Source organism: Pseudomonas sp. PGPPP4, from assembly GCF_002256045.1.
In the GTDB taxonomy this organism is placed as follows: domain Bacteria; phylum Pseudomonadota; class Gammaproteobacteria; order Pseudomonadales; family Pseudomonadaceae; genus Chryseomonas; species Chryseomonas oryzihabitans.
Genome location: NZ_NKID01000017.1, coordinates 1 through 56,150, shown reverse-complemented (window position 1 = coordinate 56,150; position 56,150 = coordinate 1). Strand labels below are relative to the sequence as shown.

Annotated in this window: 53 protein-coding genes, 2 tRNA genes and 1 pseudogene (1 of these 56 running past the window's edge); 39 read left to right on the top strand and 17 right to left on the bottom strand. The window is 65.2% G+C overall.

What is annotated here, in order from left to right:
- From grpE to CFE50_RS21315, 9 genes are all read left to right on the top strand, one after another.
- Positions 1-168, top strand: partial view of a nucleotide exchange factor GrpE gene (gene grpE, locus CFE50_RS21355; RefSeq protein WP_007162665.1) — the 3' end only. The gene continues 396 nt to the left of window position 1, outside the view; the window shows 168 of its 564 coding nt (coding positions 397-564); its start codon lies off the left edge, out of view; its stop codon occupies positions 166-168.
- A 93-nt stretch (positions 169-261) separates the two neighbouring features.
- Entirely contained in the window at positions 262-2,190 is a 1,929-nt protein-coding gene (dnaK, locus tag CFE50_RS21350) for a molecular chaperone DnaK (RefSeq protein WP_286737159.1), read from the top strand.
- 112 nt (positions 2,191-2,302) lie between these two features.
- The gene (gene dnaJ / locus CFE50_RS21345; protein ID WP_007162663.1) at positions 2,303-3,436 is read left to right on the top strand and encodes a molecular chaperone DnaJ; all 1,134 of its coding nucleotides are present in this window, start codon (positions 2,303-2,305) and stop codon (positions 3,434-3,436) included.
- 54 nt (positions 3,437-3,490) lie between these two features.
- On the top strand, positions 3,491-4,297 hold the full coding sequence (gene dapB / locus CFE50_RS21340) for a 4-hydroxy-tetrahydrodipicolinate reductase (protein WP_007162662.1): 807 nt from the start codon (positions 3,491-3,493) through the stop codon (positions 4,295-4,297).
- A gap of 176 nt (positions 4,298-4,473) precedes the next feature.
- Complete coding sequence (gene carA, locus CFE50_RS21335) at positions 4,474-5,610, top strand: glutamine-hydrolyzing carbamoyl-phosphate synthase small subunit (protein WP_241808852.1); 1,137 nt, start codon at positions 4,474-4,476, stop codon at positions 5,608-5,610.
- Between the two features lie 21 nt (positions 5,611-5,631).
- Positions 5,632-6,288 (top strand): leucine efflux protein LeuE, encoded by a 657-nt coding sequence (leuE, locus tag CFE50_RS21330; RefSeq protein WP_007162660.1) that lies wholly within the window; start codon positions 5,632-5,634, stop codon positions 6,286-6,288.
- Positions 6,289-6,309: 21 nt separating this feature from the next.
- The gene (carB, locus tag CFE50_RS21325) at positions 6,310-9,531 is read left to right on the top strand and encodes a carbamoyl-phosphate synthase large subunit (protein ID WP_027599121.1); all 3,222 of its coding nucleotides are present in this window, start codon (positions 6,310-6,312) and stop codon (positions 9,529-9,531) included.
- Entirely contained in the window at positions 9,528-10,004 is a 477-nt protein-coding gene (greA, locus tag CFE50_RS21320; protein WP_286737158.1) for a transcription elongation factor GreA, read from the top strand. Before carB ends, greA begins: the two co-directional genes overlap by 4 nt.
- A gap of 58 nt (positions 10,005-10,062) precedes the next feature.
- Complete coding sequence (locus CFE50_RS21315; protein WP_502694721.1) at positions 10,063-10,434, top strand: hypothetical protein; 372 nt, start codon at positions 10,063-10,065, stop codon at positions 10,432-10,434.
- Here the strand turns inward: CFE50_RS21315 and yhbY are convergent.
- Positions 10,422-10,733 (bottom strand): ribosome assembly RNA-binding protein YhbY, encoded by a 312-nt coding sequence (gene yhbY, locus CFE50_RS21310; RefSeq protein ID WP_286737157.1) that lies wholly within the window; start codon positions 10,731-10,733, stop codon positions 10,422-10,424. The genes CFE50_RS21315 and yhbY overlap by 13 nt on opposite strands.
- Positions 10,734-11,280: 547 nt before the next feature.
- Between yhbY and ftsH the strand changes: the two genes are divergently transcribed.
- The 14 genes from ftsH to pnp all read left to right on the top strand — a co-directional run bounded on the left by ftsH (position 11,281) and on the right by pnp (position 25,640).
- Positions 11,281-13,197 (top strand): ATP-dependent zinc metalloprotease FtsH, encoded by a 1,917-nt coding sequence (ftsH, locus tag CFE50_RS21305; RefSeq protein WP_027599119.1) that lies wholly within the window; start codon positions 11,281-11,283, stop codon positions 13,195-13,197.
- Positions 13,198-13,204: 7 nt separating this feature from the next.
- A complete protein-coding gene (gene folP, locus CFE50_RS21300) occupies positions 13,205-14,068 on the top strand; it encodes a dihydropteroate synthase (RefSeq protein ID WP_241808857.1) in 864 nt (287 codons plus the stop codon).
- Complete coding sequence (glmM, locus tag CFE50_RS21295; RefSeq protein ID WP_007162653.1) at positions 14,068-15,405, top strand: phosphoglucosamine mutase; 1,338 nt, start codon at positions 14,068-14,070, stop codon at positions 15,403-15,405. Before folP ends, glmM begins: the two co-directional genes overlap by 1 nt.
- Before the next feature lie 66 nt (positions 15,406-15,471).
- Entirely contained in the window at positions 15,472-16,230 is a 759-nt protein-coding gene (tpiA, locus tag CFE50_RS21290; protein ID WP_241808848.1) for a triose-phosphate isomerase, read from the top strand.
- Positions 16,230-16,610, top strand: coding sequence for a preprotein translocase subunit SecG (gene secG, locus CFE50_RS21285; RefSeq protein ID WP_286737156.1), 381 nt, complete (start codon positions 16,230-16,232; stop codon positions 16,608-16,610). The genes tpiA and secG overlap by 1 nt, the downstream gene beginning before the upstream one ends.
- 16 nt (positions 16,611-16,626) lie before the next feature.
- Positions 16,627-16,712: transfer RNA gene (locus CFE50_RS21280), tRNA-Leu, on the top strand.
- Between the two features lie 85 nt (positions 16,713-16,797).
- Positions 16,798-16,874, top strand: a tRNA-Met gene (locus CFE50_RS21275).
- 127 nt (positions 16,875-17,001) lie between these two features.
- Positions 17,002-17,460 (top strand): ribosome maturation factor RimP, encoded by a 459-nt coding sequence (rimP, locus tag CFE50_RS21270; protein WP_007162650.1) that lies wholly within the window; start codon positions 17,002-17,004, stop codon positions 17,458-17,460.
- A gap of 49 nt (positions 17,461-17,509) precedes the next feature.
- A complete protein-coding gene (gene nusA, locus CFE50_RS21265; RefSeq protein WP_007162649.1) occupies positions 17,510-18,982 on the top strand; it encodes a transcription termination factor NusA in 1,473 nt (490 codons plus the stop codon).
- Positions 18,983-19,008: 26 nt separating this feature from the next.
- Complete coding sequence (infB, locus tag CFE50_RS21260) at positions 19,009-21,567, top strand: translation initiation factor IF-2 (RefSeq protein WP_286737155.1); 2,559 nt, start codon at positions 19,009-19,011, stop codon at positions 21,565-21,567.
- 132 nt (positions 21,568-21,699) lie between these two features.
- A complete protein-coding gene (rbfA, locus tag CFE50_RS21255) occupies positions 21,700-22,083 on the top strand; it encodes a 30S ribosome-binding factor RbfA (RefSeq protein ID WP_007162647.1) in 384 nt (127 codons plus the stop codon).
- Between the two features lie 2 nt (positions 22,084-22,085).
- A complete protein-coding gene (gene truB / locus CFE50_RS21250; RefSeq protein WP_286737154.1) occupies positions 22,086-23,000 on the top strand; it encodes a tRNA pseudouridine(55) synthase TruB in 915 nt (304 codons plus the stop codon).
- A 93-nt stretch (positions 23,001-23,093) separates the two neighbouring features.
- Positions 23,094-23,363, top strand: a complete 270-nt coding sequence (gene rpsO / locus CFE50_RS21245; RefSeq protein WP_007162645.1) for a 30S ribosomal protein S15 — start codon at positions 23,094-23,096, stop codon at positions 23,361-23,363.
- Positions 23,364-23,537: 174 nt separating this feature from the next.
- Positions 23,538-25,640: a polyribonucleotide nucleotidyltransferase gene (pnp, locus tag CFE50_RS21240; protein WP_007162644.1), complete on the top strand. Its 2,103-nt coding sequence runs from the start codon at positions 23,538-23,540 to the stop codon at positions 25,638-25,640.
- A 335-nt stretch (positions 25,641-25,975) separates the two neighbouring features.
- Here the strand turns inward: pnp and CFE50_RS21235 are convergent, their stop codons facing one another.
- Positions 25,976-26,860, bottom strand: a complete 885-nt coding sequence (locus CFE50_RS21235; protein WP_007162643.1) for a LysR substrate-binding domain-containing protein — start codon at positions 26,858-26,860, stop codon at positions 25,976-25,978.
- A gap of 113 nt (positions 26,861-26,973) precedes the next feature.
- Between CFE50_RS21235 and amaB the strand changes: the two genes are divergently transcribed.
- From amaB to CFE50_RS21190, 9 genes are all read left to right on the top strand, one after another.
- Positions 26,974-28,464, top strand: a complete 1,491-nt coding sequence (gene amaB, locus CFE50_RS21230; protein ID WP_286737153.1) for an L-piperidine-6-carboxylate dehydrogenase — start codon at positions 26,974-26,976, stop codon at positions 28,462-28,464.
- Between the two features lie 24 nt (positions 28,465-28,488).
- Positions 28,489-29,766 carry an L-pipecolate oxidase gene (gene amaA, locus CFE50_RS21225; RefSeq protein WP_286737152.1) on the top strand — a complete coding sequence of 426 codons (1,278 nt, stop codon included), beginning with the start codon at positions 28,489-28,491 and terminating at the stop codon, positions 29,764-29,766.
- 494 nt (positions 29,767-30,260) lie between these two features.
- Complete coding sequence (locus CFE50_RS21220; protein WP_058792644.1) at positions 30,261-31,382, top strand: branched-chain amino acid ABC transporter substrate-binding protein; 1,122 nt, start codon at positions 30,261-30,263, stop codon at positions 31,380-31,382.
- Positions 31,383-31,478: 96 nt separating this feature from the next.
- Complete coding sequence (locus tag CFE50_RS21215) at positions 31,479-32,393, top strand: ABC transporter permease subunit (protein ID WP_007162639.1); 915 nt, start codon at positions 31,479-31,481, stop codon at positions 32,391-32,393.
- A 3-nt stretch (positions 32,394-32,396) separates the two neighbouring features.
- Positions 32,397-33,677 (top strand): high-affinity branched-chain amino acid ABC transporter permease LivM, encoded by a 1,281-nt coding sequence (livM, locus tag CFE50_RS21210; RefSeq protein WP_007162638.1) that lies wholly within the window; start codon positions 32,397-32,399, stop codon positions 33,675-33,677.
- The gene (locus CFE50_RS21205) at positions 33,674-34,549 is read left to right on the top strand and encodes an ABC transporter ATP-binding protein (RefSeq protein WP_027599107.1); all 876 of its coding nucleotides are present in this window, start codon (positions 33,674-33,676) and stop codon (positions 34,547-34,549) included. Before livM ends, CFE50_RS21205 begins: the two co-directional genes overlap by 4 nt.
- Complete coding sequence (locus tag CFE50_RS21200; RefSeq protein ID WP_278438408.1) at positions 34,546-35,262, top strand: ABC transporter ATP-binding protein; 717 nt, start codon at positions 34,546-34,548, stop codon at positions 35,260-35,262. The genes CFE50_RS21205 and CFE50_RS21200 overlap by 4 nt, the downstream gene beginning before the upstream one ends.
- Positions 35,263-35,264: 2 nt before the next feature.
- Positions 35,265-36,986 carry a cis-3-hydroxy-L-proline dehydratase gene (lhpI, locus tag CFE50_RS21195; protein WP_286737151.1) on the top strand — a complete coding sequence of 574 codons (1,722 nt, stop codon included), beginning with the start codon at positions 35,265-35,267 and terminating at the stop codon, positions 36,984-36,986.
- A 250-nt stretch (positions 36,987-37,236) separates the two neighbouring features.
- Complete coding sequence (locus tag CFE50_RS21190; RefSeq protein ID WP_007162634.1) at positions 37,237-37,995, top strand: SDR family oxidoreductase; 759 nt, start codon at positions 37,237-37,239, stop codon at positions 37,993-37,995.
- A 9-nt stretch (positions 37,996-38,004) separates the two neighbouring features.
- On the opposite strand, the gene CFE50_RS21185 is transcribed toward CFE50_RS21190, so the two are convergent.
- The 3 genes from CFE50_RS21185 to CFE50_RS21175 all read right to left on the bottom strand — a co-directional run bounded on the left by CFE50_RS21185 (position 38,005) and on the right by CFE50_RS21175 (position 39,850).
- Positions 38,005-38,715, bottom strand: coding sequence for an anti-sigma factor (locus CFE50_RS21185; RefSeq protein ID WP_286737150.1), 711 nt, complete (start codon positions 38,713-38,715; stop codon positions 38,005-38,007).
- The gene (locus CFE50_RS21180; protein WP_286737149.1) at positions 38,712-39,239 is read right to left on the bottom strand and encodes a sigma-70 family RNA polymerase sigma factor; all 528 of its coding nucleotides are present in this window, start codon (positions 39,237-39,239) and stop codon (positions 38,712-38,714) included. Before CFE50_RS21180 ends, CFE50_RS21185 begins: the two co-directional genes overlap by 4 nt.
- A gap of 83 nt (positions 39,240-39,322) precedes the next feature.
- Positions 39,323-39,850, bottom strand: a complete 528-nt coding sequence (locus CFE50_RS21175; RefSeq protein WP_286737148.1) for a DUF3455 domain-containing protein — start codon at positions 39,848-39,850, stop codon at positions 39,323-39,325.
- Between the two features lie 257 nt (positions 39,851-40,107).
- Between CFE50_RS21175 and CFE50_RS21170 the strand changes: the two genes are divergently transcribed.
- A complete protein-coding gene (locus CFE50_RS21170; RefSeq protein WP_286737147.1) occupies positions 40,108-41,736 on the top strand; it encodes an ArnT family glycosyltransferase in 1,629 nt (542 codons plus the stop codon).
- Between the two features lie 10 nt (positions 41,737-41,746).
- Positions 41,747-43,003 (top strand): metallophosphoesterase family protein, encoded by a 1,257-nt coding sequence (locus CFE50_RS21165; RefSeq protein WP_286737146.1) that lies wholly within the window; start codon positions 41,747-41,749, stop codon positions 43,001-43,003.
- Positions 43,004-43,007: 4 nt separating this feature from the next.
- Here CFE50_RS21165 and CFE50_RS21160 read toward each other — a convergent pair whose 3' ends face one another.
- From CFE50_RS21160 to CFE50_RS21140, 5 genes are all read right to left on the bottom strand, one after another.
- On the bottom strand, positions 43,008-43,580 hold the full coding sequence (locus CFE50_RS21160; protein WP_286737145.1) for a HupE/UreJ family protein: 573 nt from the start codon (positions 43,578-43,580) through the stop codon (positions 43,008-43,010).
- Between the two features lie 187 nt (positions 43,581-43,767).
- On the bottom strand, positions 43,768-44,382 hold the full coding sequence (ureG, locus tag CFE50_RS21155) for an urease accessory protein UreG (RefSeq protein ID WP_007162627.1): 615 nt from the start codon (positions 44,380-44,382) through the stop codon (positions 43,768-43,770).
- 11 nt (positions 44,383-44,393) lie between these two features.
- The gene (locus tag CFE50_RS21150; RefSeq protein ID WP_286737144.1) at positions 44,394-45,065 is read right to left on the bottom strand and encodes an urease accessory protein UreF; all 672 of its coding nucleotides are present in this window, start codon (positions 45,063-45,065) and stop codon (positions 44,394-44,396) included.
- Positions 45,062-45,562 carry an urease accessory protein UreE gene (gene ureE / locus CFE50_RS21145; RefSeq protein WP_027599097.1) on the bottom strand — a complete coding sequence of 167 codons (501 nt, stop codon included), beginning with the start codon at positions 45,560-45,562 and terminating at the stop codon, positions 45,062-45,064. The genes CFE50_RS21150 and ureE overlap by 4 nt, the downstream gene beginning before the upstream one ends.
- A gap of 97 nt (positions 45,563-45,659) precedes the next feature.
- Entirely contained in the window at positions 45,660-46,352 is a 693-nt protein-coding gene (locus CFE50_RS21140) for a TetR family transcriptional regulator (protein ID WP_286737143.1), read from the bottom strand.
- Between the two features lie 116 nt (positions 46,353-46,468).
- On the opposite strand from CFE50_RS21140, the gene pcaQ reads away from it, so the two are divergent.
- From pcaQ to pcaG, 3 genes are all read left to right on the top strand, one after another.
- Positions 46,469-47,392: a pca operon transcription factor PcaQ gene (pcaQ, locus tag CFE50_RS21135; RefSeq protein WP_286737142.1), complete on the top strand. Its 924-nt coding sequence runs from the start codon at positions 46,469-46,471 to the stop codon at positions 47,390-47,392.
- 100 nt (positions 47,393-47,492) lie between these two features.
- Complete coding sequence (gene pcaH / locus CFE50_RS21130; RefSeq protein ID WP_007162622.1) at positions 47,493-48,218, top strand: protocatechuate 3,4-dioxygenase subunit beta; 726 nt, start codon at positions 47,493-47,495, stop codon at positions 48,216-48,218.
- 10 nt (positions 48,219-48,228) lie between these two features.
- Positions 48,229-48,840, top strand: coding sequence for a protocatechuate 3,4-dioxygenase subunit alpha (gene pcaG, locus CFE50_RS21125; RefSeq protein WP_241810251.1), 612 nt, complete (start codon positions 48,229-48,231; stop codon positions 48,838-48,840).
- A 60-nt stretch (positions 48,841-48,900) separates the two neighbouring features.
- Here pcaG and coq7 read toward each other — a convergent pair whose 3' ends face one another.
- The 4 genes from coq7 to hemJ form a co-directional block, all read right to left on the bottom strand.
- Positions 48,901-49,548 carry a 2-polyprenyl-3-methyl-6-methoxy-1,4-benzoquinone monooxygenase gene (coq7, locus tag CFE50_RS21120; RefSeq protein WP_007162620.1) on the bottom strand — a complete coding sequence of 216 codons (648 nt, stop codon included), beginning with the start codon at positions 49,546-49,548 and terminating at the stop codon, positions 48,901-48,903.
- Positions 49,549-49,588: 40 nt separating this feature from the next.
- Positions 49,589-49,930 carry a histidine triad nucleotide-binding protein gene (locus CFE50_RS21115; protein ID WP_017642985.1) on the bottom strand — a complete coding sequence of 114 codons (342 nt, stop codon included), beginning with the start codon at positions 49,928-49,930 and terminating at the stop codon, positions 49,589-49,591.
- Positions 49,931-50,011: 81 nt separating this feature from the next.
- Complete coding sequence (locus CFE50_RS21110) at positions 50,012-50,800, bottom strand: SDR family NAD(P)-dependent oxidoreductase (protein ID WP_286737141.1); 789 nt, start codon at positions 50,798-50,800, stop codon at positions 50,012-50,014.
- 48 nt (positions 50,801-50,848) lie between these two features.
- Positions 50,849-51,274, bottom strand: coding sequence for a protoporphyrinogen oxidase HemJ (gene hemJ, locus CFE50_RS21105; RefSeq protein WP_286737140.1), 426 nt, complete (start codon positions 51,272-51,274; stop codon positions 50,849-50,851).
- 187 nt (positions 51,275-51,461) lie between these two features.
- Between hemJ and erpA the strand changes: the two genes are divergently transcribed.
- Positions 51,462-51,812: an iron-sulfur cluster insertion protein ErpA gene (gene erpA, locus CFE50_RS21100; protein WP_007162616.1), complete on the top strand. Its 351-nt coding sequence runs from the start codon at positions 51,462-51,464 to the stop codon at positions 51,810-51,812.
- Positions 51,813-51,830: 18 nt separating this feature from the next.
- Here the strand turns inward: erpA and CFE50_RS21095 are convergent, their stop codons facing one another.
- Both CFE50_RS21095 and CFE50_RS21090 read right to left on the bottom strand, forming a co-directional pair.
- Positions 51,831-52,916, bottom strand: a complete 1,086-nt coding sequence (locus CFE50_RS21095; protein ID WP_286737139.1) for an anhydro-N-acetylmuramic acid kinase — start codon at positions 52,914-52,916, stop codon at positions 51,831-51,833.
- Position 52,917: 1 nt separating this feature from the next.
- A complete protein-coding gene (locus CFE50_RS21090) occupies positions 52,918-54,354 on the bottom strand; it encodes a peptidoglycan DD-metalloendopeptidase family protein (RefSeq protein WP_347340696.1) in 1,437 nt (478 codons plus the stop codon).
- A 167-nt stretch (positions 54,355-54,521) separates the two neighbouring features.
- Here CFE50_RS21090 and tyrS point away from each other — a divergent pair, with 167 nt between their 5' ends.
- Positions 54,522-55,721 carry a tyrosine--tRNA ligase gene (gene tyrS / locus CFE50_RS21080; RefSeq protein WP_286737138.1) on the top strand — a complete coding sequence of 400 codons (1,200 nt, stop codon included), beginning with the start codon at positions 54,522-54,524 and terminating at the stop codon, positions 55,719-55,721.
- A 235-nt stretch (positions 55,722-55,956) separates the two neighbouring features.
- On the opposite strand, the pseudogene CFE50_RS21075 reads toward tyrS, so the two are convergent.
- Positions 55,957-56,150, bottom strand: a pseudogene (locus CFE50_RS21075) (hypothetical protein); the annotation flags it as partial.

Below are 56,150 nucleotides of genomic sequence, written 5' to 3'. Positions count from 1 at the left end.
CACCACCAGGCCATGGCCATGGAGGAGAGCGCCACCGCCGAGCCGGGCAGCGTGCTCAAGGTGTTTCAAAAGGGCTATCTGCTCAATGGTCGCCTGCTGCGGCCGGCGATGGTGGTAGTCAGCAAGGCACCTGCAGCGCAGCAGCCGAGCATCGACGAAAAGGCTTGAAATTCTTTCGCTCGGCCCCATCTGGTAGGCAAGCGAACATCAAAGGCCCCCTGAGCGGGCCGCGCGGAATCTGAGATTTCTGGAGAAGACTACATGGGCAAGATCATCGGTATCGACCTGGGGACCACCAACTCCTGCGTCGCGATCCTCGAAAACGGCAACGTCAAGGTACTGGAAAACGCCGAAGGTACCCGTACCACGCCGTCCATCATCGCCTACACCAACGATGGCGAGACCCTGGTTGGCCAGCCGGCCAAGCGCCAGGCGGTGACCAATCCGCAGAACACCCTGTACGCGGTCAAGCGTCTGATCGGTCGGCGTTATGAAGAAAACGTCGTGCAGAAAGACATCCAGATGGTCCCCTACAAGATCGTCAAGGCGGACAACGGTGACGCCTGGGTCGAGGCCAAGGGCCAGAAGATGGCGCCGCCGCAGGTGTCTGCCGAAGTCCTGAAGAAGATGAAGAAGACCGCCGAGGACTACCTGGGCGAAGCCGTGACCGAAGCGGTCATCACCGTCCCGGCCTACTTCAACGACAGCCAGCGCCAGGCCACCAAGGATGCCGGTCGCATCGCCGGTCTGGACGTCAAGCGCATCATCAACGAGCCCACCGCGGCTGCCCTGGCCTATGGCCTGGACAAGGCCAAGGGCGACCACACCGTGATCGTCTATGACCTGGGCGGCGGCACCTTCGACGTCTCGGTCATCGAGATCGCCGAGGTCGACGGTGAGCATCAGTTCGAGGTGCTGGCCACCAATGGCGACACCTTCCTGGGCGGCGAAGACTTCGACATCCGCCTGATCGACTACCTCGTCGAGGAATTCAAGAAAGAAAGCGGCATGAACCTCAAGGGTGACCCGCTGGCCATGCAGCGCCTGAAGGAGGCTGCGGAAAAGGCCAAGATCGAGCTGTCCTCGGCTACCCAGACCGACGTCAACCTGCCCTACATCACCGCCGATGCCAGCGGTCCCAAGCACCTGAACGTCAAGGTCTCCCGTGCCAAGCTGGAGTCCTTGGTGGAAGAGCTGGTCGAGCGCACCATCGAGCCGTGCCGCACCGCGCTGAAGGACTCCGGCCTGGACGTCTCCGACATCCACGAGGTCATCCTGGTGGGCGGTCAGACCCGCATGCCGCTGGTGCAGAAGCGCGTCGCTGACTTCTTCGGCAAGGAAGCGCGCAAGGACGTCAACCCGGACGAAGCCGTCGCCATCGGTGCCGCCATCCAGGGCGCCGTGCTGGCCGGTGACGTCAAGGACGTGCTGCTGCTGGACGTCACCCCGCTGACCCTGGGCATCGAGACCATGGGTGGCGTGATGACCGCGCTGATCGAGAAGAACACCACCATCCCGACCAAGAAGTCGCAGGTGTTCTCCACCGCCGACGACAACCAGGGCGCCGTGACCATCCACGTGCTGCAGGGCGAGCGCAAGCAGGCCGCGCAGAACAAGTCGCTGGGCAAGTTCGACCTGGCCGAGATCCCGCCGGCGCCGCGTGGCGTACCGCAGATCGAGGTGACCTTCGACATCGACGCCAACGGTATCCTCAACGTGTCCGCCAAGGACAAGGCCACCGGCAAGCAGCAGTCCATCGTCATCAAGGCGTCCTCCGGTCTGTCCGAGGAAGAGATTCAGCAGATGGTGTGTGACGCCGAGGCCAATGCCGACGAGGATCGCAAGTTCGAAGAGCTGGCCGCGGCCCGCAACCAGGGTGATGCTCTGGTGCACGGTACCCGCAAGATGCTGACCGAGGCGGGCGACAAGGCCACCGCGGAAGAGAAGAGCACCATCGAGAAGGCCATTGGCGAACTGGAAACCGCCGTACGCGGTGACGACAAGGACGCCATCGAAGCCAAGATGAATGCCCTGTCCCAGGCCTCCGCGCCGCTGGCCCAGAAGCTCTATTCCGAGCAGGGCGCTGGCGCTGGTGCCGAAGGCGCCTCGGCCAAGGCGGACGGTGATGCCAAGAAGCCCGGCGACGACGTGGTCGATGCCGAGTTCGAGGAAGTGAAGGACAACAAGTAAGCCCCGTGCTTACCGCACCTGGCGGGCTTCGGCCCGTCGGATCCGCCACGCGGGAGCCTGCTCCCGCGTTGGCGTGTCTGGAGGGTGAGAAAATTTAAGGTGCAGAAAGTCTATGGCCAAACGTGATTACTATGAGGTGCTCGGGGTCGAGCGCGGCGCCAGCGAAGCCGAGCTCAAGAAGGCCTACCGACGCCTGGCGATGAAATACCACCCGGATCGCAATCCGGGGGACGCGGCTGCCGAAGAGCAGTTCAAGGAGGCCGCCGAGGCCTACGAAGTGCTGTCCGATGCGGGCAAGCGCTCGGCCTACGACCAGTACGGCCATGCTGGCGTCGATCCGAGCATGGGCGGCGGCGGTTTCGGTGGCGCGGCGGGTGGCGCGAGCTTCTCCGACATCTTCGGCGACGTCTTCAGCGACTTCTTTGGCGGACGCGGTGGTGCCGGTGGTCGTGGCGGCCCGCAGCGCGGTGCCGACCTGCGCTACACCCTGGACCTGGATCTGGAAGAGGCGGTGCGCGGGACCACGGTCACCATTCGCGTGCCCACCTTGGTCGAGTGCAAGGTCTGCGATGGCAATGGCGCCAAGCCGGGTACCTCGGCGTCCACCTGCCCCACCTGCGGTGGCATCGGCCAGGTGCGCATGCAGCAGGGCTTCTTCTCGGTCCAGCAGACCTGCCCGCGCTGCCACGGCAGCGGCAAGATCATTCCCGAGCCCTGCAACGCCTGTCATGGTCAGGGTCGCGTGGAAGAGCAGAAGACCCTGTCGGTCAAGGTGCCCGCGGGCGTCGACACCGGCGACCGCATCCGCCTGACCGGCGAAGGCGAGGCGGGGACCCTGGGTGGCCCCAGCGGCGACCTCTATGTCGTGGTCAATGTCCGCGAGCACTCGATCTTCCAGCGCGACGGCAAGCACCTCTATTGCGAGGTGCCGATCAACTTCACCGACGCCGCCCTGGGTGGCGAACTGGAAGTGCCGACCCTGGACGGCCGCGTCAAGCTGAAGATCCCCGAGGGCACCCAGACCGGCAAGATGTTCCGCCTGCGCGGCAAGGGCGTGACGCCCGTGCGTGGCGGTGGCGCCGGCGACCTGATGTGCAAGGTGGTGGTGGAGACCCCGGTCAACCTGAGCCGGCGCCAGCGCGAGCTGCTCGAGGAATTCCGCAACACCCTGCAGAGCGACAGCTCCCATTCGCCCCGGGCCAGTGGCTGGTTCGACGGCATGAAGCGCTTCTTCGACGACCTCTAAACCGGCAGGGGCGCCGTCGCGAGGCGGCGCCCGGCCAGCAGCCTGGAGCTGATGATGCGACGTATAGCTGTAATGGGCGCCGCGGGGCGCATGGGCAAGACCCTGATCGAAGCGGTCCAGCAGACCCAGGGCGCTGCCGGTCTCACCGCCGCGGTGGATCGCCCGGAAAGCAGTCTGGTAGGTGCCGACGCCGGCGAACTCGCCGGTATCGGCCGCAACGGGGTGATGCTGTCGGGCGATCTGGCGCGGGTGCTGGATGATTTTGATGTGCTCATCGACTTCACCCATCCCAATGTGACCCTGCAGAATCTGGCGCTCTGCCGCAAGGCCAGGAAGGCCATGGTGATCGGCACCACCGGCTTCACCGCAGAGCAGAAGCTGACCCTGCTGGAAGCGAGCAAGGAAATTCCCATCGTCTTCGCCGCCAACTTCAGCGTCGGCGTCAATCTCTGCCTCAAGCTGCTGGACACCGCTGCCCGCGTGCTGGGTGACGAGGTCGACATCGAGATCATCGAGGCGCACCACAGGCACAAGGTCGATGCGCCCTCGGGGACCGCGCTGCGCATGGGCGAGGTCGTTGCCCAGGCGCTGGGTCGCGATCTGGAGGAAGTGGCCGTCTATGGCCGGGAAGGCCAGACCGGTGCCCGCGACCGCCAGACCATCGGCTTCGCCACCGTGCGCGCGGGCGACGTGGTGGGCGATCACACGGTGCTGTTCGCCAGTGAGGGCGAGCGGGTCGAGATCACCCACAAGGCCTCCAGCCGCATGACCTTCGCCAAGGGCGCGGTGCGCGCAGCCCTCTGGCTCAAGGACAAACAGCCGGCGCTATATGACATGCAGGACGTGCTGGAGTTGCGCTGATCCCCTTGCGGGGGTGCCAGTCGTGATCAATTCGTGTACAATGCAGCTTTAGTGTATCCACTAAAAGCTAGCGCAGAATGAAATCACAACATTAAAACGGGATGACTCTTCGAGATGTCATCCCGTTTTTTTGCACCCTGCGTTTGCCCGCCAAGGCTTGATTTTCGGAGGTCTTCTTGACTAAGCCAGCCATACTCGCACTTGCCGATGGCAGCATCTTTCGCGGTGAATCCATCGGTGCCGACGGCCACACGGTCGGCGAAGTGGTGTTCAACACCGCCATGACCGGCTACCAGGAAATCCTGACCGATCCTTCCTATGCGAAGCAGATCGTCACCCTGACCTATCCGCACATCGGCAACACCGGCACCACGCCGCAGGATGGCGAGGCCGCCCAGGTCTGGGCCGCCGGGCTGATCATCCGCGATCTGCCGCTACTGGCCAGCAACTGGCGCAACAAGCAGTCGCTGCCGGACTATCTCAAGGAGAACGGCACCATCGCCATCGCCGGCATCGACACCCGTCGACTGACCCGCATCCTCCGCGAGAAGGGCGCTCAGGATGGCTGCATCCTCACCGGCGCAGACGCCACCGAGGAGCGCGCCCTGGAACTGGCTCGCGCCTTCCCCGGCCTCAAGGGCATGGACCTGGCCAAGGAAGTCAGCGTCAAGGAGCGCTACGAGTGGCGCTCGGGCGTCTGGTCGCTGGACACCGACAGCCACGCCGAGATCCCGGCCGAGCAGCTGCCCTATCACGTGGTGGCCTTCGACTATGGCGTCAAGCTGAACATCCTGCGCATGCTGGTGGCCCGTGGCTGCCGCATCACCGTGCTGCCGGCCCAGACCCCGGCCAGCGAAGCCCTGGCGCTGCAACCCGACGGCATCTTCCTGGCCAACGGCCCGGGCGATCCCGAGCCCTGCGACTACGCCATCAAGGCGATCCAGGACGTCCTGGAAACCGAGATTCCGGTGTTCGGCATCTGCCTGGGCCACCAGTTGCTGGCCCTGGCTTCCGGCGCCAAGACGGTGAAGATGCCCAACGGTCACCACGGCGCCAACCATCCGGTGCAGGATCTCGACAGTGGCGTGGTGATGATTACCAGCCAGAACCACGGTTTCGCCGTGGACGAGGCCAGCCTGCCGGCCAATGTGCGGGCCACCCACAAGTCGCTGTTCGACGGCACCCTGCAGGGCATCGAGCGCACCGACAAGGTCGCCTTCAGCTTCCAGGGTCACCCCGAGGCGAGCCCTGGCCCGCACGACGTGGCGCCGCTGTTCGACAAGTTCATCCAGGCCATGGCGGCACGCCGCTAAGACGGGAGGAGGGTAGCGCTCATGCTGGCGAATCTGGGTGTCATCGACTTCTGGACCTATGTGGTCGGGACCCTGTTCGTCATCCTGTTGCCCGGCCCCAATTCCTTCTTCGTGCTGGCCACCAGTGCCCAGCGCGGCATCCGCAGCGGTTACCAGGCGGCCTCGGCCGTGTTCCTCGGTGACGCCGTGCTGATGCTGCTCTCGGCGCTGGGCGTCGCCTCGCTGCTCAAGGCCGAGCCGCTGTTCTTCCAGATCCTCAAGTATCTGGGCGCGGCGTACCTGTTCTACCTCGGCTGGGGCATGTTGCGTGGCGGACTCAAGTCCTGGCGCAGCCCGGCCCAGGGCCAGGCCGAGGCGACCCTGCGCGAAGACGTCCACCAGCCGTTCCGCAAGGCGCTGCTGCTGAGCCTGTCGAACCCGAAGGCGATCCTGTTCTTCGTCTCCTTCTTCATCCAGTTCGTGGACCCCGGTTACGCCCATCCGGCGCTGTCCTTCCTGGTGCTGGGCGCGGTACTGGAAGCGATCAGCTTCTGCTACCTGTCGTTCCTGATTTTCTGCGGCGTTCGTCTGGCGGCCTGGTTCCGTCAGCGGCGTCGCCTCAGCGCGGGCGCCACCGGTGGCGTCGGCGCCCTGTTCGTGGGGTTCGGTGTGAAGCTGGCCACCGCGACCCTGACCTGATTACTTGCATTCGAGAAGCCCATGCCTAAGCGTACAGACATCAAGAGCATCCTGATCCTCGGGGCCGGCCCCATCGTCATCGGCCAGGCCTGCGAGTTTGACTATTCCGGCGCCCAGGCCTGCAAGGCCCTGCGCGAGGAAGGCTTCCGCGTCATCCTGGTGAACTCCAACCCGGCCACCATCATGACCGACCCGTCGATGGCCGACGCCACCTACATCGAGCCGATCAAGTGGGCCACCGTGGCCAAGATCATCGAGAAGGAGCGCCCCGACGCCTTGCTGCCGACCATGGGCGGCCAGACCGCGCTGAACTGCGCCCTGGACCTGGAGCGGCATGGCGTGCTGGCGAAATTCGGCGTCGAGATGATCGGCGCCAACGCCGACACCATCGACAAGGCCGAGGATCGTTCGCGCTTCGACAAGGCCATGAAGGACATCGGCCTGGCCTGCCCGGTCTCGGGCATCGCCCACAGCATGGAAGAAGCCTACGGCGTGCTGGAGAAGGTCGGCTTCCCCTGCATCATCCGGCCGAGCTTCACCATGGGTGGTACCGGTGGCGGCATCGCCTACAACCGTGAAGAATTCGAAGAGATCTGCACCCGCGGTCTGGACCTGTCGCCGACCAACGAACTGCTGATCGACGAATCCCTGATCGGCTGGAAGGAATACGAGATGGAGGTGGTCCGCGACAAGAAGGACAACTGCATCATCGTCTGCTCCATCGAAAACTTCGATCCCATGGGCGTGCACACCGGTGACTCCATCACCGTGGCCCCGGCCCAGACGCTGACCGACAAGGAATACCAGATCATGCGCAACGCCTCCCTGGCGGTGCTGCGCGAGATCGGGGTCGAAACGGGCGGCTCCAACGTCCAGTTCGGCATCTGCCCGAACACCGGGCGCATGGTGGTGATCGAGATGAACCCGCGGGTATCGCGGTCCTCGGCCCTGGCCTCCAAGGCCACCGGCTTCCCCATCGCCAAGATCGCCGCCAAGCTGGCCGTCGGCTACACCCTGGACGAGCTGCAGAACGACATTACCGGCGGTCGTACCCCGGCGTCCTTCGAGCCGGCCATCGACTACGTGGTCACCAAGATCCCGCGCTTCGCCTTCGAGAAATTCCCCAAGGCCGATGCCCGTCTGACCACCCAGATGAAGTCCGTGGGCGAGGTCATGTCCATTGGCCGGACCTTCCAGGAATCCCTGCAGAAAGCCCTGCGTGGCCTGGAAGTCGGCGTGGTCGGCTTCGATCCCAAGCTGGATCCGGCCGATCCCGAAGCCGACGGCACCCTCAAGCGCGAGCTGACCGTGCCGGGCGCCGATCGCATCTGGTACATCGGCGACGCCTTCCGCCAGGGCTACAGTCTGGACAAGGTCTTCGAGCTGACCCGCATCGATCCCTGGTTCCTGGTGCAGATCGAAGACCTGATCAAGGATGAGGAGCGCATCAAGACCCTGGGTCTGGCCGACCTCGACTACGACCTGATGCGCAAGCTCAAGCGCAAGGGCTTCTCCGATGCGCGCCTGGCCAAGCTGCTCGGCGTCACCGAGAAGAACCTGCGCGCCCATCGCCACAAGCTCAAGGTGCTGCCGGTATACAAGCGGGTGGACACCTGCGCCGCCGAATTCGCCACCGATACCGCCTACCTCTACTCCACCTACGAGGAAGAGTGCGAGGCCAAGCCCAGCGGTCGCGACAAGATCATGATCCTCGGCGGCGGCCCCAACCGCATCGGCCAGGGCATCGAGTTCGACTACTGCTGCGTGCACGCGGCCCTGGCCATGCGTGAAGACGGCTACGAGACCATCATGGTCAACTGCAACCCGGAGACCGTCTCCACCGACTACGACACCTCCGACCGTCTGTTCTTCGAGCCGGTGACCCTGGAGGACGTGCTGGAGATCGTCCGTGTCGAGCAGCCCAAGGGCGTCATCGTCCAGTACGGCGGCCAGACCCCGCTCAAGCTCTGCCGTGCCCTGGAAGAGGCCGGTGTGCCCATCATCGGCACCAGCCCCGATGCCATCGACCGTGCCGAAGACCGCGAGCGCTTCCAGCAGATGGTGCAGCGCCTAAACCTGCGCCAGCCGGCCAACGCGACCGCGCGCAGCGAAGACGAGGCCCTGGCCCTGTCCAAGAACATCGGCTATCCGATGGTGGTGCGTCCGTCCTACGTGCTGGGCGGCCGGGCGATGGAAATCGTCTACCAGGAAGAAGAACTCAAGCGCTACATGCGCGAAGCGGTGAAGGTGTCCAACGACAGCCCCGTGCTGCTCGACCACTTCCTCAACTGCGCCATCGAGGTGGACGTGGACGCGGTGTGCGACGGCCAGACCGTGGTGATCGGCGCCATCATGCAGCACATCGAACAGGCTGGCGTGCACTCCGGTGACTCCGCCTGCTCGCTGCCGCCCTATTCGCTGCCCAAGCACATCCAGGACGAGATCCGCGAGCAGGTCAAGAAGATGGCCCTGGAACTCGGCGTGATCGGTCTGATGAACGTGCAGATGGCCGTGCAGGGCGAAGACATCTACGTCATCGAGGTCAACCCGCGCGCCTCCCGTACCGTGCCCTTCGTCTCCAAGTGCATCGGCGAGTCCCTGGCCAAGGTGGCCGCCCGGGTCATGGCCGGCAAGACCCTGGCCGAAGTCGGCTTCACCCAGGAGATCATTCCGCCGTTCTTCAGCGTCAAGGAGGCGGTCTTCCCCTTCAACAAGTTCCCCGGCGTCGACCCCATCCTCGGCCCGGAGATGAAGTCCACCGGCGAGGTGATGGGGGTCGGCGACAGCTTCGGCGAAGCCTTCGCCAAGGCCCAGCTGGGTGCCAACGAGATCCTGCCGAATTCCGGTTGCGCCTTCATCAGCGTGCGTGACGACGACAAGCCCGAAGCCGTGCAGGTCGCCCGCGATCTGGTCGGCCTCGGCTTCGAGGTCGTGGCCACCGCCGGTACCGCGCGGGTGATCGAGGCGGCCGGTCTGCCGGTGCGTCGCGTGAACAAGGTGACCGAAGGCCGTCCCCATGTGGTCGACATGATCAAGAACGACGAAGTCACCCTGATCATCAACACCACCGAAGGCCGGCAGTCCATCGCCGATTCCTATTCCATTCGCCGCAATGCGCTGCAGCACAAGCTGTGCTGCACTACCACCATTGCCGGCGGCCAGGCCATTTGCGAAGCTTTGAAATTCGGCGCCGAGAAGACCGTGCGCCGTCTGCAAGATCTGCATGCAGGAGTTAAGGCATGACCAAGTACCCCATGACCGTCCAGGGCGCCCGCGCCCTGGAGGACGAGCTCAAGCACCTCAAGACCGAGCTGCGTCCGCAGATCACCCAAGCCATCGCCGAGGCGCGTGAGCTGGGTGACCTGAAGGAGAACGCCGAGTACCACGCCGCCCGCGAACAGCAGGGCATGGTCGAGGCGCGGATCCGCGATATCGAAGGGCGCCTGCAGAATGCCCAGGTGATCGACGTGACCGCCCTGCCGCACACCGGCAAGGTGATCTTCGGCACCACCGTGGAGATCGCCAACACCGAGACCGACGAGACCGTGACCTATCAGATCGTCGGTGACGACGAGGCGGACATCAAGCAGGGCAAGCTGTCGGTGGGTTCGCCCATCGCCCGCGCCCTGATCGGCAAGGAAGAAGGGGACGTGGTGCTGGTGAAGACCCCGGGTGGCGATGTCGAATACGAAATTGTCGCCGTCAGTCACGTCTGATCGTCGCGCCGGAGGCTGGCTTGCCAGGCTGCTCGCAGCAGCCTGGCAGCTGGCCCAGGTGTTCTGGGTCGGCCCGCTGGTCGCCCTGCACCTGTGCATCCCGGTGGCGCTCGCCCAGGCGGGCTGGGCGCCGCTACTGATCCAGTCCGGGCGTGAAGAATTGCTGCGCATGATGCTCAGCGCCGCAGGCGGTGGGGTCTTTACCCAGATCGTGGTGCTGGTGTGGTGGGCAGGCGTGGGCGCCCTGTGGCGTGATCTGCGCGGCCAGTTGCTGCTGGCCAGTGCCCTGGCTGTGCTGCTGCAGAACGAACTGGCGCGCTTCTGGACCGGGCCGACCGCCCTGGCCGGCTACCTGGTCCTGCTGCTCTGCGGTCTGATCCTGGTGCTGCAGCCCGTTCCCGGGCGTGCGCCGGGCAATCAGACGGTATAGCGCACCACGTTGGACAGATTGCGATTCTGCTCGCGCGCCTTGCGGTAGATCAGCGCCATCTTGCCGATGACCTGTACCAGCTCCGCCTTGCTCGACGCGCACAGCTTGTCGATCAGGGCCCGGCGGTCTTCCCGCTCCGTGACGGCCAGCTTGATCTTGATCAGTTCATGATCGTTCAGCGCGCGGTCGAGTTCGCCCAGCACGCCCTCGCTCAGGCCGTTCTCGCTGATGGTGACCACCGGCTTGAGTTGATGACCGATCGCCTTGAACCGCTTTTTAAGCTCGTTGTTGAGCGCCATAATTCACCCCGGATAAAAGCCGGACAGTTTATCCCAGCTGCCACGTGCCGCCCAGCGATACGCGAAAACTTACCAGCGCGCCAGGCATGCCCGCGCGCCCGGCAACGCCTGCCGTGTCGGCTCAAGGAACACCGCGACGACCCTCCGGTCAAGTCGGTGCGCCAGGAAGGTCTCGGCGCGAGCGTCGGAAGGCCTTGTTATTTTCCACTGGGCCCCCATATGAGCGAGCTGAGTGCGATGGAGCGATCCAGGGGCTCCAGGACGAGGGTGGCGAGACGCCTTCGAGCAGGGCTCTGCCGCCGCCGTCCGCGTCGCGGGACCAAATCGCGCCAGCAACCTCTATTAGGTCGCGGTTTTGGGGGCAATTGAGAGAATTGATGGCCGCAACGTCTGCCTTGCCCTAGAGTCAAAGGCAGAAGACTCATATAGCGTTACAGACGATGTCTGCCGTGGGCCAGGCTTTGTGTAGTAACTTACCGGTCACTGCCGGTTTCGCTTCGAACGGTTTACCCACGAAACCGGCGCAGAGGGTAGTCAATTGAACGACATGGCAAAGAATCTGATCCTGTGGCTGATCATCGCCGCGGTGCTCGTCACCGTGATGAACAACTTCTCCAGCCCCAACGAACCCCAGACGCTCAACTACTCCGACTTCATCCAGCAGGTGAAGGACGGGCAGATCGAGAGCGTGACCGTGGATGGCTATGTCATCACCGGCAAGCATCGTGATGGCGATCCCTTCAAGACCATTCGTCCGGCGATCCAGGACAATGGCCTGATCGGCGACCTGGTCAACAACAGCGTCACCATCACCGGCAAGCAGCCCGAGCAGCAGAGCATCTGGACTCAGTTGCTGGTGGCCAGCTTCCCGATCCTGGTGATCATCGCTGTCTTCATGTTCTTCATGCGCCAGATGCAGGGAGGCGCCGGCGGTCGCGGCGGTCCCATGAGCTTTGGCAAGAGCAAGGCGCGACTGCTGTCGGAAGATCAGGTCAAGACCACCTTCGCCGACGTCGCCGGTTGCGACGAAGCCAAGGAAGAGGTCACCGAACTGGTCGAATTCCTCCGCGATCCGGGCAAGTTCCAGCGACTGGGCGGCCGCATTCCCCGTGGCGTGCTGATGGTCGGCTCGCCGGGTACCGGTAAGACGCTGCTGGCCAAGGCCGTGGCGGGCGAAGCCAAGGTACCCTTCTTCACCATTTCCGGTTCGGACTTCGTCGAGATGTTCGTCGGTGTCGGCGCCAGCCGCGTCCGCGACATGTTCGATCAGGCCAAGAAGCACGCGCCCTGCATCATCTTCATCGACGAAATCGATGCGGTCGGTCGCCACCGTGGCAACGGCATGGGCGGTGGTCACGACGAGCGCGAGCAGACCCTGAACCAGTTGCTGGTGGAGATGGATGGCTTCGAGATGAACGATGGCATCATCGTCATCGCCGCTACCAACCGTCCGGATGTCCTCGACCCCGCCCTGCTGCGTCCCGGTCGCTTCGACCGCCAGGTGGTGGTCGGTCTGCCGGACATCCGCGGTCGCGAGCAGATCCTCAAGGTGCACATGCGCAAGGTGCCGGTCGGCGAGCGCGTCGACGCCGGCGTCATCGCCCGCGGTACCCCGGGTTTCTCCGGTGCCGATCTGGCCAACCTGGTCAACGAAGCTTCGCTGTTCGCCGCCCGTGCCAACAAGCGCATCGTCGACATGCGCGAGTTCGAGCTGGCCAAGGACAAGATCATGATGGGTGCCGAGCGCAAGACCATGGTCATGTCCGAGAAGGAGAAGCGCAACACCGCCTACCACGAAGCGGGTCACGCCATCGTCGGTCGCCTGGTGCCCGAACACGATCCGGTCTACAAGGTTTCCATCATTCCCCGCGGTCGCGCTCTGGGCGTGACCATGTTCCTCCCCGAGGAGGATCGCTACAGCCTGTCCAAGCGTGCCCTGGAAAGCCAGATCTGCTCGCTGTTCGGTGGCCGTATCGCCGAGGAGATGACCCTGGGCTTCGAGGGGGTGACCACCGGTGCCTCCAACGACATCATGCGTGCGACCTCCCTGGCGCGGAACATGGTCACCAAGTGGGGTCTGTCCGAGAAGCTCGGCCCGCTGCTGTATGGCGAGGAAGAGAACGAAGGTTATCTGGGGCGCTCGGGTGGTGGCGGTGCCGGCAACATGTCGGGCGAGACCGCCAAGCAGATCGACCTGGAAATCCGCCGAATCATCGACGACTGCTATGGCACGGCCAAGCGCCTGCTGGACGAGAACCGCGACAAGCTCGAACTCATGGCCGATGCCCTGATGAAGTACGAGACCATCGATTCCGATCAGATCGACGACATCATGGCCGGCAAGGTCCCGCGTGAGCCGCGTGACTGGCATGACCGTGGCGGTCCTACCGGTGACGCTCCGGCGCCGCAGAGTGGTAGCGATCGTCCGGAAACCCCCATCGGTGGTCCGGCCGGAGAACACTGAAACACCCATGTTCAATCCGCTTCCTTCGACCCGATTGCCTTGCGGCAATCGGGTTCTTGTTTTTGACGCGCCCAAAGTCATGGGCATCCTCAATGTCACCCCCGACTCCTTTTCCGATGGTGGTCGCTATACGGCGGTCGAGAGCGCCCTGCGCCATGCCGAGGGAATGGTGGCGGCGGGTGCGGCCATCATCGATGTCGGGGGCGAGTCCACGCGTCCGGGGGCGCCCGCGGTATCCGAAGCGGAAGAACTCGATCGGGTCGTGCCGGTGATCGAGGCGATCGCTCGCGAGCTCGATGTCGTGATTTCCATGGATACCTCCACGCCCGCGGTCATGCGCGAAGGCGCCAGGGCGGGTGCCGGTCTGATCAATGACGTGCGCTCGCTGCGCCGGCCCGGCGCCCTCGAGACGGCGGTCGCGACCGATCTGGCGATCTGCCTGATGCACATGCGCGGCGAGCCCGGCACCATGCAGCAGGCGCCCGTCTACGCCGATGTCGCAGGCGAGGTGGGTGCCTTTCTCGCCGAGCAGGTGGCTCGCTGCGAAGCGGTCGGTATCTCTCGCCAGCGGCTGGTGCTGGATCCGGGCTATGGCTTCGCCAAGACCCTCGAGCACAACCTCGAACTGTTCAGGCGACAGGCCGAGTTGCTCGCCTTTGGGCTACCCTTGCTGGTGGGTGTCTCGCGCAAGAGCATGATCGGCGCGGTCACCGGGCGGCCCGTGGAAGGTCGTCTGGCGGGCGGTCTGGCCCTGGCGGCGCTGGCGCTGGCCAAGGGCGCGCAGATCCTCAGGGTCCATGATGTGGCGGAAACGGTGGATGTGGTGAAGATGATCACCGCAGTCGAAGGCTTCAGGCAGGAACAGAACTGATGGCAAGAAAGTATTTTGGAACCGATGGCATTCGCGGCAAGGTCGGAACGTATCCCATCACCCCGGATTTCATGCTCAAGCTGGGCTGGGCGGCCGGTATTGCCTTTCGCAGCCGCGGTGGTTGCCGGGTGCTGGTCGGCAAGGACACCCGCAACTCGGGCTACATGTTCGAATCGGCACTGGAAGCCGGGCTGTCCGCCGCCGGCGCCGATGTCATGCTGCTCGGACCCATGCCCACGCCGGGGATCGCCTACCTGACGCGGACCTTCCAGGCCAGTGCCGGCATCGTCATCAGTGCATCGCACAATCCCTACTACGACAACGGCATCAAGTTCTTTTCCGGCGCCGGCACCAAGCTGCCCGATGAACTCGAGACCATGATCGAGGAATTGCTCGATACGCCCATGACCGTGGTCGACTCGGCGCGTATCGGCAAGGTCTCGCGCATCAATGATGCCGCCGGCCGCTACATCGAGTTCTGCAAGAGCAGCGTGCCCACCGGGACCAGCTTCGCCGGCATGAAGATCGTGCTGGATTGCGCCAATGGCGCCACCTACAAGATCGCGCCCAGCGTCTTCCGCGAACTGGGGGCGGACGTCAGCGTGCTGGGCGTGCAGCCGGACGGACTCAACATCAACAAGGATTGCGGCTCCACCCACCTGGAGGGGCTGCAGCAGGCAGTGCTCGACCAGCATGCCGACATTGGCATCGCCTTCGATGGCGACGGCGACCGGGTGCTGATGGTGGATCACACCGGGGCGGCGGTCGATGGCGACGAACTGCTCTATCTCATCGCCCGCGACCTCAAGCGCCGCGGCCGCCTCGAGGGTGGGGTGGTGGGTACCCTGATGAGCAATCTCGGACTCGAGCTGGGCCTGGCCGAGCTGGATATTCCCTTCGTACGCGCCAAGGTCGGGGATCGCTATGTGATGGCCGAGCTGCTGGAGCGCAACTGGGTACTGGGCGGCGAGAATTCCGGGCACGTGGTCTGCTGCCAGTACACCACCACCGGAGACGCCACCATCGCCGCGCTGCAGGTGCTGATCGCTCTGCGCAATGCCGGTCAGACCCTGGCCCAGGCGCGCATGGCGCTGCGCAAGTGCCCACAGGTGCTGATCAACGTGAGATTCGGTGGCGGCCAGGATCCCCTGGAGCATCCACGAGTCAAGCAGGCCAGTGCCGAGGTGACCGAGAAGATGGCCGGCAAGGGGCGGGTGCTGCTGCGCAAATCCGGGACCGAGCCGCTGTTGCGGGTCATGGTCGAGGGTGAGAACGAGCGAGAGGTGCGGGCCCATGCGGAAGCCCTCGCGCAGTTGATAACCGAGGTATGTGCTTGATTTGCTTGCATGCCTGTTTTCGATTGAGTAACATCTGCGCCCACTTCGCTCCCTGAGGTAAAACGCATGCGTCGTTCCCTGGTTGCCGGTAACTGGAAAATGCATGGCTCGCTACAAGGCGTGTCGGCGCTGGTCGCAGGCTTGAAAGGGTTGGATGGCGCAGCGGGTGTCGATGTCGTGGTGATTCCGACATTGGTGCATCTGCCAGGGGTGGCTGAAGCGTTGGCGGAAACGTCGCTGATGGTGGGAGCTCAGACCTGTGCTCCCGTCGCGGGCGAGAAGGCTCTGACTGGCGAGGTGTCCTCGACCCAGTTGGCAGAATTCGGTTGCCGCTACGTACTGGTGGGGCACTCCGAGCGACGTGCGCTGCTGGGTGAGGATGATGCGGTGGTGGCGAAGAAATTCGCGGCCATCCAGGAGGGCGGGATGATTCCCGTGCTCTGCGTCGGCGAAACCCGTGAAGAGCGGGAGGCCGAGCGCACTCTAGACGTTGTGGGTGGCCAGCTGAAGGCGGTCATCGATGCGGTTGGGGTGGCAGCGTTCGCCAATGCCGTCGTGGCCTACGAGCCGGTCTGGGCGATAGGTACGGGGCTCACGGCGACGCCGGAGCAGGCGCAAGAGGTTCATGCGGCGATTCGCGCCCTGGTGCGCGAGGCCGATGCTGGGGTCGCTGACGGCCTTCAGTTGTTGTATGGCGGCAGCGTCAAGGCCGCCAACGCTGCCGAGTTGTTCGGCATGCCGGATATCGATGGGGGGCTGGTGGGTGGAGCCTCCCTGAATGCTGAAGAGTTCAGTGCGATTTGCCGCGCTGCAGGACGTGGATAATGTTGGAAACTGCAGTTGTCGTGATCCACTTGCTGATGGCGCTTGGCCTGATCGTGCTGGTATTGATGCAGCAGGGCAAGGGTGCCGAAGCCGGTGCATCCTTTGGTGCGGGCGCCTCGGGTACCGTATTCGGTAGTCAAGGTTCTGCTACCTTTCTGAGTCGCTTTACTGCTATACTAGCCGCGGTTTTTTTCGCGACTAGCCTGGGTCTGGCGTACTTCGCCAAGAACCATGCGCTGAGTCTGCGCGAAGTGGGTCTGCCCACTCAGCCGGTCCAGCAGGCTCCTCAGCCGAAGCAGGATGGTAGCGATGTTCCCCTGAGTCAGCCTCGCGCTGCTCAGGGTGGTACTTCCGGGGACGTGCCCCAGGAGTCCAAGTAGGTTTCAAAGGTTTCATGCCGAAGTGGTGGAATTGGTAGACACGCTATCTTGAGGGGGTAGTGGCCACAGGCTGTATGGGTTCGAGTCCCATCTTCGGCACCAAATAGCAAAGACGTCCTGCAGGACGCGGCGAGAGAGTAGGTTGACTCCTAGAGTTCAGTTGAATATAATCTCGCTCCAGCTTTGACGCGGGGTGGAGCAGTCTGGTAGCTCGTCGGGCTCATAACCCGAAGGTCGTTGGTTCAAATCCAGCCCCCGCAACCAGTTTTTTAAAGCCCCTTTATAGGGGCTTTTTGTTGGCTGGACAGTTCGGGTCGCGCTTTCTTGCGCAGACCTCTTAGGGATGGGCGTAATGCCCATTTTTTATTCTCAAAAAACGCGAGGCAACCAGGTGTCGAGCAAGCTAGAACAGTTGCAGGCCTTGCTGGCCCCCGTCGTCGAGGCGCTTGGCTATGTCTGCTGGGGTGTCGAGTACATCTCCCAAGGGCGGCATTCGCTACTGCGTGTCTATATCGATCATCCCAACGGCATTCTCGTCGAAGATTGCGAGGCCGTCAGTCGCCAGGTAAGTGGCGTACTCGATGTGGAAGATCCCATCACCAATGAATACACCCTCGAGGTGTCTTCCCCCGGTATGGATAGACCGCTGTTCACGCTGGAGCAATTCGCTGCCCACGCCGGTGAACAGGTCAAGGTCAAACTTCGGTCGCCCTTCGAAGGGCGACGTAATTTCCAGGGTTTGCTGCGCGGTGTGGAAGACCAGGACGTCGTGGTGCAGGTGGACGAGCATGAGTATCTGCTGCCCATCGAGATGATCGACAAGGCCAACGTCGTTCCCCGTTTCGAGTGATTTGAGCGCGAGACCGCGGATCCCAAGGATTGCGAATACGAGGCGTAAGATGAGCAAAGAAGTTCTGCTGGTAGTGGAATCTGTTTCGAACGAGAAGGGTGTTCCACCCGGCGTCATCTTCGAGGCACTGGAGTTGGCTCTCGCCACGGCTACCAAGAAGCGCTACGAAGAAGATGTGGATCTGCGGGTGTCGATCAACCGACACAACGGCAGCTACGAAACCTTCCGTCGCTGGACCGTGGTGGAAGACGAAGACTATCAGCTGCCCGATTCGCATCTGACGGTGGAAGACGCACAGGAAGAGCATCCCGGCGTCAAGGCCGGTGAAGTGATCGAAGAAAAGATCGAGTCCATCGAATTCGGTCGGATCGCCGCCCAGACCGCCAAGCAGGTGATCGTGCAGAAGGTGCGCGAGGCCGAGCGGGCTCAGGTGGTGGACGCCTATCGCGAGAAGGTCGGCGAGATCATCTCCGGTACCGTCAAGAAGGTCACCCGTGACAGCGTGATCGTCGACCTGGGCAACAATGCCGAGGCGCTGCTGCCGCGCGAGCACATCATTCCCCGCGAGACCTTCCGCATGGGCGTGCGTCTGCGTGCCCTGCTCAAGGAGATCCGCACGGAGAACCGCGGTCCGCAGCTGATGCTGTCGCGTACCGATCCGCAGATGCTGATCGAGCTGTTCCGCATCGAGGTGCCGGAAATTTCCGAGCAACTGATCGATGTCATGGCCGCCGCCCGGGATCCGGGTTCGCGCGCCAAGATCGCCGTCCGTTCCAAGGACAAGCGCATCGATCCCCAGGGTGCCTGCATCGGCATGCGCGGTTCGCGCGTCCAGGCGGTATCCGGTGAACTGGGTGGCGAGCGGGTCGACATCGTCCTCTGGGACGACAATCCGGCGCAGTTCGTCATCAACGCCATGGCCCCGGCCGAAGTCGCCTCGATCATCGTCGACGAAGACAGCCGTACCATGGACATCGCCGTCGCCGAGGACAACCTGGCCCAGGCCATTGGCCGTGGCGGTCAGAACGTGCGCCTGGCCAGCCAGCTGACCGGCTGGACGCTCAACGTGATGACCGAAGCGGACATCAACGCCAAGCAGCAGGCCGAGACCGGCGACATCATCCAGCGCTTCATCGACGAGCTGGATGTCGACGAGGAGCTGGCGCAGGTGCTGGTGGAAGAAGGCTTCACCTCCCTCGAGGAAGTGGCCTACGTGCCCATGGAAGAGATGCTCAACATCGATGGCTTCGACGAAGACATCGTCAACGAGCTGCGTACCCGGGCCAAGGATCGCCTGCTGACCCGGGCCATCGCGACCGAAGAACAGAAGAGCCCCAGCGAAGATCTGCTGACCCTCGACGGCATGGACCCCCAGCTCGCCAGCGCGCTGGCCCAGCGTGGCGTGGTGAATCGCGAAGAGCTCGCCGAGCAGTCGATCGACGACCTGCTCGACATCAACGGCATGACCGAAGAGCGTGCCGGCAAGCTGATCATGGCTGCCCGTGCCCATTGGTTCGAGTAAGCGGCGCAGTCTGAGGAGAGAAGTGCATGACGCAAGTCACGGTGAAAGAACTGGCCCAAACGGTCAATACGCCGGTGGAACGTCTGCTACAGCAGATGCGCGAGGCAGGTCTGACGCACAGCAGTGCTGAGCAGCTGGTGAGCGATGCGGAGAAGCAGGCCCTGCTGACGCATCTCAAGGGGACGGCGCAGCTCGACGAGCCGAGCAAGATCACCCTGCAGCGCAAGACCCAGACCACGCTGAAAGTGGCCGGCAGCAAGACAGTCAGCGTCGAAGTGCGCAAGAAGAAGACCTTCGTCAAGCGTAGCACCGCTGAACTCGAGGCCGAACAGCGCCGCGAGCAGGAAGCCCAGCGCGCGGCCGACGAGGCTGCGGCCCAGGCACGTGCCGAGGAAGAAGCCCAGCGCGCCGCCGAAGCGGCTGCCCAGCAGCAGGCCGAAGCCGCTGCCCAGGCCGCGCAGCAGCAGGCGGTCGCCGCCGAGGCTTCGGCCCCTGCCGCGCCGGAAGCCCCGGCCGTGGTGGCCGAGCAGCAATCCGCTGCCGAGCCTGCCGCCGAGGCCAAGAAGGCGGATCCGGCCGGCGAGCGCAAGCGCGAAGAGCCGCGTCGTCCCGTGCATCCTGCGCCGAGCAGCAAGCGCGACGAAGACGAGCGTCGCGAGCGCAAGAACGCCCAACATCGCCCGTCGATCAAGGACAAGGTCGCAGCTCCCCGTACCGTGCGCAGTGGCGACGACGAGGAAGAAGGCTTTGGCCGGCGCGGTGGTCGCGGTGGCAAGTCGCGACTCAAGAAGCGAAACCAACACGGGTTCCAGAGCCCGACAGGACCTGTAGTGCGCGAAGTCAATCTAGGCGAAACCATCACCGTCTCTGAGCTTGCTCAGCAGATGTCGGTGAAGGCCGCCGAAGTCATCAAGTTCATGTTCAAGATGGGGTCTCCCGCCACCATCAACCAGGTGCTCGACCGCGAGACGGCGCAGCTGGTGGCCGAAGAGCTGGGCCACAAGGTCAAGCTGGTCAACGAGAACGCGCTGGAAGATCAACTGGCCGAATCCCTCAAGTTCGAGGGCGGCAAGGCCCTGCACCGCGCGCCGGTGGTGACCGTCATGGGTCACGTCGACCACGGCAAGACCTCGCTGCTGGACTACATCCGTCGCGCCAAGGTCGCGTCGGGCGAAGCCGGTGGCATCACCCAGCACATCGGTGCCTACCACGTGGAAACCGAGCGTGGCATGGTGACCTTCCTGGATACCCCTGGCCACGCCGCGTTCACCGCGATGCGTGCCCGCGGTGCCAAGGCCACCGACATCGTCATCCTGGTCGTCGCGGCCGATGACGGCGTCATGCCGCAAACCGAGGAAGCCATCCAGCACGCCAAGGCGGCGGGTGTGCCCATCGTCGTGGCGGTCAACAAGATCGACAAGCCCGATGCCGACCCGGATCGCGTCAAGCACGATCTGGCTGGTCGTCAGGTGATTCCGGAAGAGTGGGGCGGCGACACCCAGTTCGTGCACGTCTCGGCCAAGGCCGGTACCGGCGTCGACGAACTGCTCGAAGCCATTCTGCTGCAGGCCGAGGTCCTGGAACTGACCGCTACGCCGGAAGCACCCGGCCGCGGCGTGGTCATCGAATCGCGCCTGGACAAGGGGCGTGGTCCGGTGGCTACCGTGCTGGTGCAGAACGGTACCCTGCGTCAGGGCGACATGGCCCTGGTCGGCGTCAACTTCGGCCGCATCCGCGCCATGCTCGACGAGAACGGCAAGCCGATCAAGGAAGCCGGTCCGTCCATCCCGGTCGAGATCCTTGGCCTGGACGGCACCCCGGATGCCGGTGACGAGCTCACCGTGCTGACCGACGAGAAGAAGGCCCGCGAAGTGGCGCTGTTCCGTCAGGGCAAGTTCCGCGAGATCAAGCTGGCCCGCGCTCACGCCGGCAAGCTCGAGAACATCTTCGAGAACATGGGCCAGGACGAGAAGAAGACCCTCAACATCGTGCTCAAGTCCGATGTACGGGGCTCCCTCGAGGCGCTGCAGGGCTCGCTGTCCGGTCTGGGCAACGACGAAGTCCAGGTACGGGTGGTCGGCGGTGGCGTCGGTGGTATCACCGAGAGCGATGCCAACCTGGCGCTGGCTTCCAATGCCGTGCTGTTCGGCTTCAACGTCCGGGCCGATGCCGGGGCGCGGAAGATCGTCGAGCAGGAAGGCCTCGACATGCGCTACTACAACGTCATCTACGACATCATCGAAGACGTGAAGAAGGCGCTGACCGGCATGCTGGGCAGTGACGTCCGGGAGAACATCCTGGGTATCGCCGAGGTGCGTGACGTCTTCCGTTCGCCCAAGTTCGGCGCTGTCGCCGGCTGCATGGTCACCGAGGGCATGGTGCACCGCAATCGTCCGATCCGCGTCCTGCGCGAAGACGTGGTCATCTTCGAAGGCGAGCTGGAATCCCTGCGTCGCTTCAAGGATGACGTGGCCGAAGTCCGTGCCGGCATGGAATGCGGTATCGGCGTGAAGAGCTACAACGACGTGCGCGTCGGCGACAAGATCGAGGTGTTCGAGAAGGTTCAGGTCGCCCGTTCGCTGTAACGACGACCCTGCACCAGGACGGCAGGTCGCGGACCTGGCAGAACCCTGCCAGGTCCGGACTTGCCGTTCGCGTTTCCAAGGTTCATGGCTGGCAGGCCTGGTGTCTGCGGCCTTTCGTACGAGAGTTTCGACATGGCCAAAGAATTCAGCCGTACCCAGCGCATCGGTGATCAGATGCAGCGTGAACTGGCACTGCTGATCCAGCGCGAGATCAAGGATCCGCGACTGGGCATGGTGACCATCACCGGCGTGGACGTCGCGCGCGACCTGTCCCATGCCAAGGTGCACATCACCGTCCTGGGCAAGGACGACGATGCCGACGCCATCAAGCAGAACATCGGCATCCTCAAGGACGCCGCCGGCTTCCTGCGTCAGCAGCTGGGCCGGGCGATGAAGCTGCGCACCGTTCCGCAACTGAGCTTCCAGTACGACGAGAGCATCCGTCGCGGTGCCCAGCTGTCGGCCCTGATCGAGCGAGCGGTCGCCGAAGACCGTCGCCACGAAGGGGAGGAATAGGGGTGGCCCAGGTCAAGCGTATTCGCCGCCAGGTGCATGGCGTGCTGGTGCTGGACAAGCCGCGCGGCTTCTCCTCCAACGCCGCCCTGCAAAAGGTCCGCTGGCTGCTCAATGCCGAGAAGGCCGGACACACCGGTAGCCTGGATCCCCTGGCCACTGGCGTGCTGCCACTGTGCTTCGGCGAGGCCACCAAGTTCTCGCAGTATCTGCTGGATGCCGACAAGGGCTACAGCACCGTGGCGCAACTGGGCGTCACCACCACCACCGGCGATGCCGAGGGTGAAGTGCTGGAGCGACGGGCGGTCGCGGTCGATGAAGCGGCCATCCAGGCGGCACTGCCGGCCTTCCGCGGCCAGATAGAGCAGATTCCGCCGATGTATTCGGCGCTCAAGCGCGACGGTCAGCCGCTGTACAAGCTGGCGCGTGCCGGGGAAGTAGTGGAGCGCGAGGCGCGTTCTGTTACTATTGCCCGTCTGGAACTGCTGGCGTTGCAGGAAGATCGCGCGACGCTGGAAGTGGCCTGCAGCAAGGGCACCTATGTGCGGACCCTGGTCGAAGACCTCGGCGCCCGTCTTGGCTGTGGTGCCCATGTGGCCGAGTTGCGCCGCACCCAGGCCGGCCCCTTCGGCCTGGCGCAGGCCATCAGCCTGGAAGAGCTGGAGGCGGCGCACGCCGAAGGCGGTGCCGAAGCGCTGGATCGCTTCCTGCTGCCGGTCGACAGTGGCCTGGAGCACTGGCCGCTGGTGCAGCTGACGCAGCACAGCGCCTACTACTGGTTGCACGGTCAGCCCGTTCGGGCGGCCAATGCACCGAAATTCGGCTTGATGCGGGTGCAGGACGACCAGGGTCGTTTCATCGGCATCGGCGAGATTGATGACGAGGGGCAGGTTGCTCCCCGTAGACTGATTCGGTCCTAGACCGATACCGAGGGTGGCTGTCAGCAGGCACGGTCACACCTCTTTCCTTAAGCACGGGATCCATCCCGGCCTGTTCCTCAGAGGAGCCCTATCATGGCACTGAGCGTTGAAGACAAAGCCCAGATCGTAAACGAGTTCAAGCAGAGCGAAGGCGACACCGGTTCCCCGGAAGTGCAGGTTGCCCTGCTGTCCGCCAACATCGACAAGCTGCAAGGTCACTTCAAGGCCAACGGCAAAGATCACCACAGCCGTCGTGGTCTGATCCGCATGGTCAACCAGCGTCGTAAGCTGCTGGACTACCTGAAGTCCAAGGACACCTCTCGTTACAGCGCACTGATCGCTCGCCTGGGCCTGCGTCGTTAATACGATGCAGACCTGCTGCAAGCAGTCTGAAGCTGGAGGTCGGCTCGCGCCGGCCTCCGGCTTTTTTGCTTGAGAGGCCGACAGAATCGGCCTGCGTCACCCGGAGATCAGCGAGGGTCCGAATCCCTCTGGTCGCCCCCGTTTCCCCCAAGGCAATAAAGAGAAGGAAAGACTGTGAATCCAGTAATCAAGCAATTCAAGTTCGGTGAGCAGACCTTCACCCTGGAAACCGGCCGCATCGCGCGTCAGGCGACCGGTGCCGTGCTGGTCTCCACCGAAGACGTCAGCGTGCTGGTCACCGTGGTCGGTGCCAAGCAGCCCGCCGTCGGCAAGGACTTCTTCCCGCTGTCCGTGCACTACCAGGAGAAGACCTACGCCGCTGGCCGCATCCCCGGTGGCTACTTCAAGCGTGAAGGCCGTCCTTCCGAGAAGGAAACCCTGACCTCGCGCCTGATCGATCGCCCGATCCGCCCGCTGTTCCCCGAAGGCTTCCTCAACGAAGTCCAGGTGGTCTGCACCGTGGTCAGCACCAACAAGAAGTCCGATCCGGACATCGCCGCCATGATCGGCACCTCCGCCGCCCTGGCCATCTCCGGCATCCCCTTCGCCGGTCCCATCGCCGCTGCGCGCGTGGGCTACCACAGTGAACTGGGCTACCTGCTGAACCCCAGCTACGAGCAGCTGCAGAGCTCCAGCCTGGACATGGTCGTGGCCGGTACCCGTGACGCCGTGCTGATGGTGGAATCCGAAGCCGACGAGCTGACCGAAGACCAGATGCTGGGTGGCGTGCTGTTCGCCCACGAAGAATTCCAGGTGGCCATCGAGGCCATCAGCCAGTTCGCCGCCGAAGCCGGCAAGCCGACCTGGAACTGGCAGGCACCCGCCGAGAACACCGCTCTGGTCGAGGCCGTCAAGGCCGAGGTCGGCGAGGCCGTGTCCCGTGCCTACACCATCACCATCAAGCAGGACCGCTATGCGGCCCTGGGCGCTCTGCGTGACCAGGCCATCGCCAAGCTGGCCGGCGAGAACGGCCAGTACAGCGAAGCCGAGGTCAAGGAGACCTTCGGTCTGCTGGAATACCGCACCGTGCGCCAGAACATCGTCGACGGCAAGCCGCGTATCGACGGCCGCGACACCCGCACCGTTCGCCCGCTGCAGATCGAAGTCGGCACCCTGAAGAAGACCCACGGTTCGGCGCTGTTCACCCGTGGCGAAACCCAGGCCCTGGTCACCGCGACCCTGGGTACCGCCCGCGATGCCCAGCTGCTGGACACCCTGGAAGGCGAGCGTCGTGACAGCTTCATGCTGCACTACAACTTCCCGCCCTTCTCGGTCGGCGAGTGCGGCCGCATGGGCAGCCCGGGCCGTCGCGAGATCGGTCACGGCCGTCTGGCCCGCCGTGGCATCCAGGCCATGCTGCCGACCCAGGAAGCCTTCCCCTACAGCATCCGCGTGGTCTCCGAGATCACCGAGTCCAACGGCTCCAGCTCCATGGCCTCGGTCTGCGGTGCCTCTCTGGCGCTGATGGACGCCGGTGTGCCGGTCAAGGCCCCGGTTGCCGGTATCGCCATGGGTCTGGTCAAGGAAGGTGAGAAGTTTGCCGTCCTGACCGACATCCTGGGTGACGAAGACCACCTGGGCGACATGGACTTCAAGGTGGCCGGTACCGCCAAGGGCGTTACCGCCCTGCAGATGGACATCAAGATCAACGGCATCACCGAAGAGATCATGGAGATCGCCCTGGAGCAGGCGCTGGAAGCGCGTCTGAACATCCTGGGTCAGATGAACCAGGTGATCTCCGAGTCGCGTGCCGAGCTGTCGGAAAACGCCCCGACCATGCTGGCGATGAAGATCGACCAGGACAAGATCCGCGACGTGATCGGCAAGGGTGGCGCCACCATCCGCGGTATCTGCGAAGAGACCAAGGCTTCGATCGACATCGAGGACGACGGCACCATCAAGATCTACGGCGAGACCCGCGAAGCGGCTGAAGCGGCCAAGCAGCGCGTCCTGGGCATCACTGCCGAGGCCGAGATCGGCAAGATCTACGTCGGCAAGGTGGAGCGCATCGTCGACTTCGGCGCCTTCGTCAACATCCTGCCGGGCAAGGACGGTCTGGTGCACATCTCGCAGATCAGCGATCAGCGCATCGAGAAGGTCACCGACGTGCTGAAGGAAGGTCAGGAAGTGAAGGTGCTGGTGCTGGACGTGGACAACCGCGGTCGCATCAAGCTGTCGATCAAGGACGTGGCGGCGGCGGAAGCCTCCGGCGTCTGAGACGACCCTGCATGAGAAAAACCCGGCCTCGGCCGGGTTTTTTCGTTTCGGGTGGCGGTGCCGGAGACCTTTGTATCGCGGCCATACCGGTGCGCCGTAGCGACCGCTTCTACAGGGGTGGTGCAACTGTCCTATCGCTATAGGAATACACCCGTAGCGTGGAAAACGGCGCAGCCTTTTCCACTTCAGACGTCGTGGCAAGGGCGCGCCCTCACCCCAACCCTCTCCCGAGGGGAGAGGGGGCTATCCGAGCCAGCATTAGCCCCGGCAAGATCGCGATACACCGGCGTGCCTCCCGCTGTAGGAGTGAGCCATGGCCGCGATTGGCCCAGGCATTACGCCTTCTCGCGAATCCATTCGATGAAGCTGCGCACCTTGGGCACCTCGGCCATCTGTTCCGGATAGGCCAGCCAGTAGGCGTGGGGACTGGCCAGGCGGTGCGGCCAGGCAAGCACCAGGCGGCCGGAGGCCAGTTCTTCGGCCACCAGGAATTCCGGCAGCAGCGCCACGCCGCAGCCTTCCTGGGCGGCGCGGGCGCAGAGGGTAAAGGTGTCGAAGCGCGGCCCGTGATGGCTGTGCACCTCCTCGCGCCCGAGGCTGGCGTACCAGTCGTGCCAGGATTCCGGGCGGGTGGTGTTCTGCAGCAGCACGAAGTCCACCAGCTGCTCGGGGCCGGCGATGCCCTCGGCAGGCAGCAGATCCGGTGCGCAGACCGCGACCATGTGCTCGTGCAGCAGCAATTCGCACTCGGCACCCGGCCAGCTGCCGTGGCCATAGAACAGCGCCACGTCATGGCGCGGGTCGCGGAAGTCCACCGGTTCCAGGGCGCTGGAGACGTCCAGGTGGATGTTGGGAAAGCGCAGGCGCCAGCCCTTCAGCCGTGGCACCAGCCAGCGTTCGCCAAAGGTCGGCGGGGTGGCCACGCGCAGCACCTCGGTCTCGCCGCCATAGGATCTCAGGTAGCGCGCCGACATCTCCAGCTGGTTGAGGATCTTGTCCACCTCGGCCAGGTAGAGCGCGCCCGCGGGCGTGAGTTGCAGGCGGCGGCGGACCCGGCGAAAGAGGCTGTGCTGCAGCAGGTCCTCGAGCTGGGCGACCTGCTTGCTGACGGCGCTCTGGGTCAGGGCCAGTTCGTCGGCCGCGCGGGTAAAGCTCAGGTGACGCGCGACCGCCTCGAAGCACTGCATGGCGGTGATGGACGGCAGGTGGCGACGTTGCATGAGCGGACTCGCGGCATGAAAAAAGGGAATGATATGCCGAGCAAAGGTCGGTTGTCCGGCGCCGCTGGGCTGACCATACTCAGGGACGATTCCCACTCTGCGGAGACCTCAGCATGAGCAAGGCCCTGTTGGAACGCCTCGGCGTTCCTGCCCAGCACTACACCCAAGGCGAGCACCGGGTGCATTCCCCCATCGATGGCAGCCAACTGGGCAGCGTCGCCCTGGAAAGCGCCGCCGAGGTGGAGCAGAAGATCTCCCGTGCCGAGCGGGCCTTCCAGGCCTGGCGGGCGGTGCCGGCGCCGCGTCGTGGCGAACTGGTGCGGCTGCTCGGTGAAGAGCTGCGCGCGCACAAGGCCGATTTGGGCGAGCTGGTGTCCTGGGAGGCCGGCAAGATCACCCAGGAAGGCCTGGGCGAAGTCCAGGAGATGATCGACATCTGCGACTTCGCCGTTGGCCTGTCGCGTCAGCTCTATGGTCTGACCATTGCCTCCGAGCGCCCCGGTCACCACATGCGCGAATCCTGGCAACCGCTGGGGGTGGTGGGCATCATCAGTGCCTTCAACTTCCCGGTGGCGGTCTGGTCGTGGAACGCCGCTCTGGCCCTGGTCTGTGGCAATCCGGTGATCTGGAAACCCTCGGAAAAGACCCCGCTGACCGCCCTGGCCTGCCAGGCACTGTTCGAGAAGGCTCTGGCGCGCTTTGGCGATGCGCCTGCCGATCTGAGTCAGGTCATCGTTGGCGATCGCGCCGCCGGTGAAGCCCTGGTGGACGATCCGCGGGTGGCACTGGTGAGCGCCACGGGTAGCACCCGCATGGGTCGCGAGGTAGGACCCCGGGTTGCGGCGCGCTTCGGCCGCAGCATCCTCGAACTGGGCGGCAACAATGCCATGATCCTCGCGCCGAGCGCCGATCTGGACATGGCGGTGCGTGCCATCCTGTTCAGCGCCGTCGGCACCGCCGGCCAGCGCTGCACCACCCTGCGCCGGCTGATCGCCCATCGTTCGGTCAAGGACGAGATCGTCGCCCGACTCAAGACCGCCTATGCCAAAGTCCGCATCGGTCATCCGCTGGAAGGCAATCTGATCGGTCCGCTGATCGACGCGGCCAGTTTCCAGGCCATGCAGGGCGCGCTGGAGCAGGCGCGCGGCGAGGGTGGGGTGGTCTATGGCGGCGAGCGCCAGCTGGCCGACCAATATCCCGAGGCCTACTACGTGGCGCCGGCCATCGTCGAGATGCCCGAGCAGAGCGAGGCGGTACGCCACGAGACCTTCGCACCCATCCTCTATGTGCTGACCTATGACGATTTCGACGAGGCGGTGGCGCTGAACAACGCCGTGCCCCAGGGCCTGTCGTCCTGCATCTTCACCACCGACGTGCGCGAGGCCGAGGCCTTCATGTCGGCGACCGGCAGCGACTGCGGCATCGCCAACGTCAACATCGGGCCGAGCGGTGCCGAGATCGGTGGCGCCTTCGGTGGCGAGAAGGAAACCGGCGGTGGTCGCGAATCCGGCTCCGATGCCTGGAAGGCCTACATGCGCCGCCAGACCAACACCGTCAACTATTCCCGCCAGCTGCCGCTGGCCCAGGGCATCGTCTTCGACTGAGTGGATCCGCCAGGAGCGCAGAGAATGCAGTTGCGTGAAGAGTGCCTGTGGGAGCGGCTGTATCCGGCGGTGCCGGGCGCCCCGCTGCAGGGCGAGCGTGACACCGAGGTCTGCGTCATCGGCGGTGGCTACACCGGGCTGTCCACCGGCCTGCACCTGGCGCAGGCCGGGCGGCGGGTGGTGGTGCTGGAGGCCCATGGCGTCGGCCATGGCGGCTCCGGGCGCAATGTCGGGCTGGTCAATGCCGGCATGTGGATCCCGCCGGACGAGGCGGTGGCCACCCTGGGAGCGGAGGTCGGCGAGCGTCTGCTGGGGGTGATGGGCGATGCGCCGAGTCAGGTGTTCGCCCTCATCGAGCGCTATGGCATCGACTGCCAGCCGCGCCGCGCCGGCACCCTGCACATGGCGCACAGCGCCAAGGGCCTGGCCGATCTCGGCCAGCGTGCCGAGCAATGGCAGCGCCGCGGCGCCCGGGTCGAGCTGCTGGAAGGTGAAGCCTGTTACAGCGCCTGCGGGACGCGCGACATCAGTGGGGCGCTGCTCGATCATCGCGCCGGTACCCTGGTGCCCATGGGGTATGCCCTGGGCCTGGCCAGGGCGCTGCGCCAGGAAGGCGGCGAGTTGTTCGAGCGGAGTTCGGTGCAGCGCCTGCAGCGGATCGGCGAACGCTGGCAGGTGGAAACCCCCCAGGGGCGGGTCACCGCCGACCAGGTGGTGATCGCCTCCAACGCCTATACCGAAGGCGAATGGACCACCCTGCGCAAGCAATTCTTCCCGGGCTACTACTACCAGGTGGCCTCGCGGCCCCTCGGCCCGAAGGCGGATTTCATCCTGCCCCAGGGCCGTGGCTCCTGGGATACCCGGACGGTGCTCAGCAGCATCCGCCGCGATGCCGATGGCCGTCTGCTGCTGGGCAGTCTCGGCAACATGGCGGGACGGCCGGCCGGCTTCATCCGTGCCTGGGCCGATCGCATCCAGCGGCACTATTTCCCCGGGCTCGGACGGGTTGAGTGGGAGTGCAGCTGGACGGGCCGCATCGGCTTCACCCCCGATCATCTGATGCGAGTGTTCGAGCCGGCGCCGGGCCTGCTGGCGGTGACCGGCTACAACGGACGCGGGGTCACCACGGGCACGGTGGTGGGGCAGGCCTTTGCCCGCTATCTGTGCAGTGGCGATCGCCACGACCTGCCGCTGCCCCTGGCGTCGCTGGATGCCAATCCGGTCGGCCAGTGGCGCAGCCTGATGTACGAAGCCGGCTTCACCCTCTATCACGCCGGGCAATGCCTGCGCGTGGTGCTCTAGCGACCCCGCCATACCCGCTGTCACCGGCCCTCGGGCCGGACGATAACGCGCCGAAGCGGCCGATTTGCGCATCCTGACCTGTGCAAGTCGGCCGCTTTTTTCTGGCTATCCACAACCGCAAGCAGGCCGAGAGAACGGCAGATCCGCCCGGGGCCTCCGGCCGCAGGACCATGGTTACTTTAGTGGCACAGTGTGGGGCCGGTGTTACGTTTTGGTGCGAAACAGGTGCAACCGGGTTGCTATCTGGTAACAAACCGCTGTGTTTTTCTTCTTCTGCTGCTACCGCTTCAACGAATTATCCAGACTAATGAGCCGCTTACGACAAAAGTCTAAAGGGCGGTCCGCTCCACTGGCTGCGGCCTTCGCCGCAGGCTGTCGGCGGTTTTGGCTCATAGCAGTGGCGGCAAATGGCCTTTGCGCCCGGTACACAGCTGGCTGATGGCACAGGCTTTGCTCCGGCGAAAAGGCCAACCACCCTCTGGAGCAAACCTCCCATGTCGAAGATTTACAGAAAAGGCATTCTGGCTCTCGCTATCGGTTCTGCGTTCACTCTCTCCTCCCTGGCGCATGCCGACATCGTGATCGGTGTTGCCGGTCCCTACACCGGGGCCAGCGCCGCCTATGGCGAGCAGTTCTGGAAGGGGGCTACCCAGGCCGCGGCGGACATCAACGCCGCCGGTGGCATCAATGGCGAGAAGATCAAGCTGGTGCAGGGCGACGACGCCTGCGAGCCCAAGCAGGCCGTGGCCGTGGCCAACCGCCTGGTGGACTCCGAGAAGGTCAAGGCCGTGATCGGTCACTTCTGCTCCTCCAACACCATGCCCGCCTCGGAGATCTACGACGAAGCCGGCATCATCTCCATCACCCCGGCGTCCACCAACCCCAAGATCACCGAGCGTGGCCTGACCGGCGTGTTCCGCATGTGCGGTCGTGACGACCAGCAGGGCATCGTGGCCGGCGACTACATCGTCGATACCCTCAAGGCCAAGAAGGTCGCCATCATCCACGACAAGGACACCTACGGTCAGGGCCTGGCCGACGCCACCAAGGCGCAGCTCAACAAGCGCGGCGTGAAAGAGGTGCTCTACGAGGGCCTGACCCGCGGCGAGAAGGACTTCAACTCCCTGGTTACCAAGATCCGCGCCTCCGGCGCCGACGTGGTCTACTTCGGCGGCCTGCACCCCGAGGCCGGTCCGCTGGTCCGTCAGATGCGCGAGCAGGGCGTGACCGCCAAGTTCGTCTCCGGCGACGGCATCGTCTCCGCTGACCTGGTCACCACCGCCGGTGGCGCCCAGTACACCAAGGGTGTGCTGATGACCTTTGGCGCCGACCCGCTGCAGAACCCCGCCGGCAAGACCGTGGTGGAAACCCTGCGCAAGTCCGGCTACGAGCCCGAGGGCTACACCCTCTACTCCTACGCCTCGCTGCAGGCCGTGGCCGCCGCCTTCAACGGCATCAAGGGCACCGACGGCGCCAAGGCCGCCGAGTGGCTGAAGTCCCACAGCGTCAACACCGTTCTGGGTGAGAAGAGCTGGGACAGCAAGGGCGACCTCAAGGTCTCCGACTACGTGATGTACGAATGGGACGACAAGGGCAAGTACCACCAGCTGCCCTGATCCTCGCGTGAATCCGCCCGCCGCCGCCTCGTCTCCGCCCCAGGACGAGGTGGCGGCCGGCGGCCCTCGTCATCCATCCAGCGCGAGACTGCAAACGTGGACGGTATCTTCCTGCAACAACTGGTCAACGGCCTGACCCTGGGCTCGGTCTACGGACTCATCGCCATCGGCTACACCATGGTCTATGGCATCATCGGCATGATCAACTTCGCCCACGGCGACGTGTACATGGTGTCGGCCTATCTCGCCGCCATCGGCATCGCCCTGCTGAGCGTGTTCGGCCTGCATTCCTTCCCGGTGCTGATCCTCGGCACCCTGATCTTCACCGTGGTGGTCACCTCCGTGTACGGCTGGGCCATCGAGCGGATCGCCTACAAGCCGCTGCGCAACTCCACGCGCCTGGCGCCGCTGATCTCGGCCATCGGCATGTCGCTGATCCTGCAGAACTACGTGCAGCTTGCCCAGGGCGCGCGCCAGCAGGGCGTACCGACGCTGCTCGACGGTGCCCTGCGCCTGCACATCGGCGAAGGCTTCGTGATCATCACCTACACCAAGATCTTCATCATCCTGGCCTCCATCATCGGCATGGGCCTGCTCACCTACGTGATCCAGAAGACCACCCTCGGCCGCATGTGCCGGGCCACCCAGCAGGATCGCAAGATGGCGCAGATCCTCGGCATCAACACCGACCGGGTGATCTCCTACGTCTTCATCATCGGCGCGGCCATGGCGGCGCTGGCCGGGGTGCTGATCACCCTCAACTACGGCACCTTCGACTTCTATGCCGGCTTCATCATCGGCATCAAGGCCTTTACCGCGGCGGTGCTCGGCGGCATCGGCTCGCTGCCCGGCGCCATGCTCGGCGGCATCATCCTCGGTATCTCCGAAGCCCAGTTCGCCAGCCTGGTGAACTCGGACTACAAGGACGTCTTCAGCTTCTCGCTGCTGGTGGCGATCCTGATCTTTAGGCCCCAGGGGCTGCTCGGCAAACCCCAGGTCACGAAGGTGTAATCCATGAGTCAGACGTCTTCCTCCTTCGACCTCAAGGTCGTGCTGCGCGACACCCTCATGGTGGGTCTGGTCTCGCTGATCCTGTTCGGCCCCATCGTCGGCATCGTGCTCGACGGCTACGGCTACAACCTCGAGCCGGGCCGCGTCGGCATCATGGTCGCGGTGGTCATGGCCGGCCGCTTCCTGCTCAGCCTGTTCGGCCAGACCGCCAAGGGCCGTGACTGGATCGAGTCCTTCAAGCGCAACGACGGCGGTGTCCATGTGCTGCCGCCGGGGCACAAGTCCAACCTGAGATTCATCCTGCCCATCGTCATCCTGGTGGCCATCGCCTTTCCCTTCCTGGCGACCAAGTACTGGCTGACGGTGATCATCCTCTGCCTGATCTACGTGCTGCTGGGCCTGGGCCTGAACATCGTGGTGGGCCTGGCCGGTCTGCTCGACCTCGGCTACGTCGGCTTCTATGCCATCGGTGCCTACGGTCTGGCGCTGGGTTACCAGTACCTCGGCCTGGGCTTCTGGACCATGCTGCCGCTCGCCGCGGTGCTGGCCGCGGTGGCGGGGGCGATACTGGGCTTCCCGGTCTTGCGCATGCACGGGGACTACCTGGCCATCGTCACCCTCGGCTTCGGCGAGATCATCCGCCTGGTGCTCAACAACTGGCTGGAAGTGACCAAGGGCCCCAACGGCATCGCCGCGCCCTCGCCGACCTTCTTCGGCATCGAATTCGGCCGCCGGGCGAAGGAGGGCGGGGTGCCCATCCACGAGCTGCTGGGCATCAGCTACAACCCCAACGCGACGATGATCTTCATCTACACCGTGCTGTTCCTGGTGGTGCTGCTGGTGCTCTACATCAAGCACCGCCTGACCCGCATGCCGGTCGGCCGCGCCTGGGAAGCCCTGCGCGAAGACGAGATCGCCTGCCGCGCCATGGGTCTGAACCATGTGCTGGTCAAGCTTTCCGCCTTCATGATCGGTGCCTCCACCGCAGGCCTGGCCGGGGTGTTCTTCGCCACCTACCAGGGCTTCATCAACCCGGCCTCGTTCAACTTCTTCGAGTCGGTGCTGGTGCTGGCCATCGTGGTACTGGGCGGCCTGGGCTCCACCGTCGGGGTGGTGGTCTCGGCCTTCGTCATGACCCTGCTGTTCGAGCTGCTGCGCGAATTCGGCGACATCCGCATGCTGGTGTTCGGCGTGCTGATGGTGGTGATGATGATGTGGCGGCCGCGTGGCCTGATCCGTATCGCCCGCAGTGGCTTCGCGATTCGCAAGGGAGTGGCGCCGTGAGCGACAACATTCTGACCGTCAGCGGTCTGGGCATGAGATTCGGGGGTATCAAGGCCCTCTCGGACGTGTCCTTCGATATTCAGCGACACTCCATCACCGCGCTGATCGGCCCCAACGGCGCCGGCAAGACCACGGTGTTCAACTGCCTGACCGGCTTCTACAAGGCCACCGATGGCGAGATCCGCCTGGATACCGCCGATGGCCGTTCGACCCGCGTCGGCAAGATCATGGGCGAGCGCTTCCAGGCCACCGACTTCGTCAATCCGGTGCAGTTCGGCAGCCGGCTCTGGTACAAGATGTTCGGCGGCACTCACCTGGTGAACCGCGCAGGGCTCGCCCGTACCTTCCAGAACATCCGCCTGTTCAAGGAGATGTCGGTGGTGGAGAACCTGCTGGTGGCGCAGCACATGCAGTGCAACCGCAACCTCATCACCGGCATCCTCAATACCCCCGGCTATCGCCGGGCCGAGGAAAAGGCGCTGGATACGGCCTTCTACTGGCTGGAAGTGGTGGACCTGGTGGACCACGCCAATCGTCTGGCCGGCGAACTCTCCTACGGCCAGCAGCGCCGCCTGGAAATCGCCCGCGCCATGTGCACCCGTCCGGAGATCGTCTGCCTGGACGAACCCGCCGCCGGTCTCAACCCGGCCGAAACCGAGGCGCTGGCCGGGATGATCCGCCTGCTGCGCGACCAGCACCGCATCACCGTGGTGCTGATCGAGCACGACATGGGCATGGTGATGAACATCTCCGACCACATCGTGGTGCTGGACCATGGCCAGGTCATCGCCCGCGGCCTGCCGGCCGATATCCGCAACGATCCCAAGGTCATCGCCGCCTACCTCGGCGCCGAAGAAGAGGAGGTGGCATGACCACGCCGATCCTGGAATTCCGCAACGTCGACGTCTTCTACGGGCCGATCCAGGCGCTGAAGAGCGTCTCCCTGACCATCAACGAAGGCGAGACGGTGAGCCTGATCGGCTCCAACGGCGCCGGCAAGTCCACCCTGCTGATGTCCATCTTCAGCCAGCCCCAGGCGCGCAACGGGCAGATCCTCTACCGGGGCGAGGACATCACCCGCAAGAACGCCCACTACGTGGCTTCCAACGGCATCGCCCAGTCACCGGAGGGGCGCCATGTGTTCCCCGACATGACGGTCGAGGAGAATCTGCTGATGGGCACCATACCCATCGGTACCCGCTGGGTGGATGAGGACATGCAGCGCATGTTCGAACTCTTCCCGCGGCTCAAGGAGCGTCGCAACCAGCGCGCCATGACCATGTCCGGCGGCGAACAGCAGATGCTGGCCATCGCCCGGGCGCTGATGGCGCGACCCAAACTGCTGCTGCTCGACGAACCCAGCCTGGGTCTGGCGCCCATCGTGGTGAAGCAGATCTTCCAGATCCTGCGCGAGCTGGCCCAGAGCGGCATGACCATCTTCCTGGTGGAGCAGAACGCCAACCATGCCCTGCGCCTGTCCGACCGCGCCTATGTGATGGTCACCGGCGAGATCCGCATGAGCGGCAGTGGCCAGGAATTGCTGGCCAATCCCCAGGTCCGCGAAGCCTACCTGGGCGGCCACTAGCGGTGGCAGCGGTCCGCGGTCGCTGTCTGGTCGCGGGCCATGCCCGAGGACGCCTGGCCTGGGCGCCCCTGGGCCTGAGTTTCTGGGGTGGCGTCGATCCGGCCAGCGGTCGGGTGATCGATCGCCACCATCCCCTGCACGGCCTGGAACTGGCCGGGCGCATCCTGGCCATCCCCAGTGGACGTGGTTCCTGCACCGGCAGCGCCGTGCTCCTGGAGCTGTTGCTGGCGGGACGCGGACCGGCGGCGCTGGTACTGGCCGAGCCGGACGAGATCCTCAGCCTGGGCGCCATCGTCGCGGAAGAACTCTTTGGTCGCTCCCTGCTGGTGGTCAGCCTGGGCGCCGAGGCCTTCGCGGCTCTGGCCGAGCAGGAGGAGATCGCGGTAAAGGATGGCTGGGTCGGCGCGCCGGGAGAGTTCTTTCCCGACTCCACTAGCGAGGCCCCTGCCGACCTGCAGCTGAGCGCGACCGACCAGGCCAAGCTGGCGGGCGCCGAGGGTCAGGCCGTCCAGGCGGCGATGAAGATCCTGGTGCGCATGGCGCACCTGCAGGGTGCCCGCGAGTTGCTCGACATCACCCAGGCCCATATCGACGGCTGCATCTACACCGGTCCGGCCAGCCTGGCCTTCGCCCAGCGCCTGGTGGAGTGGGGCGGTCGGGTACAGGTACCTACGACTCTCAATGCGGTATCGGTGGATCAACGCCGCTGGCGCGCGCAGGGCGTGGCGCCGGCGTTGGGTGAGCCGGCCTCCGCCCTGGCCGAGGCCTATGTGGCCCTAGGCTGCCGTCCCACCTTTACCTGTGCCCCCTATCTGCTGGACAGCGCCCCGAGCCTGGGCGAGCAGGTGGTCTGGGCCGAATCCAATGCCGTGGTCTTCGCCAACAGCGTACTGGGCGCGCGCACCCAGAAGTACGCCGACTTCCTCGATATCTGCACTGCCCTGACCGGTCGGGCCCCTCTGGCCGGCTGTCACCTGGACAGCGGTCGCCGCGCGGCCAAGGTCTTGCGGGTCACCGTACCCGAGGGCCATGACGACGCCTTCTACCCGCTGCTCGGCTACTGGATCGGCCTGCGCTCGCCCACGCGGATTCCGGCGGTGCTGGGGCTGGAAAACAGCCAGCCCAGTCGCGACGATCTCAAGGCCTTTGGCGCCGCCTTCGCCACCACCTCGGCGGCGCCGCTGTTCCATCTGGTCGGGGTGACGCCCGAGGCGCCGACCCTGGCCGCGGTGGCCGCACCCGAGCTAGAGATCGAAGACATCAGCCTGGCCGATCTGCGCCAGGCCTGGGCCGAACTGGACAGCGCCGTCGCGCGCGAGGTGCAGCTGGTGGCCCTGGGCAATCCGCATTTCTCCGCCGAGGAGTGCCAGCGCCTGGCCGAACTCTGTCGCGGGCGGCAGCGGCATCCCGAGGTGGCGCTGGTGATCACCCTGGGCCGCGAGGTGCGCGCGGCGGCCGAACGCTCTGGCAGCCTGGCCGAGTTGGAAGCCTTCGGTGCCCAGCTGGTCGGGGACACCTGCTGGTGCATGCTCGGCGAACCCCTGGTACCGCCCCAGGCACGCACCCTGTTGACCAATTCCGGCAAGTTCGCCCACTACGGCCCGGGCCTCACCGGGCGCGAGCTGCGCTTCGCCGGCCTCACCGCCTGTGTCGAGGCAGCCTGCACCGGACTGGCGCCGGCCGAACCGCCTGCCTGGCTCGTGGCAGCGGACTTATCCACCTGAAGCCCGGTCCGAGTTCTGTACAGGAATTCCGTGGATCGTCCTGTGGATAAGCTTGGCATAGCCGGGCGTGAGGCCCAGGGGGCCTGGCCTGGCGAGAACTGTTCAAAATTTCGCCAGTGCGCGGAAAACCCTGCAATACCAAGGCGTTATAACTGATCCGCTGGATTTGCGGCGATCTGGGTATTCGCCTGACCAAGGGCCCTGAGCTATCGTGGGCCTCGGCCAATCTCCCTCGCAGAAGGAATCTTTCATGTCTTCGATCTTCATCACCGGCGCCACCTCCGGCTTCGGCGCCGCCACCGCTCGCCGCTTCGCCAAGGACGGCTGGTCGATCGTCATCACCGGTCGCCGCGAGGATCGCCTGCACGCCCTGGCCGAGGAATTGTCCGGCCAGGCCAAGGTGCTGCCGCTGGTGCTGGACGTTCAGGATCGCGCCGCCGTGGAAGCCGCGGTCGCCGGCCTGCCGGAGGAATTCAACCAGTTGCGCGCCCTGGTCAACAACGCCGGTCTGGCGCTGGGCAACACGCCCGCCCAGAGCTGCGACCTGGACGACTGGGACACCATGGTCGATACCAACATCAAGGGCATGCTCTATTGCACCCGCCTGCTGCTGCCCCGACTCATCGCCCATGGCGCCGGTGCCGGCATCGTCAACCTGGGCTCGGTGGCGGGCGACTATCCCTATCCGGGCAGCCACGTCTATGGCGCCACCAAGGCTTTCCTCAAGCAATTCAGCCTGAGCCTGAGATCCGACCTGCTGGGCACCGGGGTGCGGGTGACCAACATCGAGCCGGGGCTGTCGGAAAGCGAATTCTCGGTGGTGCGCTTCGGTGGCGACCAGGCCAAGGCCGATGCCGTCTATGCCGGTACCGAACCCCTGACCCCGGACGACATCGCCGAATCCATCCACTGGACGCTGAACCAGCCCAAGCACGTCAACATCAATCGCATCCAGCTGATGGCGACCTGCCAGGCGTTCAGCAATTTCAACATCCACCGCAAGAGCTGAGACGTCGGCCTAGAGCACCTTGACCGCCCGGCCGATGAACTGAATCGGCCCGGTGGGTCGGCCGGTGGGCGAGCCGCCCTGGTCTTCCAGGGTGAGTTCGAACAGCTGATTGGCTTCCAGCGGCGGCAGCCGGTCCAGGGGTACCTGCAGGGTGCGCCCGGGCTGGACCAGACCCAGGGATACCGGACCCTGCCAGGCATCGGCCTTGGTCCAGAATTGCAGCGTCTTGCCGCTCGGCACGGCGTCGCGCCCCAGGGGAATCAGCTGCAGGTCATGGGCGCTGGCGGTCTGGATCACCCAGCCGGGCGTCCGATCGCTGGGCGCGGCCAGCACCACCAGGTAGCTTGGCGTGGGCACCGGACGCACCAGCAACAGCACGCCAAGCACCAGACTGGCGGCCAGTCCTGCCGCACTCAGGCCCTGCCAGAGTGCCAGGCGGTGCCACAGCGACTCACGCCGGGTGGTGGCCCTGGCGTCGGCCTCACCCAGACTGCGTTCGATGCGCGGCCAGAGATTCGCGCCGGGTTCGACGGGGTGCACCCGCTCGGCCAGCGGCTGCAGCCGCGCCTCCCAGCGCGCCACTGCGGCGGCCAGCCGGGCGTCCGTCGCCAGCGCACCTTGCACGCGACGGCGCTCCCTGGCGTCCAGGGTACCGAGCACGTATTCGCCGGCCAGGCGTTCGCGCTCTTCGTCCGGGGGCAGGGGGGTATCGCCGTTCATGTCATGCACTCCCTGAGCGCCTTGAGGCCGCGCGTGATCCAGCTCTTCACCGTGCCCAGCGGTGCCTGCAGGCGCTGGGCGATCTCGCCATGGGAGCAGCCGTCCAGGTAGGCGGCCAGGATGGCCTCTCGCCGCGGCGCTTCCAGGTTCTGCAGGCAGCCCTCCAGCCGGCGGCCGTCGGCCTCTCGCGCCGGATCGGCCGACTCGGCCAGGGGTTCCCACCCGTCCGCCAGGGGCACCAGGCGCTGTCGATCGCGCAGGGCGTTGAGCGCCAGGTTGCGCGCGATGCTGCACATCCAGCCGCGGGCCGAACCGCGCTCCGGAGCGAATCCGGCGGCGCCGCGCCAGATGCGCAGAAAGGCGTCGTGGAGGATGTCCTCGGCCAGACCACGATCGCGCACCAGGCGCAGGACGATGCCCAGCAGCAGCGGCGCCTCGTGCTGGTAGAGCCGCTGCAGGGCGGCGCGCTCACCCCGGGCACAGGCGGCGAGCAGGGCGGCTGGATCAGGGGAGCGGTCGGTCACGAGGGCGCGCCAGGCTGGGGACGCCAGGGTGGCGACCGGATCAGCCGAGCCTAGCCGATCCGCGCCTGGCTGTCCCCTGGACCTCAGCCCTTCTTCCAGAACAGATAGTCAGCCTGGTGATTCACGGTCTGCCGTTCGCCCTTGTTGGCCGAGGTGCAGGCCTTGGCCGGCGCCACGCCCCCCTTGAGCGCGGTGCGCTGGATGTAGGTGGTGCCCTGGAAGGCGCCCTTGCCCTCGGCGGGCGCGGCCTCCACCAGCTGATAGGGTAGGTTGCCGCTGCCGGCGGGGGCGATCGCCAGTTGCTTGCCGACCACCTTGGAGCCGTCGCTGGCTTCCCAGGTTGCGGGCGGACCGTAGTAGCGACCCACCTGCTTGCCCTGGCGATCATGCAGATCGGCCTTGGGACCGACAAAGAACCACTCGGTCTGGCCGGGCATGTCCTTCTTGTCGCGGCACTCGTAGACGATGGTGCCCTTGCCTACGGTTTCCAGCATCAGGCTGTTGCCGGCTGGGACGCGGACGGCTTCGGGCAACTCGCCTTGCGCCAGCAGCGGGGTGCTCAGCAGGGCGGTGAGGGCCAGGATGCTGCAACGGCTATAGGTGTTGTTCATGCGCTTGCTCCGGATTGAGAGGGGCACAGTCGACTGGACTGTAGGGGCTATACCCGGCAGCCGACGCCTTGGATGCAGCTGTCATGAAAAATTTTCAATGCAGCGGCATAGTCGCCACCGCCTCGCGGCCAAACCGCTCTGTCCTGCGGCTTCTGTCAGCCTGCCGTCAGCCTGGTTTCAGCGATCCCTAAGGTTGTTCGGCGATAGTGGCGCCGGGTCGCGAGCCCGTCCTTCCCAGCCTGCCGGAGTCCTGCCGCGTGTCGTCCATCCCGAGTCCGGCGCGCCTGCGCCTCGAAAGTCTGGCGTTGTGTCTGCTGGCGGTGCCGCTGTTCACCCTGGGGCTGTGGGAGCAGCCCTTCATCGGCTTCGACGGCCGCTTCGCACTCTTCGCCCAGGAGATGTTTCGCCATGGGGCCAGTGCCTTCCCGACCAGCTACGGACAGCCTTACCCCGACTATCCCGCCACCTCCACCCTGCTGATCGACGTCTTCGCCCAGCTGTTCGGTGAGGTCAATCGCCTGGCCACGGTGATTCCCACCGCCCTGGCCTCGGCGGCCATCGTCGGGCTGCTCTATCGCCTGCTGGCCGAGCGGTCCCGTGCCTGGGGCCTGCTGGCGGTGCTGGTGCTGCTGCTCACCAATGGCTTCCTGGCCAAGGCCCGCTCCATCTGCCTCGATCAATTCGTCACCCTGGCGGCGCTGGGCTGCTTCTATCTGCTGTGGAGCGCCGATCAGCGCGGCCTGTCCTGGCGGCGCGGCCTGGTGTTCCTGTGCATGGCCGCCGGCTTCGCCGTGCGCGGGCCGCTGGGCCTGATCGAGCCCTGTGGCGTGGTCTGCGTCTACTGGCTGGTGCAGGGCGACTGGCGGCGCAGCTTCGGCTACGGTCTGGTCGGCGCCGTGGTGCTGGCGCTGTGCTGCGCCCTGCTGTTCGGCCTGGCCTGGCGTACCGGTGGTATGCCCTTCGTCGAGGACGTGATCCGCATGCAGGTCTCCGGGCGGCTGGACGACACCGACGGTGCCGGCTATCCCTGGTGGTACTTCCTGCAGCTGGGCCTCTACCGTTACGCCCCGGCCTTTCCCCTGGCGCTGCTGGCCCTGCCGACGCTGAGACACCACTGGCGGCAGCGCCAGGCCCAGGCGGACAGTCGCCTGCTGCTCCAGCTGGCCGGCTTCGCCGCGCTGATCGTGGTGGCCCTGTCGATTCCCACCTTCAAGAAACCCTATTACATCCTGCCGGCCATTCCGGCCTGCGCCGCCCTCGGGGCCTGGGTGCTGCTGCAGGGGCAGGGCGCCCTGGCCTGGGTACGGCGGCTGTTCCTGCCGTTGCTGGTGATCCTCCCGCTGGTGCTCGGGGTGCTGGTCAAGCTGCAGCAACCCCGGCTGCAGGCCGCCGGTTGGTGGCCCGAGCTGGACCTGCGTTTCCTGCTGGGCGCCTTCGCCATTCTGGCGCTGTTCGCCCTGGTGGCCGCCTGGCGCGAGCGCGGGGCCTTCCGCCTGGGCATGCCCCTGGCCACGGCAGCCCTGGCGCAATGGCTGCTGGTGGTACTGGCGCTGGATCCGATGCAGGCGCTGCGCTACGACACCCGCGCCTTCGTCACCCGCCTGGAAAGCCTGCGCCAGGGTGAACCGGGACAACTGGTGTTCTTTGGCCTGGGCCAGGACACCAAGGCCTTCCGCTACCTGATGAATCTCGACTACGACGTGCCCTTGCCGACCTTCATCGATATCGGCCAGGCAGGGCAGCTCGCCCAGGTCACCCGCCCCGCCTATGTGCTGCTCGATGCGGACAGCCAGGCGGCCCTGGCCGGCACGCCGCTGGCCAGCCGCCAGCCGGTGCTGGAAGGGCGCTTCAACGACAATCGCTGGCAGGCCTACTACCTGCCCTGAGGCCGCTGTGATGACCGATTCGCCCGATTTCAAACGTCGCCGGCTGTGCCTGGCGCTGGCCGGTCTGCCGCTGCTGGCCGCCTGCAAGCCGACCCAGCGCTACGGCCTGCCGGAACACCGCGCCCACTGGTTCGAGCGGCACGCCTTCGCACCGCTGGCGCCGCTGCCGTCGCGCAGCAGCTTCGTGCTCGGCGTCCTCCCCGATACCCAGTACTACAGTGAGAACAATCACGAGATGCAACCCAGCGGCCGGCGGGTGGAGCGCTATGGCCACCTGGGCTATCCACCGGCGCTGGCCTTTCATGCCCAGACCCATTGGCTGGCGCACAACGCCGCGGCGCTGAACCTGCCCTTCGTGGTGCACCTGGGCGATCTGGTGGAAAACGCCGAGCAGCGCGGCGAATGGGCCCTGGCCAGTCACGCCATGGCACGCCTGGAGCAGGCCGGCGTGCCCTACAGCGTCATGACCGGCGACCATGATGTCGTCGAACTCTACACCGAGGACCGCCTGCGCGATGGACGCGAACTCTTCACCCAGTATTTCGGCCGCGAGCGGGCGGCGCGCCAGGCCACCTTCATCGAACGCGACGTCACCGGTCTCAACGAGGCCCATAGTTTCTCGGCGCTGGGGCAGGGCTTTCTGCTGCTGACCCTGGACTGGTGCCCCTCGGACCAGAGTCTGGACTGGGCCCAGGGCATGCTGGATCGCTATCCGCACCTGCCGACCATCCTGGCCTCGCACAACATCGTCGACCTGGTGAACGGCCAGCCGGTGCTTTCCACCCGGCGCAACGACACCGGGATACGGTTGTGGAATCGGCTGATCCGCCGCAACGACCAGATCTTCCTCACCCTCAACGGCCACAACCACGGCAGCGGTCACCTGCGGATGACCAATGACCTGGGCCATCCGGTGGATCTCCTGCTGATCAACTACCAGACCGAATACGCCGGCGGCAACGGCCTGCTGCGCCTATTGGAACTGGACCTGGCGCGGGGTCGGCTGGAGGCCTTCACCTATTCGCCCTGGGTCGCCTATCGCCAGCAGAGCGGCGACCTGCCGGTGCGGCTGGGCAGCGATCCGCGCGACACCTATACGGCCGAGGTGCTGGCACCCCTGGCGTCGCCGCAGTTCGACAACAGATTCGTGCTCGAGGTGGATTTCGCCACGCGCTTCGCCGGCTTTGGCGGCTTTACCGCGCAACTGCCGGCGGTGGCGGAAGAGGGCGTGCTGGCGAGAATGCGCCAGCAGCTGGGGATCGTCTGACGGATCAGGCGGCGAGCAGCCAGCCCCCGGCTATGGCCGTGGCGACGCCGGCCAGTCGCACCAGCGGCGTGGCCGCCTGGGGCAGGTAGCGCACCACTGCATAGCCCAGCGCATGCAGGGTGGCGGTAGCGGCGACGAAACCGGCGGCATAGGCCCAGGGATTGCCCATTTCCGGCAATTCCAGACCATGGGCCACGCCGTGGAACAGGGCGAAGGCGGCGGTCAGGCCGACGGCGGCGGCCACCGGCGGACGGGCGGCCAGGGCCACCAGCAGACCCAGGGCGAGTACCGAAGCGGCGATGCCGGTCTCCAGCAAGGGCAGCTCCAGCCCGGCGAAGCCCAGCAGGCCGCCGATCAGCATGGTGCCGACAAAGGTGCAGGGCAGCGCCAGGCGCGCCTTGCCCTGCTGCTGCGCGGCCCAGAGCCCCACGGCGAGCATGGCCAGCAGGTGGTCGAGACCGGTCAGGGGGTGCAGCACCCCGGCGGCCAGGCCGTTCTCGGCATGACCCGGATGGGCGAAGGCCAGGGCCGGGGCGAGCAGCAGGGCGGCGGTGGCGAGGATCTTGGCGTGTTTCATGGGGGCTCCTTGGGGATAAATTCCTGGACTCAGAACCTGTTCACGACCTGCTGCGCGTCGGCCAAACGGCGTTGAAAAGTCCTTCGGAATGCTCATTTACGATTTGTAAACTCCGCTTCCTCAGGCCTTTTCGTGGGGCCGCCTTAGGCCTTGTTTGGCTCTAGCTCGCGAGGTCGTGAGCAGGTTCCTAGGCGGCGGTCAGCAGACCCTGCTTCTCGATGAAGGCGATGATCTCTTCCAATCCCAGACCGGTCTTCTGGTTGCTGAAGACGAAGGGCTTGTCGCCGCGCATCTTGCGGGTGTCGCGATCCATCACCTCCAGGGAGGCGCCGACCTGCTCGGCCAGGTCGATCTTGTTGATCACCAGCAGATCCGACTTGCAGATGCCGGGGCCACCCTTGCGCGGCAGCTTGTCGCCGGCCGAGACGTCGATGACATAGAGGGTCAGGTCGGACAGCTCCGGGCTGAAGGTGGCGGACAGGTTGTCGCCGCCGGACTCCACCAGGATCAGGTCCAGGCCGGGAAAGCGGCGGTTGAGCTGGTCCACCGCTTCCAGGTTGATGGAGGCGTCTTCGCGGATGGCGGTGTGCGGACAGCCACCGGTCTCCACGCCGAGGATGCGCTCGGGCGCCAGGGCCTCGTTGCGCACCAGGAAATCGGCGTCTTCGCGGGTGTAGATGTCGTTGGTTACCACCGCCAGGTTGTAGCGCTCGCGCAGGGCGCGGCAGAGGGCCAGGGTGAGGGCGGTCTTGCCGGAGCCGACCGGTCCGCCGATACCGACGCGCAGGGGTTGAGTAGTCATCAGGGGATCTCCTAGGAACGGAACAGGCGGCTGTACTGCCGCTCGTGGGCCATGCTGCTGAGGGCCAGGCCGAAGGGGGCGCCGCCCCAGCTCGCTTCGGGCAGGGCAGCGGCCTGCTCGGCCACGGCGGTCAGGGTCGGCAGCAGAAGGGAGGTGAGGCGCTGGGCCGCTTGCTGGCCCAGCGGCAGGGTTTTCATCAGCACCGCCAGCTGATTTTCCAGCCAGGTCCACAGCCAGGCGTCCAGCGCCGCTCGCGGTGCGATCGCCCAGGCGCGGGCGGCCAGCGCCCAGCCGAGGGCGAAGGTCGGGGCCAGTTCGCCTAGCAGGCGGCGGCTGGCGTCATCCAGCTCCGGAAGACCGAGCAGCAGCTGGGCCAGGGAATAGCCGGTCTGGCGACTTTCCAGCTGGAATTCCGCGGTCTCGCGACTGGCGCGATGGTGGTCGGCCAGCTCGCTCAGGCGCGTCCAGTCGCCCGCCGCGGCGGCTTGGCAATGGGCCAGCAGCAGCGGCGCTTCGAAGCGCGCCAGATTGAGTTCGAGATTGTCGCGCAGCCAGACTTCTGCCTCTGCCGCGCTGCGGATCAGGCCGCTGTCGATGGCCAGTTCCAGTCCCTGGGAATAGCTGTAGCCGCCAATCGGCAACTGGGGACTGGCCAGGCGCAGCAGCGCGAAGGGCGAATTCACGTGCGCACGCCGAAGTGGTGCAGCTTGGGTGCGTAGTTGAAGCCTTCCTCGCCATGGTGCGAGTGATGGTGACCGCCGCCGTAGGCGCCATGTTCGGGCTGGAAGCCGGCCTCGATCTCGCTGACCCGGGCGCCGAGCTGCTCCAGCATGGCCTTGAGCACATAGTCGTCCAGCAGGCGCAGCCAACCGTCGCCGATCTGCAGGGCGACGTGGCGGTTGCCCAGGTGATAGGCGGCGCGGGTCAGTTCGAAGGCGCTGGCGCAGGTCACGTGCAACAGCTTTTCCGGGCGGGCGACGACCCGCACGATGCGGCCATCGCGGGCTTCGAGGCAGTCGCCATCGGCCAGCGGCGGTTGGCCGCGTTCGAGAAACAGGCCAACGTCTTCGCCGGCGCTGGTGGTGGCTCTCAGGCGACTCTTGCTGCGGGCGTCGTAGGTGAGGTGGAGTTCGGCGTCCCAGGTATCCCGGGGCGCGCAGCGGCTTTGGACGACCAGCATGGCAGGACTCTTGGCAGTTTTGCCCAGCTCTACAGCAAGGGGCCTGCCAAGGCGCGCAAGTCGCCTGGTTCTGGGGCGCTGAAAGTTGACCTGGCGTTCAGGTTGCTCTTATTTGGTGCGCCATTGCATCGGCTAGCAGGACGACGCCCTCCTTTGGGGCATTGGTGCGCTCGCCGCGCCGCCAGTGCTTGCTACCGATCAGGATCAGCTTGAGTTGCTGCACCATCTTCGCCGCCGGCCACAGCGGCGGCGGTGTGGTCAGGGGGGGCGGATCGATCAGCTCCGGCAGGGTCGCGAACACCGTTTTCACCACCAGGTCGGCCAGCACATCGATCTGCGACGGACTCAGGTGGGGCAGCCGACCCAGGGCGAGCAGGTCACGGGCCAGGTCCTGGGTGATGCGCTGGCGCAACTCGGCGATGGCCTGGCGCACGGCCAGGGAGCCGCCGTATTGCTCGCGGGCGAGAAAGAGGAATTGATCGCGGTGGTCGCTCACGGCGCCGAGAAAGATCTCCACCGAGGCCTCGATCATGCCGCGCTGCTGCAACTCGTGATGACGCACCTGGCGCAGGGCGTCGCGAAAGGTGTCGCCCACCTCGGCCACCAGCGCCAGGCCAAAGCTCTCCATGTCGGCGAAGTGGCGATAGAAACCCGCCGGCACGATCCCGGCCTGGCGACTCACCTCGCGCAGGCTGAGGCTGCCGAAGCCGCGGCCGCTGTTCATCAGCAGGCGTGCCGATTCCAGCAGCGCCTGGCGCGTTTGCAGCTTCTGCTGGGCACGGATCGACATGGAGAGATCTCGGAAGACAAGGCGGCACTGTAGCAAAGGATGCCCCTGCTGACTCCAAGGGTTTTCCGTGACCGCCGGGTGGTAGTCTCTGGCCCGTGCCTTGCCTTGAGAGCGTCATGAATCTCGACAACCGTATCAAGTTTCGCCACCTGCTGTGCTTTCTGGAGATCGCCCAGCAGCGCAGCTTCGCCAAGGCCGCCGATGCCATCGCCGTGTCCCAGCCGGCCATCTCCAAGACCATCCGCGAACTCGAGGAGATCCTCGAGGTGCGCCTGTTCGTGCGTGGCAAGGGCGAGGTGACCCTGACCGAGGCGGGCCTGCTGTTCCTCCGCCACGCCGGTCCCTGCGTCCAGGCCCTGCGCGAGGGCATGCAACTGGTGCGCGGTGGCGAGGCCGGCGGCCTGGTGCGGGTCGGGGTGCTGTCGACGGTGGAAAGCCAGGTGCTGCCCGAGGTACTGACGCGCCTGCATGAGCGTCATCGCCAGCTGATCGTCAACGTCGCCACCGGTCCCAGCGCCTACCTGCTCGGGCAATTGCGCGTCGGCGACCTGGATCTGGTGGTCGGCCGCATGACCGACAGCCCGGACATCCATGGCCTCGATTTCGAACATCTCTATACCGAGGCCCTGACCCTGGTGGTGCGCCCGGGACATCCGCTGAGCCAGGCGCTGCCGGCGGACCTGGCGACCCTGGCGCGCTATCCTCTGGTGCTGCCGTTGCCCGGTACCACCATCCGCCGCCACGCCGAGAGTCTCTTCGTCCAGTGTGGCATTCCCCTCAGTCCCCAGCGGCTGGAAACCCTGTCGCCGACCCTCAGCCGCCAGTACGTCCGCCAGAGCGAGGCCCTGTGGATCGCCCCGCTGGATGCGGTACGCCGCGACCTGGCCAGCGGCGAACTGGTGGCGGTGGAGCTTGGCGTGCGCGAAGCCGGGGGGTCGGTCGGCATCTGCCGCAATGGCAGCGTGCCCCTGTCGCTGGCCACCCAGAGATTCTGCGACGTCCTGCGCGAGGTAGCCGGCGAGCTGACACTTAACCATTAGGTTATGGAGAAGGGCGCAGCTTTCAATTCAGCCAGGCGGCGCCCTGGGCCACACTGGGATCGGCCAGCCCTTGGCCCCGATCCTTCCGTGGAGCATTCCAATGCATAACAAGCCCCACGACGTTCGCTACGTCGCCCGTGATCGCACCTGGCATCCCCAGGCCTATACGCCCGCCTACAAATCCTCGATTCCCCGCTCGCCGCGCCAGGCGCTGGTCAGCCTGCAGCACCAGACGGCTTCCGAGCGCAGTGGCCCCGACTTCTCGCGGCTGCCGCTGGGGCCGCACGACAACGACCTGCTGCTCAACTTCGGCACCGGCCAGTTGCCCCAGGGCGAACGCATCATCCTGTTCGGCACCCTGCGTGATCAATTTGGCAAGCCGGTGCCCAATTCCCTGGTGGAGATCTGGCAGGCCAACGCCGGCGGTCGCTATCGGCACAAGAACGACGTCTACCTGGCGCCGCTCGATCCCAACTTCGGCGGCGTCGGCCGCACCCGTACCGACAGCCAGGGCAACTATGTCTTCCGTACCGTCCGCCCGGGTCCCTATCCCTGGCGCAACGGCAGCAACGACTGGCGCCCGGCACACATCCACGTCTCGGTCATGGGGCCGGCCATCGCCACCCGGCTGATCACCCAGCTCTACTTCGAGGGCGATCCGCTGATCCCGCTGTGCCCCATCGTCAAGTCCATCGCCGATCCCGATGCCGTCCAGACCCTGATCGCCCGCCTGGACATGAGCATGGCCAATCCCATGGACTGCCTGGCCTATCGCTTCGACATCGTCACCCGCGGCGCGCGGCAGACGTTCTTCGAACACCACTGAGGACGCCGATATGACCCCCAACCGCCACGACCTGCTGCCGGAAACCCCCTCCCAGACCGCCGGCCCCTATGTGCACATCGGCCTGGCCCTGGCCGCCGCCGGCAACCCCACCCGCGAGGTCGAGATCTGGAACCAGCTGGCCAAGCCCGGCGCGCCGGGCGAGCACATCCTGCTCACCGGCCAGGTGTTCGACGGCAACGGCAACCTGGTGCGCGATTCCTTCCTGGAGTTCTGGCAGGCCGATCACCAGGGCCAATACGATCCGGTCTATGACGTGGAAAAGGCCTTCAACGGCTTTGGTCGCACCGCCACTACCTTCGACGCCGGCGACTGGACGCTGCACACCATCAAGCCCGGCCAGGTCCAGGACCAGCGTGGCCAGCCGATGGCGCCGCACATCAACGTCACCCTGTTCGCCCGCGGCATCAACATCCACCTGCAGACCCGCCTCTACTTTGACGATGAAGCCGAGGCCAACGCCCGCTGCCCGGTCTACAACCTGCCGGAACCGGAGCGCCGGCCCACCCTGCTGGCGCGTCGCTGCGAGATCGACGGCCGCCTGGCCTATCGCTTCGACATCTATCTGCAAGGCCCGCAGGAAACGGTTTTCTTCGACATCTAGTCGTCCGAACAGCAAAAAGCCCTGCCGAGGCAGGGCTTTTTCGTGGGCGCCAGCTGCAGGTCAGATGCGGTAGGTGGTCTTGGTCATCACCTTGGACACCAGGCTCATGCCGTATTTGACCGGCGCGGGGAAGCGCCAGCCACCGGCCGCCAGGGCGTGCTCGGCGTGCTGCTCTTCGTCGCTGCGCATCTGTTCCAGCACCGCGCGGGACTTGGCGTCGGCCGCTGGCAGCTTGTCCAGGTGCTCGTCCAGATGGCGGCAGACCTGATCCTCGGTGGCGGCGACGAAGCCCAGGCTCAGGCGATCGCTGATCAGGCCGGCACCGGCACCGATCCCGAAGGACAGGCCATAGAACAGCGGATTGAGCAGGCTCGGACGCTCACCCAGGGCGCGGATGCGCTGCTCGCACCAGGCCAGGTGATCGATCTCTTCGTCGGCCGCCTTTTCCATTTCTTCGCGCACTTCCGGCAATTTGGCGGTCAGCGCCTGACCCTGGTACAGCGCCTGGGCGCAGACCTCGCCGGTGTGGTTGATGCGCATGAGGCCGGCCGCGTGACGGCGTTCCTCGTCGCTCAGCTCGGCATCCTTGAGTGGAATGGCCGGCGAGCTGCGCGTGGGAGCGCCACTGAAGGGCGTCAAGGTACGCAAGGCGGTATCCGCCTGGATCAGCAGTCGATCGAGGGGGGAGTAGAGGCGCTTGGATCTCAAGGTGATCTCCTTGGCGGGCGAAGGAATGGCAGGGTGTGGCTCAGCCCGGAGGCCAGGTCATCTGCCGCTTGCCCAGCACATGCATATGGATGTGATAGACCGTCTGGCCACCCAGGGCGTTGCAATTCATCGCCACGCGGAAGCCTTCCTCGCAACCCTGCTCCTGCGCCAGGCGCTGGGCGGTGAAGAGGATATGGCCGGCGAGCTGCTTGTCATCGGCCTCGCTGAGGTCGTGCAGCGTCGCGATGTGCTTCTTGGGGATGACCAGGAAGTGCACGGGCGCCTGCGGGGCGATGTCATGGAAGGCCATGACCTGATCGTCCTCGTAGAGCACCTTGGCCGGAATGTCCCCGGCGACGATCTTGCAGAACAGACAATCCACGTCGATCTCCTGCTGGCTGAATAGACCCCGAGTGTACCAGCGGCTGCCGCCCGGGGTCAGGTGCCGCCGGCGGGATCACCCTTACGCGGGCTGAAAGAGTTTGCCGATCCGCACCGCGGCCGAACGCACCAGGGCGCGCGGGAAGAAGCGGGGCAGCAGACTGCCCAGGCGATTGCGCCAGCCCGGGACGATCACCGCCTGGCGTCTTTCCAGTCCGCGCACCGCGGCCAGGGCCACCTCTTCGGCGGACATCAGCAACTTGCCCTGCTCCATGCGCCCGGTGTGCAGCCCGGCGTTCTTGAAGAAGGCGGTCCGGGTCGGGCCGGGGCAGAGCACCGATACCGACACCCCCCGCTTCTTGAGTTCCTCGCGCAGGCCCTCGGAGAAGTGCAGCACATAGGCCTTGGTCGCCGCATAGCTGCTCATGTAGGGAATGGGCTGGAAGGCCGCGGTCGAGGCGACGTTGAGGATCTGGCCGCCCCCCTGGATCGCCATGTGCTGGCCCAGGGCATGGCACAGGCGGGTGAGCGCCAGGATGTTCAACTCCAGCTGCTCCTGCACCCGCGGCCAGTCGGCGGCGAGAAAATCCCCGCCGCTGCCGATCCCGGCGCAGTTGACCAGCAGGCCGATGGCTCTCTCGCTCTGCTCCAGTTCGTGCAGCAGACCGGTCAGGTGCAGCGGCTCCGCCAGATCGCAGACCCGGTACAGCACCTCCACGTCGAAGCGCTGGGCCAGTTCGGCGGCGATGCTCTCCAGCTTGTCCTTGCGCCGCGCCAGCAGGATCAGCGGCTGACCCCGCCGCGCCAGGGCCTCGGCCAGGGCCAGACCGATCCCGCACGAGGCACCGGTTACCAGGGCATAACGCTGCATACTGCTTTCTCCAGGAAAACGCCGGTCGCCGGCGGATCCACCGCCCACCTAGTAGGGTTTGACCACCACCAGGATGACGATGGCGATGAGCACCAGAACCGGTACCTCGTTGAACCAGCGATAGAACACATGGCTGCGCTTGTTTTCGCCGCGCTCGAATCTCTTGCGCATGGCCCCGCAGACATGGTGATAGCCGATCAGCACCACCACCAGCGCCAGCTTGGTGTGCATCCAGCCTTGGGTCAGCCAGCTCGGGTTGATCACCAGCAGGCCGATGCCGAACACCAGCGTCAGGATCATCGCCGGCAGCATGATGCCGCGGTACAGCTTGCGCTCCATCAGGCAGAAGCGCTCGTGGCTCACGGTGTCGCTGCTCTGGGCGTGATAGACGAACAGGCGCGGCAGATAGAACAGGCCGGCGAACCAGCAGACCAGGGCAATCAGGTGGAAGGCTTTCAACCAAAGATAGAGCATCGGGGCGTTCTCCTTATCAATCGGCGTCATCGGGCGGCGCGATATTAGAGTGGCGCTGCCGGCAAGTCATTCACTCCGGTCATCTCGGCCAAGCTCCCGTGGTCGTGCAATAGTTGACCCTTTTGCTAGGGCAAGCGGATAATTTCCTGACTGAATTGTGTTCGGCGCAAGCCGGGAGACTACGGCAATGACCATTGAAACCTTCACCCCGACCCCCCTGCAGTTCACCCTGGGCGCGGCCAGCAAGGTGAAGAACCTGATCGAGGAAGAGGGCAATCCCCGCCTGAAGCTGCGCGTCTTCGTCACGGGTGGCGGCTGCTCGGGCTTCCAGTACGGCTTCACCTTCGATGAAGATTCCGCCGACGACGACACCGTCATCGAGCGCGATGGCGTGCACCTGGTGGTGGATCCCATGAGCTTCCAGTACCTGGCCGGCGCCGAGGTGGACTACCAGGAAGGCCTGGAAGGTTCGCGTTTCGTCATCAAGAACCCCAACGCCGCCACCACCTGCGGCTGCGGTCAGTCCTTCTCCATCTGACCTTGCACAGCCTCTGGCCTAGTGTGGATAGAGTGCACCCAGGACGCGGAGGCTGCGGGCGCCGGTGACTTCTGGGCAGTTGCCGGGCAGGCGCTCGCAGAAACGCTGGGCCAGCCAGGCAAAGGCCATGGCTTCCATCCAGTCCGGCGACACGTCATAGGCTGCGGTGCTCTGCACCTTGGCCGGCGCCAGTAGCCGCGCCAGACGCGCCATCAGATCCCGGTTGTGCGCCCCCCCGCCACAGACCAGCACCTCGTCCACCACCTGGGCTGCCAGGATGCTGTCGGCGATGCTGCGGGCGCTCAATTCGGCCAGGGTGGCCTGAACATCGGCCGAAGCCAGCGCCTCATGCCGGGCGAGATGCGCTTGCAGCCAGGGCAGATTGAAATGCTCGCGCCCGGTGCTCTTTGGTCCGCTTTTCACGAAGAAGGGGTCGCTCAGCAGCCCCTGCAGCAGCGCCGGCACGACCTGTCCCTGCGCGGCCCAGGCGCCATCGGCGTCGAAGAGCCGCCCCTGGCTGTGGTGGATCCAGGCATCCAGCAGCACATTGCCCGGTCCGCAATCGAAGCCTCGTACTGGCAGACCCGGCGCCAGCAGGGTCACATTGCTGAAGCCGCCGATATTGAGCACCGCGCGCGGGCGGTCCAGGCCGAAGAGATCGGCATGGAAGGCCGGGACCAGGGGCGCGCCCTGGCCACCGGCGGCCAGGTCGCGGCGGCGGAAGTCGGCGATGACATCGATGCCGGTCAGTTCGGCCAGCAGGGCGGCATCGCCGATCTGCAGGGTGTAGCCCTGCGCCGGCAAATGGCGGATGGTCTGGCCATGGCTACCCACGGCGCGGATATCCGCGGGCGTCAGTCCCTGCTGCGCCAGCAGTTCGGCGATACCCTGGGCGGCCAGCCCGACCCAGGCCTGTTCCGCCCGGGCGATGCGCTCGATCTCGTTGTCGCCGGGCGCGCACAGCGCCAGCAGTTCGCGGCGGAGCGCTTCCGGCATGGGCACGCCCAGGGCAGCGACGAAACGGGTCCGCTCGTCCTGTTCGATCAGGGCGATATCCAGTCCATCCAGACTGGTGCCGGACATCACCCCCAGGTAGCGCTCCATCTCAGCGCTTGTTCATCGCGAGCAGAGAGGCACGTTCCTGGTCCATGCGGGCCATGAGCGGCTGGCTCTGGGCCAGGAAGCGCGAGATCTCGTTCTTGGCGATGGGATCGGCCATCGGCAGTTTCACCCCGAGCGGGTCGACGTGATTGCCGTTGATGCGGAATTCGTAGTGCAGGTGCGGACCGGTCGCCAGGCCCGTCATGCCCACGTAGCCGATCACCTGGCCCTGTTTCACCGAGGCGCCGGCCTGCATGCCCTTGGCGATCCGGCTCATGTGGCCATAGACCGTGGTGTAGGTCTTGCCGTGCTGGATCATCACCACGTTGCCGTAGCCATTCTCGCGCCCGGCCTTGGCGATCTTGCCATCGCCGGTGGCATGGATCGGCGTACCGGTGGGCGCGGCATAGTCCACGCCCTTGTGCGCACGCATCTTGTTCAGCACCGGGTGGAAACGCCCCATGGTGAAGCGCGAGCTGATCCGCGAGAACTCCACCGGGGTACGGATGAAGGCCTTGCGCATGCTGCCGCCTTCCGCGGTGTAGTAGTTGGTGGTGCCGTTCTTGGCGGTGTAGCGCACGGCCGTGTAGGCCTTGCCCTTGTTGACGAAGCGGGCGGCCAGGATGTTGCCGTAGCCGACGTGCTTGCCATTGACCACCTTGTCCTCGTAGACCACCTCGAATTCGTCGCCTTCCTGGATGTCCAGCGCGAAGTCGATGTCGTAGCCGAAGATGGTGGCCAGCGCCATGGTCATGTCATGGGACAGTCCGGCCTTCTGCGCCGAGGCGAACAGCGAACTGCTGATCCGGCCCTGGGCATAGGCCTTGCGGATGTCCGGGGTAACGGTCTTGTGCTCGACCTCGTAGCCCTGGTCGGACTTGACCAGCGACAGGGTCTGCAACGCGGTGAGCTTGGTGCGCACTGCTAGCAGGTCGCCGGCATGGTCACGCTGGAATTCGATCTTCTGGCCCACCCGCAGGCGAGTCAGCTTCTTGGCTTCCTTGCTGCTGGCCAGCACCTCGTGCACCACGGCAGCGGCCAGGCCAGCCCGCTCGAACAGCGTCGATAGGGTGTCGCCCTTGCGCACGGTTTCGGTCTTCCACTGCGGCTCGACACGCTCCGCGGCAGCGACCTCTTCTTCGGCAGGCACTTCCTCGGCGGTCTGGGCTTCCGTCTGCTCCGGGGCGACCTGGGCAAAGGGGGAGGGGGACTGGGTGTCCGCAGCTTGAGTATCTGCGAGCACTTGCTCCTTCAGGTCATCCTGACCCTGCACGACGCGCCGGGCGTCCTGTTCAACATCCAGATTGATGGAAGTGCGTTTCGCCTCGACCTGCTGAGAGGGAAACACGAGCAAGGCCAGACTCAAGAGTGCGGCCACCCCGCTGGCGGCCACGAGGTGGCTTTTGGGGTAGAACGGACTTTTGGGGATTGGCTTCGTCATTTAGCTAAAGTGATGATCTGACGTTAAAAGAAGTGAATAACTGCCTAAAATATAATCAAAATCTGGCTGTCACAACCCTTTGGGGTGGCGATCCGACGTGCCGGCTGGCGGCTACTAGGGGCATCTTGATAAGGTTCACGCTTTCGAAATTCAGAGGCGAAGCCCCCATGAAAACGGTCCAGGAGCAGCTGGCGGTCATCAAGCGTGGAGCAGATGAGCTGCTTGTCGAGTCAGAGCTTGTAACAAAACTGGAGCGCGGCACCCCGCTGCGCATCAAGGCAGGCTTCGATCCGACCGCCCCGGATCTGCACCTCGGCCACACCGTGCTGATCAACAAGCTGCGCCAGTTCCAGGAGCTGGGCCACCAGGTCATCTTCCTGATCGGCGACTTCACCGGCATGATCGGCGACCCCAGTGGCAAGAGCGCCACCCGCCCGCCGCTGACCCGCGAGCAGGTGCTGGAGAATGCCGAGACCTACAAGGCCCAGGTGTTCAAGATCCTCGATCCGGCCCGTACCGAAGTGGCCTTCAATGCCACCTGGATGGATCAGCTGTCGCCGGCCGACTTCATTCGCCTCTCTTCCCAGTACACCGTGGCGCGCATGCTCGAGCGCGACGACTTCAGCAAGAGGTACGCCGGCAACCAGCCCATCGCCATCCACGAGTTCCTCTATCCCCTGGTCCAGGGCTATGACTCCGTCGCCCTGCGCGCGGATGTCGAGCTGGGCGGTACCGACCAGAAATTCAACCTGCTCATGGGCCGCGAACTCCAGCGCGCCTATGGCCAGGAAGCCCAGTGCATCCTCACCATGCCGCTGCTGGAAGGTCTGGACGGCGTGAAGAAGATGTCCAAGTCCCTGGGCAACTATGTCGGCATCCAGGAAGCGCCTGGCGTCATGTACAACAAGCTGGTGTCCATTCCCGACACCCTCATGTGGCGTTACTTCGAGCTGCTCAGCTTCCGCAGCCTGGAAGAGATCTCCCAGTTCCGCAGCGATGTTGCGCAGGGCGCCAATCCCCGCGACATCAAGATCAAGCTGGCCGAAGAGATCGTGGCCCGCTTCCACGGGGAAGAAGCCGCTCAGACCGCCCACCGTTCCGCGGGCAACCGCATGAAGGATGGCGAGCTGCCGGAAGACCTGCCGGAAGTCGAGCTGGAAACCGATGCGGCACTGCCGGTCGCTGCCGTCCTCAACAAGGCTGGACTGGTGAAGAACGCCGCAGCCGCTCGCGATCTGCTGGCGGCGGGTAGCGTCAAGGTGGATGGCGAGGTGGTCGATCGCGGCTTCCTGTTCGAGATCGGCCGTACCTATATATGTCAGGCCGGCAAGAGGGCTTTTGCCCGCATCAGCGTCCGTCAGCAATAAATTTGAAATAACCTGTTGACCTGCTCTGAAACTCCCCTATAATGCGCCCCACTTCCGGCGCAGACGCTGAAGCGGCTTGAAAATCAAGCACTTAGGTCTGAGCCGGGCGAGGGGTCCACGGATTCTTCGCCATTTGGCTCTCACCTCAGGGTGGCAACGAAATGAAGCGGAGGGGTTGACAGCGTCTGAGGATGCTGTAGGATTCGCCTCCCGCTGCCGAGATTGGCTAGACCGGTCAGGCAAGCGCAAGTGGTTGAGTTGAAACGAAAAAGTTCAAATCAACGCTTGACAGGATGTGAGGGCAGCGTAGAATGCGCGCCTCGGTTAGCGACACGGTCGCAACCAACTGCTCTTTAACAAGTTGAATCAAGCAATTCGTGTGGGTGCTTGTGAGATAAGTCTGATGTCGCAAGATTATCAGCAACACAA

Bases quoted from the DNA above. Each gene is read 5' to 3' on its own strand.
- yhbY (WP_286737157.1), bottom strand. From the start codon at position 10,733: ATGGCGCTCAACAACGAGCTTAAAAAGCGGTTCAAGGCGATCGGTCAT.
- pcaH (WP_007162622.1), top strand. From the start codon at position 47,493: ATGCATAACAAGCCCCACGACGTTCGCTACGTCGCCCGTGATCGCACC.
- dapB (WP_007162662.1), top strand. From the start codon at position 3,491: ATGCGACGTATAGCTGTAATGGGCGCCGCGGGGCGCATGGGCAAGACC.
- amaA (WP_286737152.1), top strand. From the start codon at position 28,489: ATGCAGTTGCGTGAAGAGTGCCTGTGGGAGCGGCTGTATCCGGCGGTG.
- ftsH (WP_027599119.1), top strand. From the start codon at position 11,281: ATGGCAAAGAATCTGATCCTGTGGCTGATCATCGCCGCGGTGCTCGTC.
- CFE50_RS21190 (WP_007162634.1), top strand. From the start codon at position 37,237: ATGTCTTCGATCTTCATCACCGGCGCCACCTCCGGCTTCGGCGCCGCC.
- CFE50_RS21220 (WP_058792644.1), top strand. From the start codon at position 30,261: ATGTCGAAGATTTACAGAAAAGGCATTCTGGCTCTCGCTATCGGTTCT.
- tpiA (WP_241808848.1), top strand. From the start codon at position 15,472: ATGCGTCGTTCCCTGGTTGCCGGTAACTGGAAAATGCATGGCTCGCTA.
- CFE50_RS21140 (WP_286737143.1), bottom strand. From the start codon at position 46,352: ATGTCGATCCGTGCCCAGCAGAAGCTGCAAACGCGCCAGGCGCTGCTG.
- rpsO (WP_007162645.1), top strand. From the start codon at position 23,094: ATGGCACTGAGCGTTGAAGACAAAGCCCAGATCGTAAACGAGTTCAAG.
- pcaG (WP_241810251.1), top strand. From the start codon at position 48,229: ATGACCCCCAACCGCCACGACCTGCTGCCGGAAACCCCCTCCCAGACC.
- pcaQ (WP_286737142.1), top strand. From the start codon at position 46,469: ATGAATCTCGACAACCGTATCAAGTTTCGCCACCTGCTGTGCTTTCTG.
- dnaK (WP_286737159.1), top strand. From the start codon at position 262: ATGGGCAAGATCATCGGTATCGACCTGGGGACCACCAACTCCTGCGTC.
- tyrS (WP_286737138.1), top strand. From the start codon at position 54,522: ATGAAAACGGTCCAGGAGCAGCTGGCGGTCATCAAGCGTGGAGCAGAT.
- CFE50_RS21110 (WP_286737141.1), bottom strand. From the start codon at position 50,800: ATGCAGCGTTATGCCCTGGTAACCGGTGCCTCGTGCGGGATCGGTCTG.
- CFE50_RS21095 (WP_286737139.1), bottom strand. From the start codon at position 52,916: ATGGAGCGCTACCTGGGGGTGATGTCCGGCACCAGTCTGGATGGACTG.
- nusA (WP_007162649.1), top strand. From the start codon at position 17,510: ATGAGCAAAGAAGTTCTGCTGGTAGTGGAATCTGTTTCGAACGAGAAG.
- infB (WP_286737155.1), top strand. From the start codon at position 19,009: ATGACGCAAGTCACGGTGAAAGAACTGGCCCAAACGGTCAATACGCCG.
- dnaJ (WP_007162663.1), top strand. From the start codon at position 2,303: ATGGCCAAACGTGATTACTATGAGGTGCTCGGGGTCGAGCGCGGCGCC.
- amaB (WP_286737153.1), top strand. From the start codon at position 26,974: ATGAGCAAGGCCCTGTTGGAACGCCTCGGCGTTCCTGCCCAGCACTAC.
- CFE50_RS21165 (WP_286737146.1), top strand. From the start codon at position 41,747: ATGACCGATTCGCCCGATTTCAAACGTCGCCGGCTGTGCCTGGCGCTG.
- rbfA (WP_007162647.1), top strand. From the start codon at position 21,700: ATGGCCAAAGAATTCAGCCGTACCCAGCGCATCGGTGATCAGATGCAG.
- CFE50_RS21175 (WP_286737148.1), bottom strand. From the start codon at position 39,850: ATGAACAACACCTATAGCCGTTGCAGCATCCTGGCCCTCACCGCCCTG.
- CFE50_RS21200 (WP_278438408.1), top strand. From the start codon at position 34,546: ATGACCACGCCGATCCTGGAATTCCGCAACGTCGACGTCTTCTACGGG.
- CFE50_RS21160 (WP_286737145.1), bottom strand. From the start codon at position 43,580: ATGAAACACGCCAAGATCCTCGCCACCGCCGCCCTGCTGCTCGCCCCG.
- folP (WP_241808857.1), top strand. From the start codon at position 13,205: ATGTTCAATCCGCTTCCTTCGACCCGATTGCCTTGCGGCAATCGGGTT.
- ureE (WP_027599097.1), bottom strand. From the start codon at position 45,562: ATGCTGGTCGTCCAAAGCCGCTGCGCGCCCCGGGATACCTGGGACGCC.
- greA (WP_286737158.1), top strand. From the start codon at position 9,528: ATGACCAAGTACCCCATGACCGTCCAGGGCGCCCGCGCCCTGGAGGAC.
- leuE (WP_007162660.1), top strand. From the start codon at position 5,632: ATGCTGGCGAATCTGGGTGTCATCGACTTCTGGACCTATGTGGTCGGG.
- erpA (WP_007162616.1), top strand. From the start codon at position 51,462: ATGACCATTGAAACCTTCACCCCGACCCCCCTGCAGTTCACCCTGGGC.
- hemJ (WP_286737140.1), bottom strand. From the start codon at position 51,274: ATGCTCTATCTTTGGTTGAAAGCCTTCCACCTGATTGCCCTGGTCTGC.
- livM (WP_007162638.1), top strand. From the start codon at position 32,397: ATGAGTCAGACGTCTTCCTCCTTCGACCTCAAGGTCGTGCTGCGCGAC.
- secG (WP_286737156.1), top strand. From the start codon at position 16,230: ATGTTGGAAACTGCAGTTGTCGTGATCCACTTGCTGATGGCGCTTGGC.
- CFE50_RS21185 (WP_286737150.1), bottom strand. From the start codon at position 38,715: ATGAACGGCGATACCCCCCTGCCCCCGGACGAAGAGCGCGAACGCCTG.
- carB (WP_027599121.1), top strand. From the start codon at position 6,310: ATGCCTAAGCGTACAGACATCAAGAGCATCCTGATCCTCGGGGCCGGC.
- CFE50_RS21090 (WP_347340696.1), bottom strand. From the start codon at position 54,354: ATGACGAAGCCAATCCCCAAAAGTCCGTTCTACCCCAAAAGCCACCTC.
- CFE50_RS21235 (WP_007162643.1), bottom strand. From the start codon at position 26,860: ATGCAACGTCGCCACCTGCCGTCCATCACCGCCATGCAGTGCTTCGAG.
- glmM (WP_007162653.1), top strand. From the start codon at position 14,068: ATGGCAAGAAAGTATTTTGGAACCGATGGCATTCGCGGCAAGGTCGGA.
- ureG (WP_007162627.1), bottom strand. From the start codon at position 44,382: ATGACTACTCAACCCCTGCGCGTCGGTATCGGCGGACCGGTCGGCTCC.